Annotated in this window: 56 protein-coding genes, 1 pseudogene and 1 riboswitch (1 of these 58 running past the window's edge); of the genes and pseudogenes, 37 read left to right on the top strand and 20 right to left on the bottom strand. The window is 63.0% G+C overall.

Features of this window, described 5'->3' with window-relative positions:
* Together M0534_RS00280 and M0534_RS00275 are read right to left on the bottom strand one after the other, a co-directional pair.
* A protein-coding gene (locus M0534_RS00280) for a hypothetical protein (RefSeq protein WP_248566407.1) crosses the window boundary here: on the bottom strand, window positions 1–1,292 show its 5' portion. 478 nt of this gene lie to the left of the window's left edge; the window shows 1,292 of its 1,770 coding nt (coding positions 1–1,292); it begins with the start codon at window positions 1,290–1,292; the stop codon falls past the left edge of the window.
* The gene (locus tag M0534_RS00275) at window positions 1,285–2,604 is read right to left on the bottom strand and encodes a lipopolysaccharide biosynthesis protein (RefSeq protein WP_248566406.1); all 1,320 of its coding nucleotides are present in this window, start codon (window positions 2,602–2,604) and stop codon (window positions 1,285–1,287) included. The genes M0534_RS00280 and M0534_RS00275 overlap by 8 nt, the downstream gene beginning before the upstream one ends.
* Before the next feature lie 218 nt (window positions 2,605–2,822).
* Here M0534_RS00275 and M0534_RS00270 point away from each other — a divergent pair.
* Window positions 2,823–3,074, top strand: a pseudogene (locus M0534_RS00270) (transposase); the annotation flags it as partial.
* A 90-nt stretch (window positions 3,075–3,164) separates the two neighbouring features.
* Here the strand turns inward: M0534_RS00270 and M0534_RS00265 are convergent.
* From M0534_RS00265 to M0534_RS00255, 3 genes are all read right to left on the bottom strand, one after another.
* A complete protein-coding gene (locus M0534_RS00265) occupies window positions 3,165–3,602 on the bottom strand; it encodes a hypothetical protein (protein ID WP_248566405.1) in 438 nt (145 codons plus the stop codon).
* Between the two features lie 77 nt (window positions 3,603–3,679).
* Window positions 3,680–4,144 carry an RDD family protein gene (locus tag M0534_RS00260; protein WP_248566404.1) on the bottom strand — a complete coding sequence of 155 codons (465 nt, stop codon included), beginning with the start codon at window positions 4,142–4,144 and terminating at the stop codon, window positions 3,680–3,682.
* Window positions 4,145–4,545: 401 nt separating this feature from the next.
* Window positions 4,546–4,923: an MAPEG family protein gene (locus tag M0534_RS00255; RefSeq protein ID WP_248566403.1), complete on the bottom strand. Its 378-nt coding sequence runs from the start codon at window positions 4,921–4,923 to the stop codon at window positions 4,546–4,548.
* Window positions 4,924–5,146: 223 nt separating this feature from the next.
* Here M0534_RS00255 and eda point away from each other — a divergent pair, with 223 nt between their 5' ends.
* A complete protein-coding gene (gene eda, locus M0534_RS00250; RefSeq protein ID WP_248566402.1) occupies window positions 5,147–5,788 on the top strand; it encodes a bifunctional 4-hydroxy-2-oxoglutarate aldolase/2-dehydro-3-deoxy-phosphogluconate aldolase in 642 nt (213 codons plus the stop codon).
* Window positions 5,789–6,136: 348 nt separating this feature from the next.
* Here the strand turns inward: eda and M0534_RS00245 are convergent, their stop codons facing one another.
* The 3 genes from M0534_RS00245 to M0534_RS00235 all read right to left on the bottom strand — a co-directional run bounded on the left by M0534_RS00245 (window position 6,137) and on the right by M0534_RS00235 (window position 9,608).
* The gene (locus M0534_RS00245) at window positions 6,137–6,499 is read right to left on the bottom strand and encodes a hypothetical protein (protein ID WP_248566401.1); all 363 of its coding nucleotides are present in this window, start codon (window positions 6,497–6,499) and stop codon (window positions 6,137–6,139) included.
* A gap of 155 nt (window positions 6,500–6,654) precedes the next feature.
* Window positions 6,655–8,541: a phosphomethylpyrimidine synthase ThiC gene (gene thiC, locus M0534_RS00240; RefSeq protein ID WP_248566400.1), complete on the bottom strand. Its 1,887-nt coding sequence runs from the start codon at window positions 8,539–8,541 to the stop codon at window positions 6,655–6,657.
* Window positions 8,542–8,596: 55 nt separating this feature from the next.
* Window positions 8,597–8,709, bottom strand: a riboswitch (TPP riboswitch).
* Between the two features lie 68 nt (window positions 8,710–8,777).
* Complete coding sequence (locus M0534_RS00235; RefSeq protein ID WP_248566399.1) at window positions 8,778–9,608, bottom strand: IclR family transcriptional regulator; 831 nt, start codon at window positions 9,606–9,608, stop codon at window positions 8,778–8,780.
* 132 nt (window positions 9,609–9,740) lie between these two features.
* Between M0534_RS00235 and M0534_RS00230 the strand changes: the two genes are divergently transcribed.
* A complete protein-coding gene (locus M0534_RS00230; RefSeq protein ID WP_248566398.1) occupies window positions 9,741–11,513 on the top strand; it encodes an L-lactate permease in 1,773 nt (590 codons plus the stop codon).
* On the opposite strand, the gene ygfZ is transcribed toward M0534_RS00230, so the two are convergent.
* Entirely contained in the window at window positions 11,495–12,469 is a 975-nt protein-coding gene (gene ygfZ, locus M0534_RS00225) for a CAF17-like 4Fe-4S cluster assembly/insertion protein YgfZ (protein WP_248566397.1), read from the bottom strand. The genes M0534_RS00230 and ygfZ overlap by 19 nt on opposite strands.
* Window positions 12,470–12,604: 135 nt before the next feature.
* On the opposite strand from ygfZ, the gene M0534_RS00220 reads away from it, so the two are divergent.
* The 7 genes from M0534_RS00220 to M0534_RS00190 all read left to right on the top strand — a co-directional run bounded on the left by M0534_RS00220 (window position 12,605) and on the right by M0534_RS00190 (window position 17,082).
* Window positions 12,605–12,772, top strand: coding sequence for a DUF1674 domain-containing protein (locus M0534_RS00220; protein ID WP_248566396.1), 168 nt, complete (start codon window positions 12,605–12,607; stop codon window positions 12,770–12,772).
* 245 nt (window positions 12,773–13,017) lie between these two features.
* A complete protein-coding gene (gene sdhC / locus M0534_RS00215; RefSeq protein ID WP_248566395.1) occupies window positions 13,018–13,410 on the top strand; it encodes a succinate dehydrogenase, cytochrome b556 subunit in 393 nt (130 codons plus the stop codon).
* Complete coding sequence (gene sdhD / locus M0534_RS00210; protein ID WP_248566394.1) at window positions 13,410–13,790, top strand: succinate dehydrogenase, hydrophobic membrane anchor protein; 381 nt, start codon at window positions 13,410–13,412, stop codon at window positions 13,788–13,790. Before sdhC ends, sdhD begins: the two co-directional genes overlap by 1 nt.
* A gap of 4 nt (window positions 13,791–13,794) precedes the next feature.
* Window positions 13,795–15,585 (top strand): succinate dehydrogenase flavoprotein subunit, encoded by a 1,791-nt coding sequence (gene sdhA / locus M0534_RS00205; RefSeq protein ID WP_248566393.1) that lies wholly within the window; start codon window positions 13,795–13,797, stop codon window positions 15,583–15,585.
* 55 nt (window positions 15,586–15,640) lie between these two features.
* Complete coding sequence (locus M0534_RS00200; protein ID WP_248566392.1) at window positions 15,641–16,420, top strand: succinate dehydrogenase iron-sulfur subunit; 780 nt, start codon at window positions 15,641–15,643, stop codon at window positions 16,418–16,420.
* Window positions 16,421–16,445: 25 nt separating this feature from the next.
* The gene (locus M0534_RS00195; protein ID WP_248566391.1) at window positions 16,446–16,679 is read left to right on the top strand and encodes an FAD assembly factor SdhE; all 234 of its coding nucleotides are present in this window, start codon (window positions 16,446–16,448) and stop codon (window positions 16,677–16,679) included.
* Window positions 16,680–16,713: 34 nt separating this feature from the next.
* On the top strand, window positions 16,714–17,082 hold the full coding sequence (locus M0534_RS00190) for a hypothetical protein (protein ID WP_248566390.1): 369 nt from the start codon (window positions 16,714–16,716) through the stop codon (window positions 17,080–17,082).
* Between the two features lie 18 nt (window positions 17,083–17,100).
* On the opposite strand, the gene nadB is transcribed toward M0534_RS00190, so the two are convergent.
* Complete coding sequence (gene nadB, locus M0534_RS00185) at window positions 17,101–18,693, bottom strand: L-aspartate oxidase (RefSeq protein ID WP_248566389.1); 1,593 nt, start codon at window positions 18,691–18,693, stop codon at window positions 17,101–17,103.
* Between the two features lie 398 nt (window positions 18,694–19,091).
* Between nadB and rpoE the strand changes: the two genes are divergently transcribed.
* The 17 genes from rpoE to tsaA all read left to right on the top strand — a co-directional run bounded on the left by rpoE (window position 19,092) and on the right by tsaA (window position 33,698).
* Window positions 19,092–19,676, top strand: coding sequence for an RNA polymerase sigma factor RpoE (rpoE, locus tag M0534_RS00180; protein WP_248566388.1), 585 nt, complete (start codon window positions 19,092–19,094; stop codon window positions 19,674–19,676).
* A gap of 20 nt (window positions 19,677–19,696) precedes the next feature.
* A complete protein-coding gene (locus M0534_RS00175) occupies window positions 19,697–20,272 on the top strand; it encodes a sigma-E factor negative regulatory protein (RefSeq protein ID WP_248566387.1) in 576 nt (191 codons plus the stop codon).
* Between the two features lie 94 nt (window positions 20,273–20,366).
* Window positions 20,367–20,813 carry a SoxR reducing system RseC family protein gene (locus tag M0534_RS00170; protein WP_248566386.1) on the top strand — a complete coding sequence of 149 codons (447 nt, stop codon included), beginning with the start codon at window positions 20,367–20,369 and terminating at the stop codon, window positions 20,811–20,813.
* 189 nt (window positions 20,814–21,002) lie between these two features.
* A complete protein-coding gene (locus M0534_RS00165; protein WP_248566385.1) occupies window positions 21,003–22,442 on the top strand; it encodes a Do family serine endopeptidase in 1,440 nt (479 codons plus the stop codon).
* 92 nt (window positions 22,443–22,534) lie between these two features.
* The gene (gene lepA / locus M0534_RS00160) at window positions 22,535–24,334 is read left to right on the top strand and encodes a translation elongation factor 4 (protein WP_248566384.1); all 1,800 of its coding nucleotides are present in this window, start codon (window positions 22,535–22,537) and stop codon (window positions 24,332–24,334) included.
* A gap of 150 nt (window positions 24,335–24,484) precedes the next feature.
* Window positions 24,485–25,252, top strand: coding sequence for a signal peptidase I (gene lepB / locus M0534_RS00155; protein ID WP_248566383.1), 768 nt, complete (start codon window positions 24,485–24,487; stop codon window positions 25,250–25,252).
* Window positions 25,236–25,631 (top strand): DUF4845 domain-containing protein, encoded by a 396-nt coding sequence (locus M0534_RS00150; protein WP_248566382.1) that lies wholly within the window; start codon window positions 25,236–25,238, stop codon window positions 25,629–25,631. The genes lepB and M0534_RS00150 overlap by 17 nt, the downstream gene beginning before the upstream one ends.
* Entirely contained in the window at window positions 25,628–26,317 is a 690-nt protein-coding gene (gene rnc / locus M0534_RS00145; RefSeq protein WP_248566381.1) for a ribonuclease III, read from the top strand. The genes M0534_RS00150 and rnc overlap by 4 nt, the downstream gene beginning before the upstream one ends.
* Window positions 26,314–27,225 carry a GTPase Era gene (era, locus tag M0534_RS00140; RefSeq protein ID WP_248566380.1) on the top strand — a complete coding sequence of 304 codons (912 nt, stop codon included), beginning with the start codon at window positions 26,314–26,316 and terminating at the stop codon, window positions 27,223–27,225. Before rnc ends, era begins: the two co-directional genes overlap by 4 nt.
* Window positions 27,226–27,249: 24 nt before the next feature.
* Window positions 27,250–27,975, top strand: coding sequence for a DNA repair protein RecO (recO, locus tag M0534_RS00135; RefSeq protein ID WP_248566379.1), 726 nt, complete (start codon window positions 27,250–27,252; stop codon window positions 27,973–27,975).
* Between the two features lie 88 nt (window positions 27,976–28,063).
* Window positions 28,064–28,810 (top strand): pyridoxine 5'-phosphate synthase, encoded by a 747-nt coding sequence (pdxJ, locus tag M0534_RS00130; protein WP_248566378.1) that lies wholly within the window; start codon window positions 28,064–28,066, stop codon window positions 28,808–28,810.
* Window positions 28,807–29,187 carry a holo-ACP synthase gene (gene acpS, locus M0534_RS00125; protein WP_248566377.1) on the top strand — a complete coding sequence of 127 codons (381 nt, stop codon included), beginning with the start codon at window positions 28,807–28,809 and terminating at the stop codon, window positions 29,185–29,187. Before pdxJ ends, acpS begins: the two co-directional genes overlap by 4 nt.
* Window positions 29,188–29,254: 67 nt before the next feature.
* Window positions 29,255–30,145, top strand: coding sequence for a cysteine synthase CysM (gene cysM, locus M0534_RS00120; RefSeq protein ID WP_248566376.1), 891 nt, complete (start codon window positions 29,255–29,257; stop codon window positions 30,143–30,145).
* Window positions 30,145–30,945 carry a 3'-5' exonuclease gene (locus M0534_RS00115; protein ID WP_248566375.1) on the top strand — a complete coding sequence of 267 codons (801 nt, stop codon included), beginning with the start codon at window positions 30,145–30,147 and terminating at the stop codon, window positions 30,943–30,945. The genes cysM and M0534_RS00115 overlap by 1 nt, the downstream gene beginning before the upstream one ends.
* Before the next feature lies 1 nt (window position 30,946).
* Entirely contained in the window at window positions 30,947–32,290 is a 1,344-nt protein-coding gene (gene rlmD, locus M0534_RS00110) for a 23S rRNA (uracil(1939)-C(5))-methyltransferase RlmD (protein WP_248566374.1), read from the top strand.
* Window positions 32,291–32,356: 66 nt separating this feature from the next.
* Entirely contained in the window at window positions 32,357–32,956 is a 600-nt protein-coding gene (locus M0534_RS00105) for an NUDIX domain-containing protein (RefSeq protein WP_248566373.1), read from the top strand.
* Window positions 32,937–33,698: a tRNA (N6-threonylcarbamoyladenosine(37)-N6)-methyltransferase TrmO gene (gene tsaA, locus M0534_RS00100; protein WP_248566372.1), complete on the top strand. Its 762-nt coding sequence runs from the start codon at window positions 32,937–32,939 to the stop codon at window positions 33,696–33,698. Before M0534_RS00105 ends, tsaA begins: the two co-directional genes overlap by 20 nt.
* Here tsaA and M0534_RS00095 read toward each other — a convergent pair.
* Window positions 33,674–34,054 (bottom strand): hypothetical protein, encoded by a 381-nt coding sequence (locus tag M0534_RS00095; RefSeq protein WP_248566371.1) that lies wholly within the window; start codon window positions 34,052–34,054, stop codon window positions 33,674–33,676. The two genes, tsaA and M0534_RS00095, sit on opposite strands and share 25 nt — an antisense overlap.
* Window positions 34,055–34,170: 116 nt before the next feature.
* On the opposite strand from M0534_RS00095, the gene M0534_RS00090 reads away from it, so the two are divergent.
* Window positions 34,171–34,437, top strand: a complete 267-nt coding sequence (locus tag M0534_RS00090) for a YkgJ family cysteine cluster protein (RefSeq protein WP_248566370.1) — start codon at window positions 34,171–34,173, stop codon at window positions 34,435–34,437.
* Window positions 34,434–36,548 (top strand): tRNA(Met) cytidine acetyltransferase TmcA, encoded by a 2,115-nt coding sequence (locus M0534_RS00085; RefSeq protein WP_248566369.1) that lies wholly within the window; start codon window positions 34,434–34,436, stop codon window positions 36,546–36,548. The genes M0534_RS00090 and M0534_RS00085 overlap by 4 nt, the downstream gene beginning before the upstream one ends.
* 272 nt (window positions 36,549–36,820) lie before the next feature.
* Here the strand turns inward: M0534_RS00085 and dapE are convergent, their stop codons facing one another.
* From dapE to dapC, 4 genes are read right to left on the bottom strand one after another with little or no spacing between them, the layout of a single operon-like run.
* The gene (dapE, locus tag M0534_RS00080) at window positions 36,821–37,948 is read right to left on the bottom strand and encodes a succinyl-diaminopimelate desuccinylase (RefSeq protein WP_248566368.1); all 1,128 of its coding nucleotides are present in this window, start codon (window positions 37,946–37,948) and stop codon (window positions 36,821–36,823) included.
* Window positions 37,945–38,307: an arsenate reductase gene (locus tag M0534_RS00075; RefSeq protein WP_248566367.1), complete on the bottom strand. Its 363-nt coding sequence runs from the start codon at window positions 38,305–38,307 to the stop codon at window positions 37,945–37,947. Before M0534_RS00075 ends, dapE begins: the two co-directional genes overlap by 4 nt.
* Window position 38,308: 1 nt before the next feature.
* Entirely contained in the window at window positions 38,309–39,130 is an 822-nt protein-coding gene (dapD, locus tag M0534_RS00070; protein WP_248566366.1) for a 2,3,4,5-tetrahydropyridine-2,6-dicarboxylate N-succinyltransferase, read from the bottom strand.
* A gap of 30 nt (window positions 39,131–39,160) precedes the next feature.
* Window positions 39,161–40,360 carry a succinyldiaminopimelate transaminase gene (gene dapC, locus M0534_RS00065; protein ID WP_248566365.1) on the bottom strand — a complete coding sequence of 400 codons (1,200 nt, stop codon included), beginning with the start codon at window positions 40,358–40,360 and terminating at the stop codon, window positions 39,161–39,163.
* A gap of 196 nt (window positions 40,361–40,556) precedes the next feature.
* Here dapC and M0534_RS00060 point away from each other — a divergent pair, with 196 nt between their 5' ends.
* Window positions 40,557–42,101, top strand: coding sequence for a sensor domain-containing diguanylate cyclase (locus M0534_RS00060; protein ID WP_248566364.1), 1,545 nt, complete (start codon window positions 40,557–40,559; stop codon window positions 42,099–42,101).
* Window positions 42,102–42,116: 15 nt separating this feature from the next.
* On the opposite strand, the gene M0534_RS00055 is transcribed toward M0534_RS00060, so the two are convergent.
* From M0534_RS00055 to lexA, 4 genes are all read right to left on the bottom strand, one after another.
* Window positions 42,117–43,208, bottom strand: coding sequence for an ABC transporter ATP-binding protein (locus M0534_RS00055; RefSeq protein WP_248566363.1), 1,092 nt, complete (start codon window positions 43,206–43,208; stop codon window positions 42,117–42,119).
* Window positions 43,198–43,869 carry a molybdate ABC transporter permease subunit gene (gene modB / locus M0534_RS00050; protein WP_248566362.1) on the bottom strand — a complete coding sequence of 224 codons (672 nt, stop codon included), beginning with the start codon at window positions 43,867–43,869 and terminating at the stop codon, window positions 43,198–43,200. The genes M0534_RS00055 and modB overlap by 11 nt, the downstream gene beginning before the upstream one ends.
* Before the next feature lie 3 nt (window positions 43,870–43,872).
* Window positions 43,873–44,634: a molybdate ABC transporter substrate-binding protein gene (gene modA / locus M0534_RS00045; protein ID WP_248566361.1), complete on the bottom strand. Its 762-nt coding sequence runs from the start codon at window positions 44,632–44,634 to the stop codon at window positions 43,873–43,875.
* A gap of 158 nt (window positions 44,635–44,792) precedes the next feature.
* Window positions 44,793–45,389: a transcriptional repressor LexA gene (gene lexA / locus M0534_RS00040; protein ID WP_248566360.1), complete on the bottom strand. Its 597-nt coding sequence runs from the start codon at window positions 45,387–45,389 to the stop codon at window positions 44,793–44,795.
* Between the two features lie 58 nt (window positions 45,390–45,447).
* On the opposite strand from lexA, the gene M0534_RS00035 reads away from it, so the two are divergent.
* The 4 genes from M0534_RS00035 to M0534_RS00025 all read left to right on the top strand — a co-directional run bounded on the left by M0534_RS00035 (window position 45,448) and on the right by M0534_RS00025 (window position 51,072).
* Window positions 45,448–47,868 carry a DEAD/DEAH box helicase gene (locus tag M0534_RS00035; protein ID WP_248566359.1) on the top strand — a complete coding sequence of 807 codons (2,421 nt, stop codon included), beginning with the start codon at window positions 45,448–45,450 and terminating at the stop codon, window positions 47,866–47,868.
* Window positions 47,846–49,060, top strand: coding sequence for a ribonuclease H-like domain-containing protein (locus tag M0534_RS00030; RefSeq protein WP_248566358.1), 1,215 nt, complete (start codon window positions 47,846–47,848; stop codon window positions 49,058–49,060). The genes M0534_RS00035 and M0534_RS00030 overlap by 23 nt, the downstream gene beginning before the upstream one ends.
* A 284-nt stretch (window positions 49,061–49,344) precedes the next feature.
* The gene (locus tag M0534_RS13790) at window positions 49,345–49,758 is read left to right on the top strand and encodes a nucleotidyltransferase domain-containing protein (RefSeq protein ID WP_428348178.1); all 414 of its coding nucleotides are present in this window, start codon (window positions 49,345–49,347) and stop codon (window positions 49,756–49,758) included.
* Window positions 49,759–49,929: 171 nt separating this feature from the next.
* Window positions 49,930–51,072, top strand: a complete 1,143-nt coding sequence (locus M0534_RS00025; RefSeq protein WP_248566357.1) for a cytochrome P450 — start codon at window positions 49,930–49,932, stop codon at window positions 51,070–51,072.
* 91 nt (window positions 51,073–51,163) lie between these two features.
* Here the strand turns inward: M0534_RS00025 and M0534_RS00020 are convergent, their stop codons facing one another.
* Complete coding sequence (locus M0534_RS00020) at window positions 51,164–51,403, bottom strand: DDE-type integrase/transposase/recombinase (protein ID WP_428348184.1); 240 nt, start codon at window positions 51,401–51,403, stop codon at window positions 51,164–51,166.
* An 82-nt stretch (window positions 51,404–51,485) separates the two neighbouring features.
* On the opposite strand from M0534_RS00020, the gene M0534_RS13750 reads away from it, so the two are divergent.
* The 3 genes from M0534_RS13750 to M0534_RS00005 all read left to right on the top strand — a co-directional run bounded on the left by M0534_RS13750 (window position 51,486) and on the right by M0534_RS00005 (window position 54,797).
* Window positions 51,486–52,619 carry a GGDEF domain-containing protein gene (locus tag M0534_RS13750; RefSeq protein ID WP_248566356.1) on the top strand — a complete coding sequence of 378 codons (1,134 nt, stop codon included), beginning with the start codon at window positions 51,486–51,488 and terminating at the stop codon, window positions 52,617–52,619.
* Between the two features lie 145 nt (window positions 52,620–52,764).
* Window positions 52,765–53,232 carry a UPF0158 family protein gene (locus tag M0534_RS00010; protein ID WP_248566355.1) on the top strand — a complete coding sequence of 156 codons (468 nt, stop codon included), beginning with the start codon at window positions 52,765–52,767 and terminating at the stop codon, window positions 53,230–53,232.
* A 590-nt stretch (window positions 53,233–53,822) separates the two neighbouring features.
* A complete protein-coding gene (locus M0534_RS00005) occupies window positions 53,823–54,797 on the top strand; it encodes a glutaminase (protein WP_248566354.1) in 975 nt (324 codons plus the stop codon).
* Window positions 54,798–55,694 lie beyond the last annotated feature (897 nt).

Genomic DNA, 55,694 nt, shown 5'->3' with positions numbered 1-55,694 from the left:
TTGGGAACAGCGACCCGCATGGTCATGGGCCAGGTTTCGAACCACTCGTGGGCGGTCACAGGCCGGAATTCCAGGATACGGTCCAGGTGATCGCGCCGCCGCAGGGTCAGTTCCGCCAGCACATCGTCCGGGAAGAATGGGCTTCGGACTCCTGCGGTGCGTGCCTCCCCTGGCAGCATGACTTGGGGGATCCAGCCCTGGCGCGAGACTTTCGGTTGCCGCGCGTACACGGCCTTGAGCAGAGTATCCGCCAGGTAACCTCCGAACACAGCCGGATAGGCGGCGAGGCGTCGGGTCTCGTCGAGGCCAAGGGCATGGGCGTGAATGCACTGGTGACCAGCTCCCACCAGTGTTGCCGCCTCGGGCAGGATGTCGAGGTAGTGGAGCGGGTCCCGGTAGCTCGCTCGAAACTCGGCGCCGTATGCGGCGGCGGCCTTGCGGGCGACGCGCCCTTCCCGGTTCATCCGGTCCAGGAACACGATGGCGTCTCGCTTGATGTTGCGCGGAAGCATGCCCGCCAAAGCCCGGGAATCCTCGCCGCCGCTGATGAAATGTGCCACATGATCCATGGGGCCAGTGATCCGGGCGATATCACCGGTCACGCCGTTGCGCAGGGCCGTCGCCGCGTCGTTGAGCTTTCGGAACGGTGTCCGTTCTTCCGGCCTCCAGTAGGGTTGCAAAGCCTCGAATACTCCGTTGATCGGATCGATGCAATGCGCGGTCGCAGGCTGAAATTGCCGAACGTTTTCGTAGGCGGTGTAAGGATAGGTAATGACGTGATGCAAAACGAAATCCGCTAGCGACACAGCATCAAACAGCGTTTCCTGGCTCACTGCCCTGGCCAGTGCGTCCACGTGCGTGCCAATCGTGGTTTTGTCGGCGCTGACGTGCGAGTACACGGGAATGAACAGCATCAGGTCGGTGATGCAGGTGATGTTTTTCGTGATCTTGTCGACCAGGAGGGCGACGAAGGGCCCGCTCAAGTCCTCCGACCAGTTCACCGGGCCATCCCGCCAGCGTTTCAGGATCGCCCGCGTACCCGCCTGTCGGTCCGTTCCAGCGAGGAATGCGTTATCGGTGAATCGAAGCACGGGTCCACCGATAACGACGCAGATGTGCCTGTCCGTCTCCACGGGATCGAAACCGTTGTAAGTCGATTGGGTGACGGCCAATGAGCCCCACGATCCATGGTATTCGACCGCGTCCACGGTCCCGTTGAGATAGATCTTCTGCAGGTGAGCCGCCAGCAGGCCCTTCTTCATCGGTCTGCTGGAGTACAGGAAATCACTCATCGTGGGGCTCCGGTTGTTTGCTGGCACGTACCACGTGATGGATCAGCCAGATGTTTAGAAGCATCCCGACTAGGCTGAATATCGCAATGCCGGATACAGCATCGTCCAGCACCAAGAATCCGATATACAGCGCCATTACGCGCAGCGTCACGCTGATCACTTCGTGAGTCAGTAGAAATCCTTGCAGTTTTAACACCGGTGTCGCCCCGACCGCAGGACGGTTGACGAACCCGAAGAACAGCCACAGCGACAGCCACTGGGAGTAAACGCCGGCAGTCCGCCACTCCGCGCCGAAAACGAATTGGAACAGCGCGGGCCCCGCGATGATGATTACCAGAAAGGGTAATGCACCGACAGCGGCCATGCCGACTGTGGCCTTGATGATTAGCCCGCGGACATCCTCGTCGTTACGTTTTGCCTCGTTGACGCGCGGATAGAAAACCGAGAGCACCGAGCTGCCGATCAGCGCGGAAGGCAGGGCGAGAACCGCCATGGCGATAGCGTACTGGCCGGCGGCGCCGGCGTCGAAGAAGGCTGCCAGCAGCAGTAACGGCAGACTCCGCGACAGGATGTTGATCAGGTTTTGGGGAGTGCGCAGGAGCGGGAAGTCCCTGTGTTCCATCGCCAGCGTCGTCAATTGTGGCCCGGCCGCGGTAGGGACGTTCGGCTCCGTCCGGCCCCGCGCCTCCTTGCGCCAGCGGAGGTATGTAAGTGTGGTGCCGACAAGGTTGCCCAGCGTATTGGTTACGATGAGTACCATTGCCGTTGGGTGAATGAGACCCAGGCCGGACTTTGCGCCGTTGACAAGCAGTGCTGTATAGGCCTTATACCTTGCAGCGATCGCGAAAGCCTTCCTGCGGATCAGCCAATGCCCCATGACGTCGCCCAGCACTGCAACGAAAACAGCTACCGGGATCAGGTACATGAAGGCTGCGATGGCGCCGGCATTGAGTATCACCAGAAGTTCCTGGCCGGCGAAATACAGGCCGACCGAGATGAGCAGCGCCATTACCGCCCCGAGTGCCAGGGCCAGCCGTACCAGGATTCGGGCATCCCGCTCCCGTTCCGGAAGTACGATGGCAATGGGGTAGCTGAGGGTGGCTAGCACGCACAGGGGTGCCACCAGGGACAGGAAAATGCTATTGAGCCCGAACGCTTCCGGCCCGTAGAGACGGGTGATCAACGGGGCGAATGCCATCATGATGGCCTGGGACGCTGCGGTGCCTGTGGCCAGCATCGCGACATCGCGAACAAAGGGGCGTCTGGCCAGATCCTGCAGGAAGCGGCTCCCCAACCGGGCCAAATCCCCCATGTCCCCCCCTGACAAGTTGATTGCAAGCCCGGTAACCGGGTCGTGTTCTGTTCGTTCCGACAAGAATAGAGCCTCCCGGTCCCCGAAACGAACTGACTTGCCACAATGTCGGGATCACCCCGTCAACCCACCACGGGGCGTCGGATTTTTCATTTCGGAAAAGTTTGAGGATGTCCTGAAAGTTTCCGCTGAAAGTTTCCCGGCAGATCAACCGCGAACTCAAGCGCCGCAGCGCCATCGAGGCGGTGATCGGCCACATCAAGGCCGACGGCCGTATGGACCGTTGCCGGCTGAAAGGGGCGCTGGGGGATGCATTGCACGCGGTGCTCTGCGCTGCCGGACACAACATTCGGCTGCTGCTGCGGTACCTGGCAGCGCTTTTGTGGCTCATCGTCCAGCGCATGCGGCAGACCACGTCGGCGCTGATACCGGCCATAGGCCACAACAACAGCCACCCAGTGGCCGCGTAAACGCCTTATTCAGAATCGACTATTAAATTGCAGGGCAGATATGGTGCCTTCTCTTTCGCGGTTTCAGACATAACAATAGTCAGCCTTTTTCTATTCAAGAAACCTAAAATCATCCTCATTCATATAATCAAGGAATCCCATAAGTCTCGCGTCAACGTCGGCATCACTTGTTATTTCCTGCATGGCGATTTCACCCAAGACCTCAAATGCTGCTTCAAATGCCCCAACGCCCTCCCTGAGAGCGTCTGAACTTTGAGTTCTGCACGCCTCTGATATGAGGTGCGTAAAGGTCCGGGCGGCGTCGCGATTTGTTTCATTGACAACCTGATTTGGAACAGCGACGCTGTCTCTTACGCTTGGATGTGCAAGAAGAGCTAAACCGATCCATCGCGCCAAGATTATGCGCTGCGCGCCGGTGCTCGATTGGACGAGACAATTACCTAACCGTTCTGACGCCGTTTGCGCGCTCGCAGATGTCGACATCAGGAGCCCAAAAATCAAAACAGTAAAAAATATTTTTGCTCTCATGAATTCTCTCCGATCGTTGTTCATATCAGTTAATGATTCGGGTGTCTATCAACAATTAAATCCTGCCCTTGTTATTTTCACGGTAGGCGAAAAACTGGCTCAACACCATTCCCCATTTTTTGAGTAACAACTGTTCCAGCGAGCTTATCTTGCCAGCTTTGCTTTTTCTTATCGAAAGCGATCCGTAGAAAATCCAAGCCGAGTGGAGGAAGTAAGAAGAGAGTTGCGAAAAACCGTCCTACGCAATGAGCTGGCCGTGGCGCCTCACCTGTAACCGCATCAACGATTTTTACCGAAATAGCCATCTTTCCCTGAGTCGCCTGTGTAAAGAGAAAAAACGTGATTATGGCAATGGACGGCAAGACATAGTTTATAAAAAAATCCGAGGAACGCCACATCAATGGGCGATATGGATCGAAAAAATATTCCCAGACCCAAAGGGAGAGAGTTAATGGTCCGAGTATTAATGTTATAAGAATAACGTCGATTAGGTAGGCTTCGAATCGGATCCAGAATCCCGCATGTTCCATTTGGTTTTCCATTTCAACTCCTTTGGCGGGGAGCTTTTAGAATAAATAACTTGCGAAAGCCGGGTGCATGGTGCACTCCCTCGACGTCGGACTCGGGCCAGTCACGAAGAGTACAGGGCTGTGTCATGGCCGTGCCTTCCGGGTACAAGTGAAGAGTCTGTATGGAAGCAATAAATGTACCGAGAAGCTGTGAAAGCTTTTTAAATCAATAGCATCGAGTCGATAATAATTTGAGATAGCCTTTTTGAAGGATAAAAGCGGCGCGTGGTGTCAGGTTTTTCGACACGTGATCCGGCATCGAGCCAAGCCGTACCACCGGAAATCGAAATCGGGGACGCGAAATCGGGGACACCCACAAACTTTTTCGCGATACACCGGGGTTACCCATTCCCTGTCCGATTTTCCGGGTAATCTTACCCAGACGCCGCATAGCCGACACAGGCCAGCGCAAGTCCGATGATCGGAAACAGGGTGCATTGCATGCCCAACACCCGTAGGCGGATGGAATCCGTTGCCAGTGCCCGTGCATGAAGAATCCTTCCGATGACCAGTGTCAGGCCGCCGAGGTGCAGCAGTAGCCAGTGGCCGCCATTCAGTTCCAGGACCACCAGAAGCACTAACGCCGGGGGAATGTATTCGGCGGCATTGGCTTGGGCGCGAATTGCCGCCTGGAGTGTTGGATTGTCTCCGTCGCCCAGGCGTACCTGGTGCGCGCGGCGCAGGCGGATCACCCCCATCGCAAGCTGGACCAGAATCAGGGCGAGGGCGGCGGCATAGTAGGAGGTGATCATCAAAGAATACTCCGCGTGGGCTGGAACGGTGCTCCAGTATGACTGCAGCGGGGTGAGATCGGGCGGTTACTCTACGACCTTGAACTGCAGAGCCCAGTCTATTTGTGGTCCGTGGCCAGGCGTCAGATCCCCGATGCCGCAGACGGCGCCATGCGCGTTATGCTGTCGGCACATTCCGGGCCCTTTCCGTGGCCCCCCGACAACGAAGGGAGTCGAGACAAGCATGAGCCAGGGCATTCGAGAGATTCTTGCCGGCACGTCGGTCCTTCCGGTGCTACGGATTTCCCGTCTGGAGGCAGCGGTTCCGCTGGCGCGGGCGCTGGTGGAAGGCGGGCTGCCGGTGATGGAGGTGACGCTGCGCACGGACATTGCTCTGGATGCCATGCGCCAGATCGTGCGCGAGGTGCCCGAGGCCCGGCTTGGCGTTGGAACCGTTGTGCTTGCCGAGCAGGTGGCGGAGGCGGCTGATGCCGGCGCCGCGTTCGCGGTCAGCCCGGGGCTGAGCGGGGCGGTTGCTCGCGCCGCCGAGCGCGCCGGCTTACCGCTGTTGCCGGGGGTGATGACGCCGAGCGAGCTGATGCACGCGCGCGACCTTGGTTTCGACACCCTGAAGTTGTTTCCGGCCGAGCAGGCCGGTGGCCCGGAGATGCTGCAGGCATTGAGCGGACCGTTTCCCGACGTGCGATTCTGCCCGACCGGTGGTATCGGCGAGGCACGCCTTGGTGCCTACATGTCCCAGCCCAACGTCATCGCGGTTGGCGGTTCCTGGTTCGCGCCGCCGGATCTGCTCGCTGCCGGTGAATGGGACACGATCAGGCGGCTGGCCTCGCGCGCCTGCCACCTCATACCGCATCGATCACGTTAAGGAAACACTGAATTATTCCCACGCCTGCGTTGGAGTCCGCATTTTTCTCCGAGGCAAGGCGCGCTGCGCGGTGCCGCAGTCGTTCTGCGGTCAAGCAGCGAAACACAGCAATCGGGAAAAATGCGGCCCAACCCGAAGGGCCCGGCCGGTTTTGGCCCCTGGCGGCGTTGCGCCACCGGCCCGGTAGCTCTGGCTACCGAACCGGCACCGCGCCTTGCCAGATGACCAAAACCGGTCTCGGGCGCAGACGCGCGAATAGATCAGTGTTTCCTTAAGCGGGAAGTCCGGCATATCGGGGCCCATGAACTGTTGACCGGTCTGTTGGACTGGGAAATCGCCTCCGGTCGCCTAGCATCCGTTGGCGCCACCACCCCCGTCGCCGCCGGCCCCGGTGCTGCCCGGGGCGCTGCCGCGGGCCGCGAGGCCGGGCACGATCCACACCGCGAAACAGAGCACATAGAGACCTGAAAGCATCACCCATAGCGGCAGGTACAGGGCCTCGAGCGACGATGTGGCGGTCAGGTCCCCATTGGACAGCGCGACCCAGCCAGTCACCAGGAAAAAGATCAGCAGGTTTCCCGACGCGAGGCGGCTGGCCACCAACAGCAGCAGGACCGCACCGGCCCAGACGCCACTGCCGAACGGAACGCTCAGGCAGAGCCAGACGGTAACCGCGGTGACTATCCAGCAAAGGATGCGCATGCCGTTCATCGTCCGTTTTCCCGGTCAAGGACTCCGGATTCAGGGGTCAGGCCGGCAAGGCCGTGTCGTGGCCCTTCTGCACCAAGGGTAGGCGAAAACGACACCTGGACGATCCGGAATCGGCAGCCACCCGCAGGTGATGGCTGCCGGTTCCGGCTTATTTCTCAGTCGGTCTGGTAGATCTCCGCGCCACGCTTGCGGAACTCAACGGCTTTCTCCTGCATCCCCTTGGCAATCGCCTCGTCGGCGTTGTTCAGTCCGTTGGCATCGGCGTATTCACGGATGTCCTGGGTGATTTTCATCGAGCAGAAGTTGGGGCCGCACATGGAGCAGAAGTGGGCGACCTTGTGGCCTTCCTTGGGCAGGGTCTGGTCGTGGAATTCGCGGGCCTTGTCAGGATCCAGGCCCAGGTTGAACTGGTCTTCCCAGCGGAACTCGAAGCGGGCCTTTGAAAGCGCGTTGTCACGGACCTGCGCGGCCGGATGGCCCTTGGCCAGGTCGGCGGCGTGGGCCGCGATCTTGTAGGTGATGATGCCGTCGCGCACGTCCTGCCGGTCCGGCAGGCCCAGATGCTCCTTGGGCGTGACGTAGCAGAGCATCGCCGTGCCGTACCAGCCGATCTGGGCGGCGCCGATGGCCGAGGTGATGTGGTCGTAGCCGGGCGCAATGTCGGTGGTCAGCGGGCCGAGGGTATAGAACGGTGCCTCGTTACAGGCTTCCAGTTCCTTTTCCATGTTTTCCTGGATCATCTGCATCGGCACGTGACCCGGGCCTTCGATCATCACCTGCACATCGTGCTTCCAGGCGATTTCGGTGAGTTCGCCCAGAGTTTCCAGTTCGGCGAACTGGGCCGCGTCATTGGCGTCGGCGATGCAGCCGGGACGCAGGCCGTCGCCCAGCGAGAAGGCCACGTCATAGGCCTTCATGATCTCGCAGATGTCCTCGAAGTGGGTGTAGAGGAAGCTTTCCTGGTGATGCGCCAGGCACCACTTGGCCATGATCGAACCACCGCGGGAGACGATGCCGGTAACCCGGTCCGCGGTCAGCGGCACATAGGGCAGGCGCACGCCGGCGTGGATCGTGAAATAGTCCACGCCCTGTTCGGCCTGCTCGATCAGCGTGTCGCGGAAGATTTCCCAGGTCAGGTCCTCGGCCTTGCCATTGACCTTCTCTAGCGCCTGATAGATCGGCACGGTGCCGATCGGTACCGGGCTGTTGCGCAGGATCCATTCGCGGGTCTCGTGGATGTGCTTGCCGGTGGATAGGTCCATCACCGTGTCGCCGCCCCAGCGGATGCCCCAGACCATCTTTTCCACTTCTTCCTCGATCGAGGAGGTGACCGCCGAGTTGCCCAGGTTGCAGTTGATCTTCACCAGGAAGTTGCGGCCGATGATCATCGGCTCCAGCTCGGTGTGGTTGATGTTGCAGGGGATAATGGCGCGGCCGCGGGCGACCTCGTCGCGGACGAATTCCGGGGTGATCCGCTCCGGGATCTCGGCGCCGAAACTCTGGCCCGGGTGGCGTTTCAGCAGGCGCTTGTCCTGCAGTTCCTCGATGCGCTGGTTTTCGCGGATCGCGATGTATTCCATCTCCGGCGTAATGATGCCCTGGCGGGCGTAGTGCATCTGGCTGACGTTGCGGCCCGGCTTTGCACGGCGCGGTGCGCGGATGTGCGAGAAGCGCAGGCTGGCGGTGGCCGGGTCGTCGGCGCGCTCGCGGCCGTAGTCGGAGGTCGGGCCGTCGAGCTGTTCGGTGTCACCGCGTTCGTCGATCCAGGCCCGGCGGACCTCGGGCAGGCCCTGCAGCAGATCGATGGTCTGGCTCGGGTCGGTGTACGGACCGGAGGTGTCGTAGACGGTGATCGGCGGGTTCTGCTCGGTGCCGTTGCTGCCGATGGTCGGCGACTGCTGGATTTCGCGCATCGGCACGCGGATATCCGGCCGGCTGCCGGTCACGTAGACCCGATGCGAACCGGGCAGGGGCGTGGTGACTTCCTGGTTGAGAACGGCGGCGTCCTTGGTCGAGAAGGCGCTGGTCTGCTTGCTGCTCATCGCGTTTACCTCGGTTGAAGCAAGTGGCAAACACGAAGCGGAGAACGGCGACGATGAGGGTCTCATCGAAGCTCCCTTCGCCGGTACGAGCCGGATCAGGTTCAAAGGGTCTTTCTCAGCGCCGGACCATCACGCATGGTCCACTGCGGCGCACCCCCGCTTCGGTCTTTCGGTAATTCGGTGTCCTGTGTCAGCACAGGGTAGGGCATTTGGCGCCCGTTGTCAGAGTGATCGGCTCAGCTTTCGGGTGGAAGGGTTTTCCCGCCCAGCCGCTCGGTGATCCTGGCCGCGGTATCTGCCACCAGCCGGCCGAGCTCCGGCAGCCGTTCCGCTGTCAACCGGCTGCTGGGTCCGGAGATGGAAATGGCCGCCGCCACCTCGCCCCAGGTATCAAAGAACGGCGCGGCTACGCAGCGCATGCCGGGCACCTGGGCCTCGTCATCGATCACGTAGCCGTTGTGCCGTGCCTCGATCAGGGCACGGTCCAGTTGATACCGGCTGCGGATCGATTTCTCGGTTTTCACCGGCAGGCCGGCTTCGGCGATCAACGCGTCCAGTTCGGACTCCGATGCACGTGACAGCAGGGCCAGGCCGACCCCGGAGCAGGTCAGCGGTACGCGGTCACCGATCCGCGAGAAGGCCCGTACCATGGCGCGGGATTCCACCTGGGACAGGTACACGGCGAAGGCCTTGCGCCGGATTGCCAGGTTGGAGGTTTCACCGGATGCATCGGTCAGTTGCCGCATCAAGGGCCGCGCCAGGCTGACCAGGTCGCGGCCGCGCAGATAGGCACTGCCGACCGGCACCGTCTCGACCCCGACCCGCCACAGGCCGGTGTCCTCGTCCAGTTCCGCGAAGCCCGCCTGTTGCAGCGTTGCCAGCAGGCGGTGCGCGGTGGAGGCGGGCAGCGTCAGCTCTTTCGCCAGGTCGGTTAGAAGCGCCCCCTGTTCATGTTTCGCGAGCAGGCGCAGCAGCCGCAGGCCGCGATCCAGCGCCTGGACCGTGTCTGTTTGGGTGCCCGCGACTGTGGCGCGCGGGCGGGTGCTTGCCGGACTGTTGCCTGTCATGGTTTTCCTGACGCATTGCCGGATGGGCTATTAGACCAGACCGGCGACTGCCGATGAAAACCGGCTGCTATGCTGCACCGGTGTTCATGTCCCCGGTGGCGCCCGCGCGAACAATAACAGGGGGGAAAGCCCATGGGTCTCGGCGTTCTGTTTCTGCTTGCCTTGATGCCGGTATTCACCGTATTCCTGTTTCTGGTGGTGCTGCGCTGGCCGGCCAAGCACGCCATGCCCCTGGCCTACCTGGTGACTCTGGGGATCGCCCTGACCCTGTGGGGTACCGATTTCACAACCGCCATGGCGGCCTCGGTCAACGGCATCGTCACGGCGTTGAATATCCTGTTCATCGTGTTTGGCGCCATCGTCCTGCTGTACACGCTGCGCGAGAGCGGCGCCATTGCAGTGATCCGCCAGGGCTTCATGGACATCACGCCGGACCGGCGCATCCAGGCCATCATCATCGCCTGGCTGTTCGGTTCGATGATCGAAGGGGCATCCGGTTTCGGCACGCCGGCCGCAATTGCCGCGCCATTGTTGCTGGCGATCGGTTTCCCGGCCATGGCCGCGGTACTCTGCGCACTGATCATCCAGAGCACGCCGGTGTCGTTCGGTGCCGTGGGCACGCCGATGATCGTCGGCGTGACCTCCGGACTGGAGGGGCAGTCGGTGGTCGAACGCCTGATCGGCACCACCCCGATCGAGGAGTATGTGGTCCATATCGGCACCCAGGTGGCCCTGCTGCATGGCCTCGTCGGCATCCTCATTCCGCTGATCATGGCCGGCATGCTGACCCGCTTCTTCGGTGAGAATCGTTCCTTCCGCGAGGGGCTCAGGGTCTGGAAATTCGCGGTGTTCGCCGCGCTGGCCTTCATACTGCCGTACAACCTGGTGGCGAACCTGCTCGGTCCCGAGTTCCCGAGCCTGATCGGCGGCCTGGTCGGCCTGGCCATCGTCCTGCCGGCGGCCCGCGCCGGCTTCCTGATGCCGAAGGACCAGTTCCAGTTTCCCGAGCGTGCGCGCTGGGAGGCGGAGTGGATCGGCGAACTGCAGGATGTGGAAGAGCCGTCCGCCGAGCACAGCCGGACCATCAGCCTGCTGCGCGCCTGGATGCCCTATGTGATCGTCGCGGTGCTGCTGGTTATCACCCGAACCGTGGATCCGGTGGTGGACTTCCTGCGTGCCGAGGTCTTCACGATCCAGTTGCAGGACATCTTCGGCAGCGGCATCAATGTCTCCTCGCAGCCGTTGTATCTGCCCGGCTTCATGCTGCTGGTCGGCTCGGTGGCGACCTACTTCATGCACCGCATGTGGACGCGGTCCGGAGCCTACGCAACGGCCTGGCGGGCCTCGGGCAAGATGATCATCGGGGCCGGTGCGGCACTGATTTTCGCCGTGCCGATGGTGCAGGTGTTCCTGAACACGGATGCTGCGGTGCTGGCAGGAAGCAGCGAAACCTACAGCATGCCGGAGATCATGGCGCTGGCGCTGGCAACGGCCACCGGTGAGGCCTGGCCGCTGCTGTCACCGCTGATCGGTGCCCTCGGTGCCTTCATCGCCGGCTCGAACACGGTCAGCAATATGATGTTCTCGCTGTTTCAGTTCGCAACTGCGGAATCCATCGGCCTGGATGCTCAGGGCGCGGCGCTGGTAGTGGCGCTGCAGGCTGTGGGTGGTGCCGCAGGCAACATGATCTGTGTGCACAACGTGGTCGCAGCCTGCGCCACGGTGGGGTTGCTTGGCCGAGAAGGGGCGCTGATTCGCAAGGCGCTGTTGCCGATGAGCTATTACGTCGCGGCTGCCGGCGTGCTGGGCATGGCTCTGATTTATAGCGCGAGCTGGTTGCTGCTGTGGGGGGTGATCGTGGTCGCCACCATCGCATTCATGTGGCTCTACCCCTCGAGGGCGTAGGGCAGGGCGGCGATCTCGGCCGGCGCGTCGCCGACCTGGAGATCCTGGCGGTCCTCGAAACCGGTTTTCAGGACTGCCAGCAATTCCGCGCCGTCCGGCCCCGGGGCAGCGATTACCACGTCACCGGCGGTCTTGCCCTCGCCGTCGGTGACCTTGTCGCCGGGTTGCGGAAGCGTGGAGCTCAGCGGAACCAGCATGCGGTACATGCGGCGGCTGGGTTTGCCCAGGTAATGCATGCGGGCAACGATCTCCTGGCCCGGGTAGCACCCCTTTTTGAAGTTCACGCCGCCAACCAGTTCCAGGTTCACCTGCTGCGGCACGAAGCCCTCGGTGGTGTGTTCGGTCACCACCGGAATCCCGGCGCGGATCTCGGTCAGCCACCAGAGCTCTTCTCCAGCCGGCTCCGTATTTCCCCGGATGCCTGGCTGCAGGGCCTCGACCTGTTCGGCGGGCCCGATCAGCGACTGCCGCGGGATGCCACCCGGCTGGTTGAGCACCAGCAGGTCGCCGGCCTGATGCATCGCATACGGTCCATCAGGTGCGCTGCCCGCGGTCTCCTCCAGCCGTTGCAGCGGTCCGTTGCCCAGAATCCCGAGACAGGCGTAGTCATCGGAGACGTCCTCGATAGTCACCTTCGAACGCAGCACGAACATCCGCAGCCGCTTCAGCAGGCCGTCAAGCAGTGAGCGGCGGGTCAGCAGCAGAAAGCCGGCATCACTCTGGATCACGGTGAACAGGCCGAACAGGCGCCCCTTGGGATTGCAGTAGCCGGCCAGCGTCCACTGGCTGTTGCTGGCGCTGGAAATGTCCTGGGTCAGTTGCGCCTGCAGGAAGGCACGTGCGTCGTCGCCGCTAACCTGCAGCAGGCCCAGTGCGGGCAGCGGAATCACCGCGCCGTCTTCCAGCTGTTGAACAATGCGGGGCTCGATAGTCGCGGCGTTCTGGGTGGTGCTCATTCCGTCTCCCAATCGGCGGTGCGGGTCAGGGCTTGCTGCAATGCAGCGATATCATGGAACATAAGATTGACAATACGTTGTGACGATGGCTGGTGAAACCAAGGCCAACGGCAGGATACGCATCGGGAGAAGCGCATGGAACAGGATCAGCGGCGGAACGCGGAACTGGCGCTGGACGAGGCGCGCCGGCGACGTGAACAGCAGCAAGGCCCGAAGCTGCCGCCGGAGCAGGGCGGACAGGACGGACCGGAGCCGACGCGCTACGGTGACTGGGAGAAGAACGGGCGCGTCACGGATTTTTAAGGAGACGCTGAAATTTATTCCCGCGTCTGCGCGCGAGCTTAATCTGGGCGCGCCTCTGGGCGCGCCGGATGGCGATACGATTTATTTACTGATCAATCAATAAAATTTTGTTGGGTTGTCCGGACTTGACGCCGGGCGCGTCTTTTAGGTGATGTTGCAGTGAAGCATTCTGCTTGCACGTGCCTGAACCGCGGGGTAGTTTAACGCCCCGTTACAGACCACCTGAGTGCCTCGGAGTCTGCCTTATGCACACCAAACAGCGGCCCCTTTCACCGCATCTTCAGGTCTATCGGCCCCAGCTTACATCCGCAATGTCGATCTGCCACCGGATCTCCGGCGTCGCCCTCTCCGTCGGAACGCTGCTACTTACTTACTGGTTAGTCGCAGCCGCGGCGGGGCCTGAAGCCTATGCCCGGGCGCAGAGCGTGCTGGGTGGCTTCTTCGGCTCGCTGATCCTGTTCGCCTTCACCGGGGCGCTGTTCTATCACCTGTGCAACGGCATCCGGCATTTGATGTGGGATGCCGGCTACGGCTTCAACATACCCACCGTCTATCGGTCCGGCTACGCAGTGATGATCGCGGCCGCCGTGCTTACCGTGCTGGTCTGGTTACTGGCCCTGCTCTTCGGAGGTTCCTGATGCGCTACCGCACACCGATCAAGGGTGCCCTCGGCCTGGGTTCGGCCAAGGATGGCGTTCACCACTGGTGGATGCAGCGCCTGACCGCCATTGCCATGGTGCCGCTGGTGCTGTGGTTCAGCTTCAGCCTAATCAGTTATGCCGGCGCCGACTACGAGGTGGTGCGTGCCTGGATCGGTTCACCGCTGGTGGCGGTGCTGCTGGTCGTGCTGATCGCAAGCGTCTTCTACCATGCCCAGCTTGGCCTGCAGGTGGTGATTGAGGACTACGTTCACCTGGAGTGGCTGCGCATCGCCTCCATCGTGCTGATGAAGTTCGCGACGGTGCTGCTGGCCCTGGCCGGCATCCTGGCCGTACTTCGCATTGCCCTCGGAGCCTGATTCCATGTCCGAATACGAGATCATCGACCACACCTACGACGTGGTAGTCGTCGGCGCCGGCGGTGCCGGCCTGCGGGCCACCTTCGGCATGGCCGAAAAGGGCCTGACCACGGCCTGCCTGACCAAGGTGTTCCCGACCCGCAGCCATACCGTGGCCGCCCAGGGCGGCGTCTCGGCGGCGCTCGGCAACATGGGCGAGGACGACTGGCGCTGGCATATGTACGACACGGTCAAGGGTTCCGACTGGCTCGGCGACCAGGATGCCATCGAATACATGTGTCGCGAGGCCATACCGGCGATCATCGAACTGGAACACTACGGTGTGCCGTTCTCCCGGACCGAGGCCGGCAAGATCTACCAGCGGCCGTTCGGCGGCATGACCACCCGCTACGGCGAAGGGCGTGCCCAGCGCACCTGCGCTGCGGCGGACCGCACCGGCCATGCCATCCTGCACACCCTGTATCAGCAGGCACTGAAGCATCAGGCCGAATTCTTCATCGAGTATTTCGCGCTGGACCTGATCATGGATCAGGACGGCAACTGCCGCGGCGTGATGGCGCTGAACATGATGGACGGCACCATTCACCGGTTCCGTGCGCACCAGACGGTGCTCGCCACCGGTGGCTATGGCCGCAGCTACTTCTCCTGCACCTCTGCCCATACCTGTACCGGCGACGGCAACGGCATGGTGCTGCGCGCCGGCCTGCCGCTGCAGGACATGGAGTTCGTGCAGTTCCACCCCACCGGCGTCTACGGCGCAGGCTGTCTGATCACCGAGGGTGTTCGCGGCGAGGGTGGCTATCTCACCAATGGCGATGGCGAGCGTTTCATGGAGCGCTATGCGCCGAACGCCAAGGATCTGGCCTCGCGTGACGTGGTCAGCCGCTCGATGACCATCGAGATAAACGAGGGCCGCGGTGTCGGCCCCGACAAAGACCACATCTTCCTGCACCTGGAACACCTCGGTGCCGACGTGATTAACGAGCGTCTGCCGGGCATCGCCGAGACGGCGCGCGTGTTCGCCGGTGTGGATGTCACCCGGGGGCCGATACCGGTCCTCCCCACGGTGCACTACAACATGGGTGGCATTCCGACCAACTACCGCGGCGAGGTGGTGACCCTGAAGGACGGCGATCCGGATGCGGTGGTGCCGGGCCTGATGGCGATCGGCGAGGCCGCCTGCGTCTCGGTGCACGGCGCCAACCGGCTCGGTTCGAACTCGCTGCTGGATCTGGTGGTGTTCGGCCGGGCCGCTGCCATTCGTGCCGCCGAACTCGTGGCCGAGGAGGGTGCAAACCACCGGCCGCTGCCGGACGATTCGGCGGAGCCGGCGCTGTCCCGCCTCGATCGCCTGCGCAACGCCAAGGGCGAGCGCCCGACCGCGGACATTCGTGGCGACATGCAGCGCACGATGCAGAACTACGCGGCGGTATTCCGCGACGGTGAGACCCTGGCGACCGGCTGCGAGAAGATGGCCGAGGTGTACGACAGCTATACGGATGTCGGCGTCTCGGATCGCGGCCTGATCTGGAACTCGGACCTGATCGAGACCCTGGAACTGGACAACCTGCTGGGTTGCGCCATGACCACCGTGCAATCGGCCCGCAATCGCGAGGAGAGCCGCGGCGCCCATGCGCGCGAGGACTTCACCGAGCGGGACGACGAGAACTGGATGAAGCACACCCTGTCCTGGATGGACGCCTCCGGCAAGGTCCGGCTGGATTATCGCCCGGTGCACATGACGACCCTGACCGACGAGGTCGACGTGTTCCCGCCCAAGGCCCGCGTGTACTGATTCCATCGAACGCCTCTGACCGCCGTTCGATACTTGTGACGAGGATGCTGCACCCATGGCACAGCTGAAATTACCCGCGAACTCCCGGATGACCGAGGGCAAGACCTGGCCCGCCAAGGGCGCCACGGGCGAGGTCCGCCGTTTCCGCGTCTACCGCTGGAATCCGGACGACGAGGCGAATCCGGTTGTCGACACCTACGAGCTCGACATGGACGAGTGCGGCCCGATGGTGCTCGACGCGCTGATCAAGATCAAAAACGAGATCGATCCGACGCTGACCTTCCGCCGCTCCTGCCGCGAGGGCATCTGCGGGTCCTGTGCGATGAACATCGATGGCACCAACACGCTGGCCTGCACCAAGGCCTGCAGCGACGTGGACGGTGACGTCAAGATCTATCCGCTGCCGCACATGCCGGTGGTCAAGGACCTGGTGCCAGACCTGACGCACTTCTACGCCCAGTACGCCTCGATCAAGCCCTGGATCCAGACGCAGACCCCGGCGCCGCCGGATCGCGAACGGCTGCAGAGCCCCGAGGACCAATCGAAGATCAACCAGCCCAGCGCCTGCATCCTGTGCGCCTGCTGCTCCACCTCCTGCCCCAGCTACTGGTGGAACGGCGACCGCTACCTGGGACCGGCGGTGCTGCTGCAGGCCTATCGCTGGATCGTCGACAGCCGTGACGAGGCCACCGGCGACCGGCTGGACGCGCTGGAGGATCCGTTCAAGCTGTATCGCTGCCATACGATCATGAACTGCACCAATACCTGCCCCAAGGGCCTGAATCCGGCAAAGGCCATCGCCGAGATCAAGAAGCTCATGGTGGCGCGGCGCTGAGGCAGCCGTGACGGAGCGGTCATCCGTGTCCAAGCTGCGCTGGCGTTGCCGGCGCGGCATGAAGGAACTCGATCTGCTGCTGGAACGCTTCCTCGAGCACGGCTACGCTGAATCGAGCGAGGTGGAGAAGGACGCCTTCGAGGCCTTGCTGGCTCGCCAGGACGACGAGCTCTGGGACTGGTTCTATCAGGGCAGGGAGCCCGATGACGCCGCACTCCAACGGCTGGTCCAGCGGATTCGCGACAACTTCGTACTTTGAACTCGGCCGCTCGGCTGTGCTGTGCCGGGGCGGCTTGGCTGCCGCCTTCCTGCTGATCGTCACCGCTGCAATCCTGATAGTCCAGCGCGACAACCTGCCTGCCGTGGCGCTGGCCGTCAGTGCGGCAATGCTGCTTGCCGGCGTCAGCCTGGCACCGCCGCGCTACAGCCTGCTGGCAAGCCGTGATTTCCGGGAATGGACGCTGGTCGAGCGCTGGCGGGGTGGGCTGGAGCAGCGCGCCCTGCGCACCTGCTATTGCGGCCGTTACCTGGTCAGTCTGCGACTGGGTCCTGCGGCGGGCCGCCGCTGGAGCCTGCCGGTGACGGTGCTGGTGCCAGCGGATGCGTTGCCGGCGGCACAGCATCGCAAGCTTCGTATCGGTCTGCTGCGGCTCGGATCCTGATCGCGTCCGGTCCGCGTCTCAGGGCTGCAGGACTGTCGGTGTCGGGCTCAGGCGGGTGTCCAGCGTCGGGTAATCCAGCGTGTAGTGCAGGCCCCGGCTCTCCCGCCGGTGACGGGCGCATTCGATGATCAGTTCGGCCACCGTGGCCAGGTTGCGCAGCTCGATCAGATCCGCATTGATGCGGAAGTTGCCGTAATACTCCCGGATTTCCGACTGCAGCAGGTCCACCCGATGACGGGCACGTTCCAGCCGTTTGTTGGTGCGCACGATGCCCACGTAATCCCACATGAACTGCCGCAACTCGTGCCAGTTATGACTGACCACCACCTGTTCATCTGAGTCCGTCACCCGGCTTTCGTCCCAGGGCGGGGGATCCGGTACCGGTGGCATTTCATCGATGCTGGCGGCGATGTCATCCGCCGCCGAGGTGCCGTAGACCAGGCATTCGAGCAGCGAGTTGCTGGCCAGCCGGTTGGCGCCGTGCAGTCCGGTGTAGGAGGCCTCGCCAATGGTGTAGAGACCCGGCAGGTCGGTCCGGCCGCGGCGGTCGACCACCACGCCGCCGCAGGTGTAATGCGCCGCCGGTACGACCGGGATCGGGTCGGTGGCCATGTCGATGCCGAATTCCCGGCAGCGGGCGTAGATGGTCGGGAAATGCTCTTCCAGAAAGGTCCGGTCGCGATGGCGCATGTCCAGATACATGCATTCGGCGCCGAGTCGCTTCATCTCATGGTCAATGGCGCGGGCCACGATGTCGCGGGGTGCGAGTTCGCCGCGCGCATCGAAATCGTGCATGAAGCGGGTGCCATCGGGCCGCAGCAGCAGCCCGCCCTCGCCACGCAGGGCCTCCGAGATCAGGAACGACTTGGCGCGCGGGTGATACAGGCAGGTGGGGTGGAACTGGTTGAATTCCATGTTCGCCACCCGGCAACCGGCACGCCAGGCCATTGCCACGCCATCGCCGGTGGCACCGTCCGGGTTGCTGGTGTAGAGATACACCTTGCTTGCACCGCCGGTGGCCAGGATCACGGCACGCGCCGCCATCGTGACCACCCGGTCCTGCTTTACATCAAGCACATAGGCGCCGTGACAATGCTGGGCATCACTGCCGACATGGCGGTTGGTGATCAGGTCCACGGCGGCGTGGTGTTCGAACACCTCGACATTCGCTTTCTGCCGCACCAGCCCTTCCAGCGTCGTCTCCACCGCGCGCCCCGTCGCATCCGCGGCGTGCACGATGCGCCGATGGCTATGCCCGCCTTCCTGGTGCAGGTGCAGCGAGGTGCTGCCGTCGGCATTGTCGGCGGTGGAGAAGGGAACACCCATGCCCAGCAGCCAGTGGATGCTGCCGGGCGCCTCTCGGATCACGAATTCAGCGGTTTTCGGATCGCAGAGGTCGGCGCCGGCGGTGAGGGTGTCGGCGACGTGGGAGTCCAGGCTGTCCTCCTCTTCAAGCACCGCGGAAATGCCACCCTGGGCGTACAGACTGGAGCCTTCGGACAGCGGTCCCTTCGACAGGACCGCGACCCGCAGGTGATCAGGCAGGCGCAGGGCCAGGGTCAGGCCGGCAGCGCCGCTGCCTATGATCAATACATCATGGGTGCTTCTCATTCAGTGCCTCATTCCCGGCGCAATCCGCGATTCAGCGGCCGCTTGGACAGCCGCAGAAACCCGATTGCGCGAATGGCGAAATCGACCGTCGGAAAACCTTTCAGGGGGTGATTCGAAGTGTCGGCAATTTCGGTGCGCAAGCGTTGGCCGATCGTGGTTTACCTTGCAGCAAAAGGCCCGTTTCAGCTACTCTCACATCGCGTTGCGCGCCTGTCGAGATCATTCCCGCACGCCAGCCGGCGTCGGTACCTCCGGCCTTCGGGAGCGGGCATTCAGAAGATGCTCCCGACATGGCTCGTTATCTAATCATAATCCGGATTAACGTGCGAACTATCCATGGTGACCCGTGTCTACACCGCAGCAGCGGATGCATGCGTACTTTTTAAGGATCGAGCTGAATGACCGGAGCGGAGACCGATCAGCAGCTCGTGAAACGCGTGCAGGCTGGGGACAAGGTGGCGTTCGACGTGCTGGTGCGCAAGTACCAGCACAAACTGGTGAAAATGATTACGCGCTACGTCAACGATCCCAGTGAGGCCCAGGATGTCGCTCAGGAGACATTCATCAAGGCCTATCGTGCCCTGCCGAAGTTTCGCGGGGACAGTAGCTTCTACACCTGGATCTATCGGATCGGTGCCAATACGGCGAAAAACTATCTGGTAGCTCAGGGCCGTCGCCCGCCGGGTTCGGATATCGATGCCCGGGATGCGGAGCAGTACGGTTTCGATTCGAGTCTCCGCGAAACGGACACGCCGGAAGGCATTGCGCAACGGGATGAGATCGAACAGACGGTGTTCGATGCGATCGAGAATCTTCCCGACGATTTGCGGACTGCCATCACGCTGCGTGAGCTCGATGGACTGAGTTACGAGGAAATCGCCCAGGCGATGGAGTGCCCGGTGGGGACGGTGCGTTCGCGCATCTTCCGGGCGAGGGAAGCGATCGATAACCGAATCCGGCCGCTGCTGGACAGCAAAAGATAAGACGATACAGGTGAGACGGGATGAACAAGCCTTACGAAGAGCAGATTTCGGCGCTTCTTGACGGAGAAGTTGCCGAGTCCGAAATGGACATGCTGATGAAGCGTGTCCGCGATGACCGGCAACTGGCGGACCGCGTTGGCCGTTACGCTATCATTCGCGACGCCATGCACCGCAACCTGCCGCCAAGCCCCGGTGACGGCATTGCCGACCGGGTGGCGGAGGCAATCGAACTGGAACCGGTGCTGCAGAGATCGGTGGTTGCCAGCGTGTCCAGGCGCTGGACGCATGCGGTCGGTGGCATGGCGGTGGCGGCCTCGGTTGCAATGCTGGCCATCGTCGTGTGGCCGACGCAGCAGACCGAGGTGGATACCGGGTCGCAGCCGGTGGCGCAGTCGGCTCCTGCGGGTCAGCCCGCCGCCTCCGGGTCGGTTGCCGGTGCGCAGACCGTAGCCACCGATGAGATTCGCTGGGATCGACTCGACCCTGACGTGCAGGCCCGCCTGAGCGGCTATGCCGTGTCCCGCGGCGATCAGCCGAGTAGCCGTCAGCTCGGCATCGTGCCGCGTCAGGTGCGTAGTCCCGGTGTGTCTGACTGACAATCCGCGGGGATGGCGCGGTACGACCGTCCGCACTATCCCGGTCCCGTCTCCCGCTTGCAGCCTGCTGCATTGCCCAGGCTGACCACGATCCATGTCTCCCGCACTTGTCACCCGTGAAGCCCAAGTCATCCGCGTCGACCGCGGTGCCGCAATCGTCGAGCTTATCGACTCTGCGGGCTGCGGCGGCTGCGAGGCGAAAGGCAGTTGTGGTGTCGGCCTGCTTGGCCGCGTCTTTCGCCGCAAGCCCACCCGGTTCACGATTTCCCTGTCGGAACCGTTGTCCGAGGGAGACCGCGTCACCCTCGGGCTGCATCCTGGTGCACTGATGTTTGCAGCCGTACTCGGCTTTGGGTTGCCGCTGGCCGGTCTGTTGCTGGGCAGCACGCTGGCTACCCTGCTTGTGCCGCAAATGTCGGATTTTGCGGCCCTGCTCGGCGGCCTGGCCGGTCTTGTGCTCGGTCTGGCCGTGGTGCGCTGGCGCTTCCACAGGAGCCGCAACGATCCGCGCTTCCAGCCGGTGCTGTTGGCGAGGAGCTGACCGGCGGCAGTGATTCCGCATCCATGGGGAACACCGACGCCGATTTCGTGGTCCGCCCTGATAGGCAAACGACGAGCAATGGTTGCACCGAATAGTGGTGCGCCGTGCGTTTCCCGAACAACGCGCAAGCCGTGCGCGCCCGACCGGATCCGTCACGGCGGGTCGAATTCTCCAGGAGAGAGGTTCCTCATGCAGCACGCTCCAAGACTGTCCGTTCTGCTTCTGCCCCTGGCCCTGCTGGCCTTCTTGCTGAGTCACGCGGCGGTTGCCGACGCGCGGGCGTTGCCTGAGTTCACCGAGCTGGTGCGGGAAAGCAGTCCCTCGGTGGTCAATATCAGCACCAGCAAGACGCACACCTCGAGTTCCAGCCGGCGCGGCCAGCCGCGGAATCCGTTCGAGGATTTCTTCGCCCCCGAGGAGGGTGAACCGGAAGAGGAGGGACCGCGTGCGCGTCCCTATGAGAGTGAGTCGCTGGGCTCCGGCGTGATCATCGAGGCGGATGGCTACATCGTTACCAACTACCATGTGGTGGAGGATGCGGCGGAGATCGTGGTGCGGCTCAGCGACCGCCGGCAGTTCGACGCCGAAGTCGTGGGCTATGACCGCGGCAGTGACCTGGCACTGTTGAAGATCGATGCCGAGGATCTGCCGGTGGCGCGGATCGGTGACTCCACGGATCTTGAGGTGGGTTCCTGGGTGCTGGCGATTGGCTCGCCGTTCGGCTTCGAGCATTCCGCGACGGCCGGCATCATCAGCGCCAAGCAGCGCAGCCTGCCGCGCGAGAACTACGTGCCGTTCCTGCAGACCGACGTCGCCATCAACCCGGGCAACAGCGGTGGACCGCTGTACAACCTGGACGGCGAGGTGGTGGGGATCAATTCCCATATCTACAGCCGCAGCGGCGGTTTCATGGGGCTGTCCTTTGCCATCCCGATCGAACTGGCCATGAATGTGGTCACCCAGCTCAAGGATGACGGCAAGGTCACGCGCGCCTGGCTGGGCGTGCTGGTGCAGGAAGTGGATCGCGAGCTGGCGGAATCCTTCGACATGGATCGCGCCTACGGCGCGCTGGTGGCCCGCGTGATCGGCGACGGTCCGGGTGACCGGGCCGGCCTCGAGGAAGGCGACATCATTGTGAGCTTCGACGGCCAGGAAATCCCCACCTCATCCGCCCTGCCGCCGATGGTGGGCCGGATGCCGGTGGACCATGAGGCCCGGGTTGAACTGATTCGGCAAGGTGAGCTGCAGGAAGTGACGGTCACTCTCGCTGCCTTGCCGGATCAGTCCACGCGGCAGCGTGGTCAGGCACCGCTGGAAGAAGAGCGTCCGGAAACTGCCGATGCCGATGATCGGCTGGGTATCACGGTGCGTGAGCTCACCGAAGAGGAGCGCGCCGAACTGGACCTCGAAGACGGGGTGCTGATCGAGGAACTGGCAGAGGGGCCGGCCAGCGATGCCAATCTTGCAGCCAATGACGTCATCACCATGCTGAACCAGAAGCGGGTGGATTCGCTGGAGACCTTCAACGAGATTGTCAGCGAGCTGCCCACCGGGCGTTCGGTGCCGATCCTTGTGCATCGGGACGGTGGCCCGCGGTTCTTCGCCCTGAGGCTGTCTGACGACGAATAGCCTCGGAAGCGGTACACTAGTGCTTTGATGTCAAGCGTGCCCCGGTGATCGGGGCACGCTTTCGTTTGTTACAGCATTTCTCCCGGAGGCCCATGAAGCACATTCGGAATTTCTCGATAATCGCGCATATCGATCACGGCAAATCCACGCTGGCGGATCGTCTGATCGAGCAGTGCGGTGCGCTGAGCGACCGGGAAATGGCCGCCCAGGTGCTGGACTCCATGGACCTGGAGCGCGAGCGCGGGATCACCATCAAGGCCCAGAGTGTTGCGCTCAAGTACAAGGCGCGGGACGGCGAAACCTATCAGTTCAACATCATCGACACGCCGGGACATGTGGATTTCAGCTACGAAGTCTCGCGCTCGCTGGCCGCCTGCGAGGGCGCGCTGCTGGTGGTCGATGCCTCCCAGGGTGTCGAGGCGCAGAGCGTGGCCAACTGCTACACGGCGGTGGATCAGGGGCTGGAGATCCTGCCGGTGTTGAACAAGATTGATCTGCCGTCGGCGGATCCCGAGCGGGTCAGCCAGCAGATCGAGGAGATCATCGGGCTGGACACCAGCGACATGCTGATGATCAGCGCCAAGACCGGGCAGGGGGTCGATGACCTGCTGGAGGCGCTGGTGCATCGCATCCCGGCGCCGGAAGGGGAACCCGATCAGCCGCTCAAGGCACTGATCATGGATTCCTGGTTCGACAACTACCTGGGCGTGATCTGCCTGGTGCGGATCTACGACGGGGCCCTGAAGAAGGGCGACAAGATGCAGGTCTGGTCCACCGGCCGCCAGTTCCAGGTGGACGAAGTCGGCATGTTCGGACCGAAGAAGACGCCGCTGGATGCCCTGCGCACCGGCGAGGTGGGCTATGTGGTGGCCGGCATCAAGGATATCGACGGTGCACCGGTGGGCGATACCCTGACCCATGTCGGCCGTGCCTGCGCCGAGCGCGTGCCCGGGTTCAAGGTGGTGCAGCCGCGCGTGTTCGCCGGCATGTTCCCGATCAGCTCCGAGGACTACGAGAACTTCCGCGATGCGCTGGGCAAGTTGCGCCTTAACGATGCCTCGTTGCAATACGAGCCGGAGAACTCGCAGGCTCTGGGCTTCGGCTTTCGCTGCGGGTTCCTCGGCATGCTGCACATGGAGATCGTGCAGGAGCGGCTGGAGCGCGAGTACAACCTGGACCTGATTACCACCGCACCGACCGTGGTCTACGAGGTGGTGACCACCGATGACGAGATACTTAACGTCTCCAATCCCTCGCTGCTGCCGCCGGCCAACCTGATCGAGGAGATCCGCGAGCCGATCATCCAGGCCAATATCCTGGTGCCGCAGGAATACGTCGGCAACGTGATCGCCTTGTGCGAGGAGAAGCGTGGCGAGCAGAAGGACATGCAGTTCGTCGGCCAGCAGATCGCGCTGACCTACGAGTTGCCGATGAGCGAGGTGGTGCTGGACTTCTTCGACCGCCTGAAATCGGCCAGCCGTGGCTTCGCCTCGTTCGATTACGAATTCAAGCGCTTCGAGGCCGGCAAGCTCGCCCGCCTGGACGTGCTGATCAACGGCGACAAGGTGGATGCGCTGGCGATCATCATCCATCGCGACGAGGCCCAGCGCCGCGGACGGGAACTCACCGATCGGCTGAAGGAAATCATTCCCCGGCAGATGTTCGAGGTCGCGATCCAGGCGGCCATCGGCAACCAGATCGTCGCCCGGTCAACGGTCAAGGCCATGCGCAAGAACGTCACCGCAAAGTGCTATGGTGGCGACATTTCGCGCAAGCGGAAGCTGCTGGAAAAGCAGAAGGCCGGCAAGAAGCGCATGAAGCAGGTGGGCCGCGTGGAAATTCCTCAGGAGGCGTTCCTGTCGGTGCTGCAGGTGGATTCCAAGAACGGCTAGATTTATTCGCACGCCTGCGCCCGGGACCGCTCTCGGTTTCGGCCACGAAGGCGCGCGGACGGTGCATGAATACGGAAGAAGAATGGCCAGGCGCGGCCCTGCCGGAGAACCCGTCCGGTAACCGCATCGGCATGGCTGGGGGCGTACGCGATGGTATTTGATTTCGAGACGATACTGGTCCTGGTGACCCTGCTGACCGGTATTACCGTTGCCTGGGCGGCGTTTCGGCGACGACGGGTAAAGGCCAGCGGCAGTTATCCGGACAAGGAAGGCTGGTGGATCGAGCTCTGCCGCTCACTGTTTCCGGTGATCCTGCTGGTGCTGATCATCCGTTCCTTTTTCGTCGAACCGTTCCGGATCCCGTCGGGTTCGATGATTCCAACCCTGCTTCCCGGCGACTTCATTCTGGTCAGCAAGTTTGCCTACGGCGTGCGATTGCCGATTACCAACCAGCGCCTGTTCGGCGACGGCCAGCCGGAGCGCGGTGACCTGGTGGTGTTCAAGTATCCCGAGAACCCAAGCCAGGATTACATCAAGCGGGTGGTGGGACTTCCCGGCGACCAGATTGCCTTCGAGGATCGGCGGTTGGTGGTCAACGGCGAGCCGGTGCCGGTGGAAGAGGCCGGCAGCTACACGACGCCCACCGACCGCGGTGCGGACATGTTCACGGAGCGGCTCGGGGATCTGGAGTACAATACGATTCACCAGTTGAGTTTCGGCCACCCGGATGGTGAATACGAGGTACCCGAAGGCCATTACTTCATGGTTGGCGACAATCGCGACCGCAGCGCCGACAGCCGTCGCTGGGGGCCGGTGTCGGAGGAATTGCTGGTCGGGCGGGCCTTCATGATCTGGATGAGCTGGGATACCAATAACAACACGGTGAACTGGAGTCGTATCGGTGATCGTATCCGCTGAAACACGCAAGCTTCCAGAGGGCCGTCAGCGCGGCCTGACCGTCATCAGCATGTTGTTGCTGCTTATCCTGATCGGCTTTGTCGGTCTGCTGATCATGCGCCTGGTGCCGGTTTACATGGAGTCGTTTGAAATCGGCGGTATTGTCAGCGGCCTGAACGACGACACCAGTCTGCACGGCGCAACCCATGCGCAGCTTCGGCAGGCCCTGAATCGCCGTTTCGACGTCAACAACATTCGCAGCATTGATCGTGACGACATCCAGTTCGAGCGGGAACGCGATGGCACCCGCGTGATTGTCGAATACGAGGCCCGGGTGCCGCTGGTCGGCAACCTGGATGGCGTCGCCAGTTTCCGCAAGGAAGTCCTGGTCCCGCAATGATCGATCCCGTCGACCGTCTGCTGGATCGGCTGGATTATCGCTTCACCAACCCGCAGTTGCTGGAGGAGGCCCTGACGCATCGCAGTGTCTCCGAATGCAACAACGAGCGTCTTGAATTCCTCGGCGACAGCATCCTCAACTTTGTCATCGCCTCCGAGTTGTTTTTCCTCAAGGACGACGCCTCCGAAGGCGCCCTGAGCCGCTTGCGCGCCAGCCTGGTGAACCGCGAGACGCTGGCGGAAATCGCCCGCGACCTGGATCTGGGGGAGTGCCTGCGGTTGGGTTCCGGCGAGAAGAAAAGCGGCGGCCGCCGGCGCGATTCGATCCTGTCGGATAGCGTCGAAAGCATCCTCGGCGCGGTCTATACCGACAGCGGCTATGATGCCTGCCGCGATCTGATCCTGCGTCTGTACCAGGATCGTCTGGCCTCGCTGCCCGAGGCGCAGGATCTGAAGGATCCGAAAACCCGGTTGCAGGAGTATCTCCAGTCCAGCCGGCAGAATCTGCCAAGCTACGAGGTGGTGGAGGTGTCAGGCAAGGCGCATCAGCAGGTCTTTGAGGTGGAATGCCGTATTGAAGGGGTCGAGGCGGTGACCCGCGGCGAAGCCGGCAACCGCCGGCGGGCGGAACAGGCGGCCGCGAAGGCCATGCTGGACAACCTGTTGGCGGGAGAAGCCGAGCAATGAGCACGCAAGCCGAACAGTCCCTTCGGACCGGCTATGTGGCCCTGGTCGGGCGGCCCAATGTGGGCAAGTCGACCCTGCTGAACCGTCTGCTGGGCATGAAGATCAGCATTGTCTCGCGTAAACCGCAGACTACCCGGCACCGGATTCTCGGCATTACCACCAGCGAACAGGCGCAGATCGTCTGGGTGGATACGCCGGGCCTGCACCGCAAGCAGCATCGTGCGCTGAACCGCTCGATGAACCGCACCGCTGTTGCCGCGCTGCGCGACGTGGATCTGGTGCTGTTCGTGGTCGAGGCGCTGCAGTGGACCGACGATGACGCGCTGGTGCTGGAGAAGGTGCAGCAATGCGGTCTGCCCTGCATCCTGGTGGTGAACAAGGAAGATCTGGTCACGCCGCGCGAGAAGCTGTTGCCCTATCTGCAAAGCATGGCCCAGCGCCATGCCTTCGAGGAAATCATCCCGCTGTCGGCCCGCCAGGGCGGTCAGGTGCAGGCACTGGAAAAGCTGGTGGCCGAGCGCCTGCCTGAAACCGAGATGTTCCTGTTCCCGGAGGAGCAGGTTACGGATCGCAGTGAACGCTTCCTGGTGGCCGAGCTTATCCGCGAGCAGGTGATGCGCGCACTGGGCCAGGAGGTGCCGTACTCGACGGCGATCGAGATCGAGCAGTTCAAGCAGGAGGGCAAGCTGACCCGCATCCATGCCGCAATCCTGGTTGAACGCCCCGGTCAGAAGGCGATCATGATCGGCAAGGGCGGCAATCAGCTCAAGCGGATCGGCACCGCCGCGCGCAAGGAAATCGAGCAGTTGCTCGACGGCAAGGTGTTCCTGGAACTCTGGGTCAAGGTACGCGAGGGCTGGGCCGACGATGAACGCGCCATGCAGAGCCTCGGCTACGAGGAATCCTGAGCAGGGCCGGCGGGGTTCCCGATCATGACTGCCGCCGCTACCGAGCTGGTGCCGGCCTATGTGCTGCACCGGTACCCGTACCGCGACACCAGCCTGATCGTCGAACTGCTGAGCCTCAGCCAGGGCCGCCTGGGTGTCGTGGCCCGTGGAGCCCGCTCCCCCAAATCACTCTGGCGCGGATTGCTGGAGCCGTTTCAGCCGGTACTGGTCGGCTGGCGGGGCCGCGGCGACCTGCTGACCCTGACCGGGCTGGAACCCGCCGGCAAGGCGGTCAGCCTGCCCGGGGTGCGCCTGGCCAGCGCCTTTTATTGCAGCGAACTGGTGCTGCGATTGACCCGGCGCCACGATCCGGTGCCAGCCGTGTTTTCGGCCTTCTCGACGGTGCTGGACCAGTTGGCCGGTGACGGCCCGGAATGGTCGGCACTGCGTCTGTTCGAGAAACGCCTGCTGGAGGCCAGCGGCTATGGCGTACAACTGGAGTTCACCGCCGACGACGTATCGCCGATCCGTGCCGAGCAGGACTACCGCTACCTGGACGACGCCGGCCCAATGCCATCCGGTACCGCGCCGGGCCCGGGCGTCACCATCAGCGGCCGCGCCCTGCGCGCCCTGGCCGCCGAACAACTGGACGACGAGCGCCTGAATCCCGAACTGCAACGCCTGCTGGGCCAATTGCTCAAGCCCCACCTCGGCGACAAGCCTTTGGAGAGTCGGGGGATGTACAAAGCCCTCAGCCGCTCGCGCGGCTGAGACGTTTTACGTTTTATGTTTTAGGTTTAACGATGAAATCGCACGTAAAACTTAAAACCTGAAACGTAAAACCAACAAAAGAGGTTTGATGATGACCACCGCCAACGAATCCGTGCTCCTCGGTGTGAATATCGACCATGTGGCGACCCTGCGTCAGGCGCGGGGGACGCGTTATCCGGAGGTGGTGCAGGCCGCGTTGGTGGCGGAGCAGGCCGGTGCCGATGGCATCACGATTCATCTGCGGGAGGACCGGCGGCATATCCAGGATCGGGATGTGATGCTGCTGTCGGATACGCTGCAGACGCGCATGAACCTGGAGATGGCGGTCACCGACGAGATGCTGCTGCTGGCGGAGACCGTGCAGCCGGAATGCTGCTGTCTGGTGCCGGAGCGGCGGGAAGAACTGACCACCGAGGGTGGGCTCGACGTGGCGGCGGAACCGGTGCGCATCAGCGAGGCCTGTCAGCGTCTGGCCGAGGCCGGGGTGGTGGTCTCATTGTTCGTTGACCCTGATCCGGCGCAGCTTGAGGCGGCCAGCGAGGCTGGTGCGCCGTTTGTCGAGATCCACACGGGTGCCTATGCCGATGCGCCCAACGAGGCTCTGGCGGCCACCGAATTGCGGCGAATCGCCGCGGCCGTGGAATACGGCCTGGATCTGGGGCTGGGCATCAATGCCGGGCACGGCCTGCACTACCACAACGTGCAGGCGATAGCCGCATTGCCGGGCATGAACGAGCTGAATATCGGGCACGCGATCATTGCCCGCGCACTGTTCAGCGGCCTGCACCAGGCCGTGGCCGACATGAAGGCGCTGATCCGGGACGCGCGTCTGTGAGTATTCGCGGGGTTGGTACCGATCTGGTGGCCATTGCACGGATCGCGGAGGTCCTGGAGCGGCACCCGCAGCGCTTTCCCGCCCGTGTGCTGACCGAGGCCGAACAGGCCGTCTGGCGGCAACGCAATCGGTCCATCGGCTGGCTGGCACGCCGTTTCGCGGCCAAGGAGGCGGTGGCGAAGGCGCTGGGAACAGGCATTGGTGCCGCGGTGGGGTTCCAGGATCTGGAAATCGGTAACGATGCGGCCGGCGCGCCGCAGGTGCATCTGCAAGGCGGGGCGGCAGAGCGCGCCCGTGCGCTGGGTGGCGAAATCGTGCATCTCAGTCTGAGCGATGAACGCCGCTACGCAGTGGCCTTCGCAGTCCTAGAAAGCTAATGAACAAATCAGTGGGTCCCGGCTGAACCACTGCGTTTCCCGGTAGCGCGACTGATACAATCCCGCCATGAACTATCCAACGGTTGAAGATTTCGTCGGCGGTACGCCGCTGGTGCGCTTGCAGCGCCTGGCCGGCAAGACCAGCAACACCATCCTGCTGAAGCTGGAAGGCAACAACCCGGCGGGCTCGGTCAAGGATCGGCCGGCCATGAACATGATCCGCAGCGCCGAGGAGCGGGGCGAGATCAAGCCGGGTGACACCCTGATCGAGGCGACCAGCGGCAACACCGGCATCGCCCTGGCCATGGCCGCGGCAATCCGCGGTTACCGCATGGTGCTGATCATGCCCGAGAACATGACCCAGGAGCGTCGGGCCTCGATGCGCGCTTACGGTGCCGAACTGGTGCTGGTTTCGCGGGACGAGGGCATGGAGGGCGCACGTGACCTGGCCCAGCGGATGCAGGCCGAGGGCAGGGGCCGGGTGCTGGACCAGTTCGCCAATGACGACAACTGGATGGCGCACTACAAGACCACCGGCCCGGAAATCTGGCGCGACACCGGCGGGCGGACCACCCATTTCGTTTCCTCGATGGGGACCACCGGCACCATCATGGGCTGCTCGCGCTACTTCAAGGAACAGGATCCCGCGCCGCAGATCATCGGCGTGCAGCCCGAGGACGGCTCGCAGATTCCCGGCATTCGCCGCTGGCCACAGGCCTATCTGCCGAAGATTTATCAGGCCGAGCGGGTGGATCGCATCATCGACGTGAATCAGCAGGATGCCGAGGACATGACCCGGCGGCTGGCGGCCGAGGAGGGCATCATGGCCGGTGTCTCGTCCGGTGGTACGCTCTGCGCCGCGCTGCGTCTCTCTGCCGAGGTGGAGTATGCAACCATCGTTTCGATTGTCTGCGACCGCGGGGATCGCTACCTGTCCAGCGGGGTGTTTCCGGACTGATGAGCGTCTTCGTATTCGACATCGAGACCATTCCCGACATCGAGGGTGGCCGCCGGCTGCTGGGCCTGGACGGGCTGGACGACGAGGCCGTGGTCGAGGCCATGCAGGCGGTGCGCCGACAGCAGACCGGGGGGTCCGACTTCCAGCGCCTGCACCTGCACCGGATCGTGGTTGTTTCCATTGCCATGCGCACCGCCGATCGCTTCCGGGTCTGGTCGCTGGGCGAGGCGGATGGCTGCGAGGCGGAGATCCTACAGCGCTTCTTCGACGGCATCGAACGCTACAGCCCGACCCTGGTGTCCTGGAACGGCGGCGGCTTCGACCTGCCGGTGCTGCATTACCGGGCCATGCTGCATGGCGTGACCGCGCCGCGTTACTGGGAGACTGGCGCCTCGGAGCAGACCTTCCGCTGGAACAACTATCTGAACCGTTTCCATGAGCGGCACACCGACCTGATGGATGTGCTTGCCGGTTACCAGCCGCGCGCCAACTGCGCACTGGACGAGCTGGCAACCCTGTGCGGCCTGCCGGGCAAGATGGGCATGGCAGGCGACCAGGTCTGGCCGGCGATCCGCGACGGCAAGTTCGACGCCGTGCGTGATTACTGCGAGACCGATGTACTCAACACCTACCTGCTGTACCTCCGCTTCCAGCGGATGCGCGGTCATCTGGAGCCAGAGGCCTACCGGCAGGAATGTGCGCTGGTTCGCGAGACCCTGGCGGAACAGGATCAGGCCCATCTGAACGCCTTCCTTGAGGCCTGGCAGCCGGACGCGCTGGAAGCCGCGGAGGATCGCTGAGGTGGGAAAATCCCGTCGTTCCCGAGTGCCGAAGGAGCCGGTGCAGGCCGAGATCCGTGACCTGAGTCACGAGGGCCGCGGCATCACCGAGGTGGACGGCAAGACCGTGTTTGTCGCCGGCGCACTGCCGGATGAAACGGTAACGTTCCTCTACCGCAAGCGGCACCGGCGCTATGACGATGCCGCCGTGCAACAAATTGACCAGCCGTCCGCCAGGCGGATCGAGCCTCGCTGTCCGCACTTCGGCGTCTGCGGCGGTTGCAGTCTGCAGATGCTGTCTTCCGACGACCAGATCGCATTCAAGCAGGACGTGTTGCTTGAGCAGTTTCAGCGCTTCGGCAAGGTTATCCCCGAGACCGTACTGCCGCCGCTGCGTTCAACGCCCTGGGGTTATCGCCGCAAGGCCCGCCTCGGGGTCAAGAACGTGCCGGCCAAGGGTCGGGTGCTGGTCGGCTTTCGCGAGCGATTCAGCCCCTTCGTCGCCGACATGCGGGAATGCCATGTGCTGAATCCGCAGGTCGGGTTCCTGCTGGAGGATCTGAGCGCCCTGATCGGCGCTCTGTCCCGTCCGGATCGTGTGCCGCAGATCGAGGTCTCGATCGGCGACAATGCCGTGGCCCTGGTGTTTCGCAATCTGGAGCCCTGGAGCGAATCGGACATCGCTGCACTGGCCACGTTTGCGCAGCAGCATGACATCCAGGTCTGGGGCCAGCCCGGCAACGAATCCACGGTGCATCCGATCTGGCCGGAACAGCCGGCGCTGTACTACAGCCCCGGAGACAGCGGCATCCGGCTGGACTTCCTGCCCACCGATTTCACCCAGGTCAACGCGGATCTGAACGGCCGCATGCTGGAGCTTGCGCTGGACCTGCTGGCACCTCAGCCGACCGAACGGTTCCTGGACTTGTTCTGCGGGCTCGGCAATTTCACGTTGCCACTGGCCCGGCGTTGCGACCATGTGGTCGGTGTCGAGGGTGCCGCCTCGCTGGTTGAGAGGGCGCGCCAGAACGCGCAGGCCAACGGCATTAGTAATGCCGAGTTCCATGCCGCGGATCTGGCCGCGGAGGGCGTTGACCAGTTGCCCTGGCTGCGCCAGCCCTTCGACGGCATCCTGCTGGATCCGCCCCGCTCCGGTGCCGCCGAGGTGCTGCCGGCCCTGGCCGCTCTTGGCGCGCCGCGGATCGTCTATGTGTCCTGCAATCCGGCAACCCTGGCCCGCGATGCCGGCACCCTGGTCCACGACCACGGCTATACCTTGCGCAAGGCCGGCGTCATGGACATGTTCCCGCATACGGCGCATGTTGAAAGTATCGCGCTTTTCGAGCGCAAGGCGTTTAAAGTGTAACGTTTAATGTGTTACGTAAAAGACGAACTCTAAACGTAAAACATAAAACTTAAAACGGTAGTTTATATGTCCAATCAGGTCGAGATCCTGAACCGTGAAACCTGCTTCCAGGGGTTTTTCCGGGTTGATCGCTACACCATCCGGCATGGCCTGTTCGAGGGTGGACTGAGCCAGCCGATTACCCGGGAAGTCTTCGAGCGGGGGCATTCGGTGGCGGTGTTGCCCTACGATGCCGAGCGGGACGAGGTGGTGCTGGTGGAGCAGTTCCGGGCCGGGGCGCTGGATGCGCCCAGTGGTCCCTGGCTGATGGAAATTGTGGCCGGGATGATCGACCAGGGACATACGCCCGAAGAGATCGCGCACCAGGAGTTGCGGGAGGAGGCCGATCTCACCGCCAGCGAACTGGAGTACATCTGCGAATACCTGGTCAGTCCCGGCGGTACATCGGAGCGGGTCCGGTTGTACTGTGCCCGGGTTGACGTGGAGGGTGCGGGCGGTATCCACGGTCGCAACGACGAAGGCGAGGATATCCGGGTCCACGTGGTCTCGTTCGACGAGGCGTGGGACATGCTGCAAAACGGGGTCATCAATAACGCGATGGGTATCATCGGGTTGCAGTGGCTCGCCCTGAACCGGGACCGCCTGCGTGATCTCTGGACCGCCTGAGCCGGAGCCGTCAGCGGATTCCACGGTCACGCTGCCGATCATCGGCATCGTCCGCTCCTGCTTCAATGACCGCTTCGGCATCCCCCGGCAGCCGGGTTTGGCGCCGCATGCCACCGCCGAGTTGCACTTTCGGTCACCCTACGATGTTGCCGAATCCCTGATCGGCCTGGATACCTGCAGCCACATCTGGGTGCAGTTCCTGTTCCACGGAACGCGCCACCGCGGCTGGCGTCCGACCGTGCGTCCGCCACGGCTCGGCGGCAATCGGCGGGTCGGCGTGTTCGCCTCGCGCTCGCCGTACCGGCCGGCTCCGGTCGGGCTCTCGGTGGTGGCGCTGGATGGCGTGGAGGTCGGGTCGCGGGGTCCTGTGCTGCGGCTGCGCAACCATGATCTGGCGGATGGCACGCCGGTGCTCGACATCAAGCCCTATCTGCCCTGGAGCGACAGTCTGCCGGATGCGCTGCCGCCGCAGGGTTTCGATGCCAGTCCTGCGCCACGGCTGAAGGTGGCATTCAACGAGGAATCGCGGGCGGTCTGCGAACGGGCAGCGGGGCAGGGCCTGCGGCTACGCGAACTGATCGAGGAGGTGCTGCGCCAGGATCCCCGCCCGGCCTACCGCCAGCGGCAGGCCGGGCATGTCCATGGCATGTGCCTGCACGGCTTCAACGTCCGCTGGCAGGTTCAGGATGGCTGCGCCGAGGTGGTCAGCGTCCAGGCTCAGGAATTCCGCCGCTCGATATAAACCAGCATGATGCCGGACTCGGCCAGTGCCGTTTCGAGTCGGTTGCGATCCAGCGTGCCGCGGACGCGGATGATCACGCGGTCACGATCGGTGTCGACGCCGCGTACGTCGATACCGCCAAGGGCATCCACCGGGCGCAGCGCGCTCCAGCTGCGGCCGCCGGACGGCAGGTTGCGGACCTGCAGCTCGAAGTACACCGGTTCGCCACGGGCAGCCGCGGCGGCCGCTTCCGGCGGATCGGCAACGCCGGTATCGATTTCGTCGTCGTCCTCGACCAGATCCTCCGCCAATGCATGGCTGGGTGCGAAAGCCAGCAAACCAATGGTGAGCAATCCAAGCAGCAATTGTTTTTTCACCGTACTCCTCCCGTTATTGTTACGCCGTGAACAGAGTGCGTCGGGCGCGTATCCGGCCGGCGTCCATGTCATGCGTTCCATTCCAGTGTAACCCTGGGCTGCCCCGGAGTCGTCCCATGCAATGCCGACCTGTCTGCGCCGCCTGCTGCATCGTGCCGTCGATCAGCTCGCCGATACCCGGCATGCCCGAAGGCAAGCCCGCCGGCGTGCCATGCGTGCAGTTAATCGCCGACCTGCGCTGTGCCCTGTTCGGCAAACCGGAACGTCCCGTTGTCTGCGGCAAGCTGCGGCCCGCACCGGACCTCTGCGGCGTGGATAGCGATGATGCCTTTGCCCGCCTGTGGGCCTGGGAACGGGAAACCAGCCCGGAGCTTGTGCAGTGACTGCAAGGACACCGTCCGAACTGCGGCAGGACGCGCACCGTGCCGACCACCGCCGCCTGCTGGTGATCCACGGCCCGGACCGGCTCTGCCGCGACCGTGTTGCGGAACTGGTTGCGGATGACGCCGGTTCGGCCCGGTTCTGGCTGGGGTCCGAGCCGCTGCCCGGGCTGACGTTGATCAATCCGGGCCAGGTTTCCGCCTGTCTGGGGCGGGAGTCAGGGCTGGTGGTGATCGACTGCCGGGCCGGGCTCGATCCCGACCATCTGGCCGCCTTGGCTGGAACCCTCCGCGCCGGGGGCCTGCTGGTGTTGTTGACCCCGACGCTGGCCGACTGGCCGGAGCTGCCGGACCCGGCGATGGAGCGTTTCCTGATGGCCGGGCAGCGGCTTGCCGCGACAGGCCGGGGCTTCCTCCGCCGTTTCGTCCGGCTGCTCCGGGCGGACCCGCTCGTTTGCAGCCTGGATGCGGTGTCGGCGCAACTCGACTGCGAGCCCTCGCAGCCTGCTGTACCCGCCCGCCCGGAATCCCGTGCCGACGGTTGCCGCACGGCGGATCAGGCGCGCGCGGTGGCGGCGGTGCAACATGTGCTTGAAGGGCACCGGCGTCGGCCGCTGGTGTTGCTGGCGGATCGCGGCCGCGGCAAGTCGGCGGCCCTGGGTCTGGCCCTGGCCGGATTGCCCGCGGATCCCGCTCGACGGGTTCTGGTGACTGCCCCCCACAGGGGCGCCATCGACAGCCTGCTGCGCCATGCCGGCGAGAACGCTCCGCATTTCCTGCCCCCGGCCGATCTGCTGCGCGAGCAGCCGCCGGTGGACCTGTTGCTGGTGGATGAGGCGGCCGGCATTCCGCTGCCCATGCTGGAGCGGCTGCTGCAGTGCTATCCCCGCATCGCATTCGCATCCACCGTGCATGGTTACGAGGGTACCGGTCGTGGATTCGTGTTGCGTTTCGAGCCGCTGCTGGATCGACTGACGCCGGGCTGGCAACGGCTGACGCTGGAAACACCGATTCGCTGGGCCGCTAATGATCCGCTGGAGGGGTTTCTGTTTCGCAGCCTGCTGTTGGATGCCATGCCCGCACGGCTTGCCGACGATCGCCCGTCCGGCGAGGTCACGGTGCGGCAACTCGACCGGGAGGCACTGGCTGCCGACGACGATATGCTGCGCCAGCTCTTCGGTCTGCTGGTCGATGCGCATTACCGGACCCGGCCGTCGGATCTGCGCCAGTTGCTGGACGGGAAGGACATCACCGTGCATGTCGCTCTGGAGGATGCTGCGCCGGTGGGTGTGGTGCTGGTGGTGGACGAGGGACGCCTGGACCCGGCGTTGGCGGATGCGATCTGGCTGGGTCGGCGCCGCCCTCGTGGACATCTGCTGGCGCAAAGCCTGGGTGCCCATTGCGGCGTACGGCAGGCGGCGAGTCTGCCGGTCAGCCGTGTCATGCGAATCGCGGTTCATGCGAACCGGCGGCACCAGGGCATAGGCCGCCGCCTGTTGCAGGCAGCCCGGGACGCTGCAAAAACCCGTGGCAATGCCTGTTTCGGTACCAGCTTCGGCGCCACCATCGAACTGCTTCGCTTCTGGCGTGCCTGTGGCCTGCGGCCGGTTCGCATCGGGCTGCGGGCGGATGCCGCCAGCGGTGCCCGTTCGGTGGTCATGCTCCAAGGCCTAAGCGGGGAAGGGGAGACCTGCCTGTCGCAGGCGGTGGAGCGTTTCCAGGCGGCACTGCCGACGCAGTTGCAATGCATGCTGCGCGGGCTGGACCCGGCCCTGGCCGCGAACCTCCTGGGCGATATGGCCTGCCCGGAGCCGGACCAGACCGACTGGCTGGATGCTGCCGGCTTCGCACTGGCCGAGCGTGACGAGGCGGCCTGCGTACCGGCCTTGCAGCGGGTGCTGCGCTGGCTGTTGTCGCAACACGGGGTGTTCGGCGAGACGGATCCGGCCCTGCCGGTGTGCCGCTTCCTTCAGGGGCATGAGCTGGTCGCGCTGGCCGCCGAATTCCATCTGCCTGGCCGGCGCGGCGTGACCACGGCGCTGCGCGAGGCGCTTGCCCCGGTGATCAGGCAGCAGGCACCCGCGGTGGTCCTGGAGGTCGTAGGGAAAAGCTGACTTACCCAAGGCGACGTGCTTCTGGCCAGAAGCGTAGGGTGGGTCAAGCGAAGCGGACCCACGCGGTGTCATCTGTTGGCGTGACAACGAAGGTTTTCGGACTAAACAAGACGGGGGTGGCCGTGGCTGGTGACCAAGAGCTTGTTGCCACGGTCGTGACGGATCACACCGCGTGCATTCGCTGCGCTGGAGGGAACAACTGCCCTGGGGGAAAAACGCGGACCCCAACGCAGGCGTGCGAATAAATCAGCGTTTCCCTTAAGCCCGCGGATTCAGGTCAGCAAGCGGCGAAGGATCGCCTCGTAGATCCTGGACAGCGACTCCAGGTCGTCGACCCCGACCCGCTCGTCGATCTGGTGAATCGTCGCGTTCAACGGTCCGAGTTCCAGGACCTGGGCGCCGGTGGGGGCGATGAAGCGTCCGTCCGAGGTGCCGCCGCCGGTGGACAAAACCGTGTCCAGTCCGGTGACTTCCCGCACCGCGGCGCAGGTGGCGTCCACCAGTACGCCCGATTCGGTCAGAAACGGCATCGCCGACAGCGTCCAGTCGATGTGCGCGTCCAGGCCGTGCCGGTCCAGCACGTCCTGCACTGCCTTCTGCAAGACCTCCGGCGTGGTCTCGGTGGAAAAGCGGAAATTGCACAGCAGCTCCACCGTGTCCGGAATCACGTTGGTGGCCCCGGTGCCGGCGTTGATGTTCGAGATCTGGAAGGTGGTCGGCGGGAAGCTGGCGTTGCCGGCATCCCATTCGGCGGCGGTTAGCTCCTGCAGCGCCGGCGCCAGCAGGTGAATTGGATTGCGTGCCTTGTGCGGATAGGCCACGTGGCCCTGCACGCCGCGCACGGTGATGCGCGCGTTCAGCGAGCCCCGTCGACCGATCTTTACTGTATCCGCCACCACCGATTCGCTGCTGGGCTCGCCCACCAGGCACCAGTCGATGGGCATATCCTGCTGCTGCAACCAGTCGACCACGCGTTTGGTGCCGTCCACCGCAGGGCCTTCCTCGTCGCTGGTAATCAGCAGCGCGATGGACCCGCTGTGCTCGGGGCAGTCGCGCGTGAAGCGTTCAACGGCGGTGACGAAGGCGGCGACGCTGCCCTTCATGTCGGCGGCGCCGCGGCCGTACAACTGCCCCTCATGCACGGTGGGTTCAAACGGCGGGAAGCGCCAGGAGGAAGCCGGACCGGTCGGCACAACGTCGGTGTGACCGGCGAAGACGAACAGCGGGCCGTCGCTGCCGCGCCGGCTCCAGAGGTTGTCCACTTCGCCGAAACGCAGGGCCTCGGCGCGGAAACCGTGGTGCGCCAGGCGCTGCTGCAGCAGTTCCTGACACCCCGCGTCGTCCGGGGTCACCGACGGCCGTGCGATCAGGCGTTTGGCCAGTTCCAGAGTCTCGCTCATGCCTTGTCCCGTGCGTCCATCAGCGCCTGCCGCCAGGCCGCTTCGGCGAAGCCGACCAGACAGGTTCCGTCGGTTTCCAGCAGCGGCCGTTTCACCAGCGTCGGGTTCGCGGCCAGTAGCCTGGCAACGTCGGGGCCGTCCGCCTGGCGGCGCTCGCCATCAGCGAGTTGCCGCCAGGTGGTGCTGCGTCGATTGACCAGCACGCTGGCATCGCTGCGTTGCAACCAGGCCTCGACCTGGTTTGCGTCCAGGCCGTCGGCACGCAGGTCGTGGAAGCGGTATTCGATCCCGTTCGCCTCCAGCCAGCGACGCGCCTTGCGGCAGGTGTCGCAGTTGGGGATGCCGTAGACAACGGTCATCTCAGGGACGCAGCAGTTCGTTGATGCCGACCTTGCTGCGGGTCTTCTCGTCCACCTGCTTGATGATCACCGCGCAGTAAAGGCTGTGCGTACCGTCCTTGGACGGCAGGTTGCCCGGCACCACCACGGCACCCTTCGGCACGCGGCCGTAGCTCACCTCGCCGGTTTCACGGTTGTAGATCTTGGTGCTCTGGCCGATGTAGACACCCATCGAGATCACTGCACCTTCCTCGACGACAACGCCTTCGACCACCTCGGAGCGGGCACCGATGAAGCAGTTGTCCTCGATGATCACCGGTCCGGCCTGCAGCGGTTCCAGCACGCCGCCGATGCCGACGCCGCCGGACAGGTGCACGTTCTTGCCGATCTGGGCGCAGGAGCCGACCGTGGCCCAGGTGTCGACCATTGTGCCTTCATCCACATAGGCACCGATGTTGACGTAGGAGGGCATCAGCACGGCACCGGGGGCGATGAAGGAGCCGCGCCGTGCCACCGCCGGCGGCACCACGCGCACACCGCCTTCCTGGAACTCGGTGCTGTTGTAGTCGGTGTACTTCAGCGGCACCTTGTCGAAGTAGTTGATCGCCCCGGTGCGCATCACCTGGTTGTCGTTCATGCGGAACGACAGCAGCACCGCCTTTTTCAGCCACTGGTTGACCACCCAGTCGCCGATCCCGCGCTGCTCGGCAACGCGCGCCTTGCCGCTGTCGAGCAGCTGCAGGGCATCTTCCACTGCGTCGCGGACTTCTTCCGGCGCATTCCGCGGATTGAACGTGGCACGGTCCTCGAAGGCGGCCTCAATGATGTTGCGAATCTGCTCCATGATGTCTCTCCAGGTTACTGGTATTCATATCTAAAGTCGTCTGACGAGTGCGCGAATTCGGTGCGCGGCAGCCTCGCAGTGGGCCTGGTCTGCCACCAGTGCCATGCGGACATGATTGCGGCCCGGATTGCCAAGCGCGGTGTCGCGGGACAGATAGCTGCCGGGCAGAACCCGCACATGTTCCTCCTGGTACAGGCGTCGTGCAAAGTCCTGATCGTCAACCGGCGTGCGTGGCCAGAGGTAGAACCCCGCCTCGGGCCGACTCACCTCAAGACAGTCGCCGAGTATCGCGAGCACGGCATCGAATTTCTCGCGATACAGCCGCCGGTTTTCCCGCACATGCGCCTCGTCCGCCCAGGCCGCCGCACTGGCCTGCTGCACATGCTCGGGCAGGGCACAGCCGTGGTAGGTCCGGTAGCGCAGGAACTCGCGCAGTATGGCGGCATCGCCGGCGACGAAGCCGGAGCGCAGGCCCGGCGCGTTGGAGCGCTTGGACAGACTGTGAAACACCAGGCAACGACGGAAATCGGTGCGGCCTGTTTCGGCGCAGATTTGCAGCAACCCCGGCGGTGGGGTGTCTTCATTCGGATACAACTCGGAATAGCATTCGTCGGCTACTAGGATGAAATCGTGCCTGTCCGCGAGGTCGAGGAAGCGCTGCATCAGCGATTTTCCGATGACCGCGCCGGACGGGTTGCCTGGCGAACACAGGTACAGCAACTGGCAGCGGTCCCAGTCTTCGGGGGGCAGTGCATCCGGATCCGGCAGATAGCCGTTGCTCCGGTCACAGTGGAGAAAACGCGGTTCGGCGCCGGCCAGCAGGGCCGCGCCTTCGTAGATCTGATAGAACGGGTTGGGCATCATCACGAGCGGTACAGCCTGCCGGTCGACCAGGGCCTGGGCGACGGAGAAAAGGCCCTCGCGGGTACCGGCCACCGGCAGGACCTGCGAATCGGCGTCGATCTGGCCGGCATCGAGACGGAAACGCGTCTCCAACCAGGCGGCAATCGCCCGGCACAACGGGTCCTTGCCCCGGGTCGCCGGATAGCGTGACAGCCCGTCGTTCAGACTCGTGGACAGGCTCTCGGCAATGAATCGCGGTGTCGGGTGACGGGGTTCTCCGATCCCCAGATCCACGAGCGGCTTGTCAGCCGGCGGTTGCGCATCGGCAAGCAGGTCGCGCAGACGCTCGAAGGGGTAAGGCTGAAGTTTTTGCAGATCCTGATTCATGCCGGGTATTTTGTGGGCTTCGTTTCGATGCCGGGTGGCTTAAGGAAACGCTGATCCATTCGCACGCAGACGCGGAAACAAATCAGCGCTTCCTTAATGGCGAGGCGGCATTATAGGGATGAATGGGTTTTGCTGCAGGGTCGACCGGGATTTGTCAGGACCGTTTCCGGAATGGCCCTGAATTCAGGACAGTGCGATGGCGATCGATAAACTCGCACGTGCAGCCGATGCGTCCAGCGCCATGCAGGGGATTCGCGCGGCACGCACAGTGGAGGAACTGAGCCGGCCGCTGCTCGGAATGCTGCGGCGACTCACGGGCCTCGAATGTACCTATCTTACCCGCGTCGACGAGGCCGTCGGCGAACAGCAGGTTCTGTACGTCAATCAGGATCAGACCGAGCTGATTCCCGAAGGCCTGGCCGTTCCCTGGGGCGATACGCTTTGCCGGCGCGCGTTGGCGGAAAAGCGCTTTCATACCGACGACGTTTCCGGCATCTGGGGTGATTCCAGCGCGGCCCGCGAACTCGGCCTGCAGACCTACGTCAGTGTTCCGGTTTGTGAGGGGGATGGCAGCCTGTTCGGCACGGCCTGCGGCGCCAGCCGAGAGCGCGTCGCGGTCGATCCGGAAGTTCAGCCCGTGATGGACCTGATGGCCGAGTTGATCAGCAAGCAGGTTGCGCGTGAACAGCGGCTGCGCCAATTCGAGGACCGGGCCGAGAGCGCCGAGGCGCGGGCCGCGGAATTGAAAATCATGGCCGACGTCACGAGCGCCTGTCTTGCATCCGAGAATGTTGTGGACGTGCTTCCCGGTCTGACCGAGACACTGACCGTCAACAGCCACTGGACCGCCTATGGCTTTATTCGTCAGACCAGCGGTTTTCAGCCGGTAGGAATCTTCCCGAATGACAATCTGCTTGAACGTTTGCAGCATGTGCTGGATTCCCTGGACGAGGAGGGCGTCGAGCCGGGAGAACTGCTGACCGACTATGGGGCAGGCGGCGATTGGTTGACAGCCCTTATGGCAGAGTTTGAAATTCTGCCTAGCGGTACAGTGACGATCATCCCGGCTATTGCAGAGGGGCATGTGATCGGCGGCATCGTGCTGCTGTCGGCGAACAGGCTGACGATCGATGACCAGACCCTCCTTTCCGCGATCGCCGCGTCTTTGTCGATGCTGGCCGCCCGGGTTCGCGCCATGGTGCGGCTGCGTAGCGCCAATGAGGAATTGCGCGAGCACGCCTTGCAGGATGCGTTGACCGAATTGCCGAACAGACGGCACATGCTGGAGGCGCTTGACCGGATGCTGGCCGCGTGTGCCCGCAACGGTCCGCCGGTGCACGTGGTGTTCATCGATCTGGACAATTTCAAGGCAATTAACGACAGACTTGGTCACGACATCGGAGATTCGTTTCTCCATGCCGTTGGCCAGAGCCTCGCCGCCACAGTTCGCGCGAGTGATCTGGTGGGGCGCATCGGGGGTGACGAGTTCCTGGTGATTGTGCCATCCAATCCGGACGTGCCCCCGGAGGTGGAGCGGGAAGGGCTTTACCGCCGGCTGGACGCCGCGATGACCGGCGAGTTCCTGTTGCCGACCGGGCCGCTGGAATACGCCGGTGCCAGCATTGGCATCGTTACCAGTGAACCTGGTGAAAGCGAGGGGATGGATCTGATCCGGCGCGCCGATGAGGCAATGTACCGTGACAAGCAGCGACGACGCCGCGACCGTGGTAGCAGCCGATAAAGCCTTTGTCGTTCGTCATTCCGGCTGCAGCGGATGGATCCCGTCCTGCAGCAGCCGTAGCCAGACAATTTCGCCGGTGGTCAGCCGCTGGCGCCGCGCGCGGTGGTGGGGAACGTCCAGACTCAGGGTGGCGTTGGCATCGGGGCAGACCACCCGCAGTGAAGTACGGTTGCCCAGCGAGACGCATTCCTGGATGCATCCCTGGATGCCGTTGTCATCCGGGCCGGTTTTTGTCGCCTCCGGTCGTTGAAGCACGATATCGGACTCCGGGATGAACCACTCCACGGACCCCGCGGGCTGGTCTCGCCATTCCTTTCCGGGCCGTAGCCGCACTGAGCCCCATTGTAGTTCCGGTGTGTTTGCCGATCCGCCGCGTTCGCCGCGAAAGATGTTATAGGAGCCGAGCAGGCGGGCAACCCGGGCTGTTCGCGGCCTGCGAAAAAGTGTCTCGGGGTCTGCATCCTGCAAACCGCAGCCCGCCTGTATCACACAGATCCGGTCCGCCATCGCGCGGGCCTCCTCCAGATCGTGGGTTACCAGTACCATCGGTATGTCGATCGACCGCCGCAGAAGGGCAAGCTCGCGCTGCAGACGAGTGCGGGTGCTTCGGTCGACGGCCGAGAAGGGCTCGTCGAGCAGCAGCACCGAAGGATCCCGCGCCAGGGCGCGGGCCACTGCGACGCGCTGCTGCTGCCCACCTGAGAGCTGCGCCGGATAACGTTCAGCCAATCCGGTCAGATGGACCTGCTCCAGCAGTTGGTCGGACCGCTGCCGCTGCTCGGCAGCGGTGCCGCCGGTCATTGCCAGTGTCAGGTTCTGCCGCGCTGTCAGGTGCGGAAACAGCAGGTAATCCTGGAATACGATGCCGACCCGGCGTTGCTGTGGCGGGCACATGCGGTTGGTCCCCGTATCCAGCCATTGCTCCTGGCCAATACGGATGGAACCCTTGTCCGGTCGATGCAGCCCGGCAATGCAGCGCAGGATCGTGCTCTTGCCGCTGCCTGAGGGGCCGACCAGTGCCACCAGTTCGCCGGGTGCCACCCGCAGACGGATGTCCAGCGGGATCGGCCGCCGGGCCTCCAGCAGCAAATCCAGCTCAGCGGACACGCAACGCACTCCCGCGGCCGGCCAGGCCGTAGACCAGGCCAATGGCGACAAAGGACACTGTGAGCAGTAGCAGACTCATGGCGCCAGCCGCCTCGTCATCGAAGGCCTGAACCCGGTCGTAGATGGCAATGGCGATGGTACGGGTTTCTCCATCAATGGCGCCGCCCACCATTAGCACGACGCCGAATTCGCCGATGGTGTGAACAAAGGTCAGCACGAAGGCGGAGATCACGCCCGGCCAGACCAGCGGCAGCTCCACGCGCAGAAAGGTGCGCCAGTCGGAAAGCCCGCAGCACCAGGCCGCCTCGCGCAGTCCGGCCGGCACGGTCTCGAAGGCGCGCTGCACTGGCTGTACCGCGAACGGCAGGTTGAAGATGATCGAGGCCAGCAGGATGCCGGTGAAGCTGAAGTTCAGGCTGCCCCCGGTCAACTGCTGCCACAGCGCGCCCAGCGGCGCCTCGCCACTGAAGGCACTGAGCAGGTAGAAACCAAGCACCGTGGGCGGTAATACAAGCGGTAGGGCGATCAGCGCCTCGATGAAGCCGCGGCCGCGAAAGCGTCGGTGCGCCAGCCAGCGGCCGAGGATGATGCCGATCGGCAGTAGGATTGCCGTGGTCCAAGCCGCCAGTTCCAGTGAAAGGCGTAGTGCCGTCCAGTCCATGGTTCAGTCCGGCTCGGGCAGGCCGAAACCGTGTTCCTCCAGCAGTTCGCGACTTGCAGGCGACAGAATGAATTCAAAGAATGCCCCGGCCACGGGTCCAGCCCGTGTGGTCAGGGCCATGCGTTGATTGAGCGGCGCATGCAGCGCCGGATCCAGCGCCTGCCAGGGGCGTTCGATCCGTTCTGCACGTGGCTTCACCAGCGGGTAGGCGACGATGCCGCCATCCGTGTCGGGCGACAGCGCATGCCGCGTGGACTGCGCGACGTCGTCGCCAAGGATCAGTCGCGGCTGAATGGTATTCCACAGCCCCGCGGTTTCCAGCGCTTCCCGTGCTGCCTGGCCGTAAGGCGCATGCTCCGGATTGGCCAGCGCAAAGCGCCGCAGCGAACCGTCCTCCAGCCGTGCCGCCAGTGACTCCAGCAAGGCCACTTGCCGATTCTCATCCACCGGCCCGACAACGGCCAGACGACCGATGGCATACAGCGCGCCGGCATTTCGCAGATGGCCGCTCTCGGCCAGCGCATGGACATAGGATTCATCGGCCGACAGGTACAATTCGAACGGCGCACCCTGGGCAATCTGCCGCCGGAAATTGCCACTGGAGCCGAATTGCAGGCGCAGGGCATGGCCGGTCTCCGCCTCGAAGCGCTCAGCGATCAGCGGCAACACCACCTGCAGATCCGAAGCCGCCGCCACAATCGGCGGCCGCTCGGCCTGGACAGGCAGCGCAAGCAGGAGGCAGAAAACGAGCAGTAACCGACGCATGAGCTGCAGTCTACCGCGGCACATCCCTCGTAGGGTGGATTAAGCGCAGCGAATCCACGCGGAGACTAGGTTTTCGGACAAACAAATCCACCCGACGTGACACGGGCGGAACTCGTCCGAAAACCTTCCTTGTCCGAAAGCCTTTGTTGTCGACCCAATCAATACCGCCGCATCTGCCCCACGACCACACCCTGGACCTGCACCCGGTCCGCCGCATACCGCTGCGGCGCGTAGGCCGCGTTCGCCGGATGCAACACCACCTCGGCACCGTCCAGCTGGAACCGCTTCAGGGTCGCATTCTCGTCATCCACCAGCGCCACCACCAGCTCGCCGTTGCGCGCGGTTTCCCGGTGTTCCACCACCACCCAGTCGCCGTCGAGAATGCCCTCGTCACTCATGGAATCGCCTTCCACCTGCAACACATAGGACTGGCCGCGCCCGCGCAGGATCGACGGCACCGCCAGGTACTGCTGCTGATCGATCGCCTCGATGGGCTGGCCGGCGGCAATGCGGCCGAGCACGGGCAGGGTCTCCTCCGGGTCGGCGTCGGGATAGCAAAGCTGCAGCCCGCGCCCGTTCGCACCGGCCCGCACCAGGCCGGCCGCCTGCAGCGCCCGCACATGCTTGTGCAGCGAGCCGCGCGAGCGCAGTCCCAGCGCCGCGCAGACCTCGTCCAGCGTCGGTGCATGCTCGGTGGCATCGCGCTCCCGCAGGAACCCCAGGATCTCCGCCTGTCGCCGGCTAAGGTCCAGCATCTTGCCCGTTCTCCCTTTGTTCTCTAGGCTTCGGCATAAAGAACACCAGGAGAACAGCATGGCAGACGCGGCCGAACGACACCAGCCCGAGGTTTCCACCGACTCACCGGTGCGCCGCCTGGCCGACAGACTGCGGCGCAAATACCGTTCACGGATCACCGGTGAACTGGTCACGCCGGCCCGCGAGGGCCGCTACGCCGAGCTGCCGCCGGAACTGGACCCGCGCCTTGCCAGGGCGCTGACTGATCGCGGCGTGTCCCGGCTCTACAGCCACCAGCGCGAGGCCTGGGACGGCATCACCGGCGATCGGCGGCACACGGTGGTCGTGACGCCTACCGCCTCCGGCAAGACGCTCTGCTACAACCTGCCGGCGCTGCAGGCCGCCCTGGCCGAGCAGGCCAAGGCGCTCTACCTGTTCCCGACCAAGGCCCTGTCGCAGGATCAGGTGGCCGAACTGATGGAGCTGAACGAGGCCGGTGGGCTCGGCATCCGCGCCTACACCTTCGACGGCGACACGCCGGGCGATGCGCGCAAGGCGGTGCGTACCCGGGGTGACATCGTGGTCACCAACCCGGACATGCTGCACCAGGGTGTGCTGCCGCATCACACCAAGTGGGCGCAGTTCTTCGAGAACCTGCGCTACGTGGTCATCGACGAGATGCACACCTACCGCGGCGTGTTCGGCTCGCACATGGCCAATGTCATTCGTCGGCTGCGGCGTGTCTGCCGCTTCTACGGCGCCGATCCGGTGTTCGTGCTCTGTTCGGCCACCATCGCCAATCCGGCGGAACTGGCCGGCCGGCTGCTGGGTTCCGAGGTGCAGGCCATCACCGAATCCGGTGCGCCGGCCGGCGAGAAGCACCTGCTGCTGTGGAACCCGCCGGTGATCAATGCCGATCTGGGCATCCGCGCCTCGTCCCGATCCCAGGCCACACGGATCGCGCGCATGAGCGTGCGTGCCCGGCTCAAGACCATTGTCTTCGCCCAGTCGCGGCTGATGGTGGAGGTGCTGACCAAATACCTGAAGGACGTGTTTGACCCCGATCCGCGCAAGCCGTCCCGGGTCAGCGCCTATCGCGGCGGCTATCTGCCGCTGCAGCGCCGGCAGACCGAGATGGCCCTGCGCACCAGCCACATCGACTGTGTCATCGCCACCTCGGCGCTGGAACTGGGCGTGGATATCGGCGGCCTGGATGTCTGCGTGTTGAACGGTTATCCGGGCACCATCGCCGCCACCTGGCAGCGGCTCGGCCGCGCCGGCCGCCGCAACCGCCCGGCGTTGGGCGTTCTGGTGGCCTCCAGCCAGCCGCTGGACCAGTACATCGTGCGTAACCCGGCGTTCTTCCTCGACGCCTCGCCGGAACATGCCCGCATCGACCCGGACCAGTTGCTGATCCTGCTAGACCACGTTCGCTGCGCCGCCTTCGAACTGCCGTTCCGCAAAGGGGACCGTTTCGGCGGGCATGACCTGGGTGAACTGCTGGCCTATCTGGAAGAGCAGGCCGTGCTGCACCGGGAGCAGGACACCTGGCACTGGACCGAGGACAGCTACCCGGCCCAGAGCGTCAGCCTGCGTTCGGTGGCCGAAGGCAACTTCCTGGTCGTGGACCGGGACCAGGGCGGCCGCCAGGTGATCGCCGAGGTGGATTACTCCAGCGCCGCCGAGACGCTCTACGAGGGCGCCATCTACATGGTGCAGGCCGCGCCCTATCAGGTGGAGGAACTGGACTGGACCGGTCGCAAGGCCTATGTCCGCCCGACCCGTGTGGACTATTACACCGATGCGATCGACTACTCGCGGCTGCGCGTCCTCGAGGCCTTCGAGCGGGCGAAGGGCGGCGAGGCCCAGACCGCCCACGGCGAGGTCCATCTGGTGCGCCGCATCCCCGGCTACAAGAAGATCCGCTACTATAGCCACGAGAACATCGGCTACGGCAACATCAACCTGCCGGACCAGGAGATGCACACCACGGCGGTCTGGTGGCAGCTCTCGGCGGACGCCCTGGCCGCCGCCTTCCCGTGCCGGCAGCAGGCGCTGGACGGCTTCCTGGGTGCCGCCTACGCCATGCACCACGTGGCTTCACTGCGGGTCATGTCGGAACCGCAGGATCTGGGCCGCGCGGTCGGCGACGGCGATGCTCGCTGGTTCGCCACCGTCGGTGCCGGCGGACGCGGCCAGATCCGCACGCTGGACGGTGCCGAACGCGACCCGGATGCCGAGGCCCGTTTCCAGCCTGCCGTGTTCCTGTACGACAACTATCCCGGCGGCGTCGGGCTGTCCGCACCGCTCTTCGAGCGCCGCCAGGCGGTGGTGCAGGGCGCCCTGCAATTGATCCAGGCCTGCGACTGCAGCCACGGTTGCCCGGCCTGCATCGGCCCGATCCTGGCCTCGGACGAAGTCCGCGGTTTCTCGCCCAAGACCGCCGCCCTCGCCGCGCTGAACCGATTCGCCGAGCATGACCCTCAGCAAGCGGCTTGATGCCCTGCGCCAACAGGCCGGCGCCGCACCACAGCCGCAAACGCCGGAAGCGGGCAATGGCGATCTGCGCGCCCAACTGGAACGGCTGGACCGCCACCGCCGCCAGGCCCGTGCCCGCCCGGTGCGCAAGTCCATCTCCGCCGAAGCCCTGGCCGAATCGTTGGGCGGCAAGGTTGTCGCTGACCACTTGATGTTGGTGGAACGCCACTGGCCGCTAACTGAGCGCCACGGTGACCAACCGCTGAGCCTGGCCAACGAGTCCACCCACCCGGTCTGCGAGATTCCGGCAAAAACCCTCTACCTCGATACGGAAACCACCGGGCTTGCCGGCGGCACCGGTACGCTGGCCTTCATGGTCGGCGTGGCCGACCAAACCGCAACCCACATCCGCACCCGCCAATGGCTGATCACTGCCTTCGCCGGCGAGGCTGCCATGCTGCATGCCACAGCCGAAGCACTGAGGGACGCCGAGGCGGTCGTCACCTACAACGGCAGCGGCTTCGACCTGCCACTGCTCCGCAGTCGCCACCGGCTAATCGCCGGCACGGACCTCCCCGAGGCCGATCACACGGATCTGCTGCACCCGGTCCGCCGCCTGTTCCGCGACCACTGGCCCGACTGCCGACTGGCCACCGTGGAGCGGCAGCTTCTCGGCCTGCAACGCATGAACGACCTGCCCGGCGCCGAAGCCCCTGAAGCATGGAAAGCGTTCCTCGCCGGTGACCCGAACCATCGCCTGGCCGGCGTGCTGCACCACAACGCCCTGGACATCCTCAGCCTCACCGTCCTGCCAGCCATGCTCTGCCGCGCCGCCCAGAAGCCAAAAGCCCACGGCGCCGTGCCACGCGCCGCCGCCCGGCTATGGACGAAACACGGCAACGTGAAAAAGGCTATCCGGATTCTGGAACAGAGCCTGGAACAACTGGACATGCGGGGCCGGCACGAGCTCGCCAGGTTGTTGAGAAACACCGGCCGAAGTGAGGAGGCCGTCATCATCTGGCAGGCCATGGCCGAGCAGGGCAATCAACAGGCCACCGAACACCTGGCCAAGTACTACGAGCACGTGCAGCGGGACTACGCCGTGGCATTGGATCACGCAGAACGGCTGGGCGCCGATGCGTATACGCGCAAGCGGGTGGAGCGGTTGCAACGGCGATTGTTGAAGCCGGTGCAGTTGGCGCTCGCGCTCTAACCGTTGTCCGTCAGGCGTTCCCGAAGCCGCTTCCCTTGTTGCTGGGCCAGCATGACGTCCTTGTCACCACGCGCATGCAGGAACTGTTGTAATGGAATAGGGAAAACGGGCGGTCAGGCGATTACCTGGCCGCGGCGCTACCGGTCGTGTAAGTTGTTGGTTTTACGAATTATGGCGGTATTCAGGCGACATGCGGACCGCGGAGTTATCGAGAGGTCCCGAATATACAATATCGCAGAATGCGGTCTAATCACTGTTAGGAACACACTTTGCCGACAGCCGAAATGAGGGACTACCTGAAGAAGGTTACCTGCCGTGCTCCTTGCGTACGGGAAATATGGATCGTTGGCTCGAGGGCAAACGGGAATGCTCGGAGTGATTCCGACTGGGACTTTCTAGCCTTCGGTGAAATTGGCGCAATCGAGGAAATTGCGGAAGAGGCGTCATTGCATAAGGACGGGGTCGATCTTCTTCTGGTGAAGCCTGATGGTACGTTTGAGCGGCCATGGGGTGAACTGAAATCAGGCTCGTTAGCCGCGTGGGAGTGGACTCCCGTCGATGCAACCCGTGCCAAGTACGTTGGGACAAAGTGGATACCTGACAGAGAGGCGGAAGAAGCACGTATCGACACATTAGGCGGTATTCAGCGAACAAGATTCTGGGCCTACAAAGTATGGCCGGATGAAAAGTGCTCCTAACAACAGCTTCAATGCGGACCGGCATGTTCGCTAGCGCTTCAAAGCCGGACGGTTAAGCTGAGGTTAGCATCTGATGTTGAATGCGTGGACTTAACGCAGATTAATTAATTTTGAATGTAAATTGGTTTCGTCGACGAAAATTAAAGCTTTTGACTTCCGTAAGGAGAATCCATGACTGATCACATTCTAGACGATATATCCCCTGAAGGACGAGATTTGCGTGAATATACCGACGAATTACGAAAAAGCCACGCAGTGGTCAAGAATACTTTCAATGAATGGGTGTTGCTTAAACATGCAGATGTCGTAGCAGCAGCTATGGATCATGAGCGTTTTTCTAATGCGGCGTCTCGTTATCTGCAAATCCCAAATGGAATGGATGGCGATGAACATACGTATTACCGAAAAGTTATCGATCGTTATTTGAGTAAAGAAGCGTTACAGCCGTATATACCCACCTTCCAAAAAGTGGCTACTCAACTGATGACAGAGTTACCCAGAGGTGAGGTGTTGGATGCTGTAAGCGAAATTGGTGCGGTTTTCGCTGTACGTGCCCAATGTGAGTGGTTAGGTTGGCCAAAGGAATTAGAGCCTCGTTTGTTGCAGTGGATGACTGACAACCATGCCGCTATCCGTTCGAGAAGCCATAAAGAAATGAGCGATCTCGCAACACAATTCGATGAAATAATTCGCTCCGTTATTCATCCGCGACGGGCGAATAAAGTGCAGGAAAACGATGATGTGACGACTCGACTATGTCATGACATTAGCTTGGGACGACTGCTCACAGAAACGGAATTGATTTCCATTATGCGCAACTGGACTGCCGGTGATCTTGGCTCTATCGCGTTATGTGTTGGTGTTATTGCGCATCATATAGCACATCAGCCAACCCTCGCAGAACAATTGAGAACAGCAGAAGACAAAGAAATAGAAGCATTTATTGATGAAGTTTTACGCATTGACGATCCCTTTGTTTCTAATCGACGAATTACAAATTGCTCTGTGCAAATTGGTGGACAGGATGTTCCGAAAGGAGCAATAGTAAAGTTACATTGGACATCCGCGAATCGAGATGAATTGCTATTCGGCGATAATAAATTCGATCCCAAAAAAAATAGAAAAAATAATCTAGTTTATGGGGTTGGGAAACACGCCTGTCCTGGCCGCCTATTAGCAACCTGGGAGCTGCGGATTATGGTTAGGACCTTATTGTCCTCGGTGCAAACTATTACGCTGGCGCAAAACCAAGAAGCAGAGCGAGAAATTGCCCCCTTGGGTGGTTTTCATAGAGTACCTGTTGTGCTTTCTTAGCGCGTCAATACGTTTGAAAAGTTTATTATTATAGGATGATCAGATGGAACTAATAATGCTATCAATCGCCTCCACTGGACAAATTTTAGTGTCACCTTTCTGAGATCCGGGACACCGTCAGATTTCCCCGGCGGCTCATCGACGGCACCATGCGATGCTTCACGAGCAACGCCTGATAGTCCCCGGAGGCGTACTGACTGCCCTGATCCGCGTGGTGCAGCAGCCCCGGTGCGGGACGGCGTCGTCCGACGGTCATGGTGAGCGCATCGGTGACAGGCTTTGTGCGCATGTGGTCCGCCATCGCCCAGCCAAAGGAGACTTCCCGGGACAGCCACAGATTTTCTGCCGAATATCAGGGATAGTAACGTGCAGGGCGCGCATGGATTGGGAATAAAAAAGGCGAGGCGCGACACGTGACGCGAGTCCAATGGGGGCAGTTCCGAGATTTCCTGTTTCCCTCGGTCGGGGCCGAGAATGAGGAACAGTTTGGCGAATATCAACGCCTTCTTTCCCGGCGAATAGCCGTGGTTATGGCGGTTGGGCTAGTAGTGATCCTGCCCGTGTTTCAACTACTGGATTATCTCTTCTATCACGACAACTCGCAGGTTGCTTTCCGCAATGGCCTGTGGCGCTCGCTGCCCTTGGTTGTCGCGCTGGGAATTCTGTGGCTTCGCTGGTCGCGTCCGGATGGGGGATGGCCCCGGCCGATGGCATTGCTGCAGGGGTTCATGCTGATGATCGCCATGGCCGGCATGTTTAGCACGACCGTGATTATCGGCGGTTTTCCCGAGGGCGAAGTGCACCATGCTCAGGGGCTCATCCTTGTAATTGCATCGGTGGCGATAGCCGCAACCCGCGGTTTGCGGGATATACCCTATCTCTATGGTGTGCCGTTGCTGGCATTGCCGCTTGTGCTGCTTGTTCAGGGCATGCCGGGCGAACAGGTGCTGGATCACATGGCGTATCCCATTGCCATGCTGATTGTTGCCGGCATCATTATCGAGCTGCTACATCATGGGAACGTGTCTCATTTTTTGGCGACCCGGGAACTCCATAAGGATGCTATGACGGATGCCCTGACCGGGCTGGCTAACCGCCGTGCCATGCACTGCGAACTCGGGGGGGCCCATTCCCGATCCCTTCGCCATGGCGATGGATATGCGCTGCTCATGGCCGATCTCGACCACTTCAAGCAGGTGAACGATGTCCACGGGCATGATGTGGGGGACCAGGTCCTAAAGGAGCTTGCGCGTCGCCTGAAAATGGCGGTGCGAGCCGAAGACCACGTGGCACGTTGGGGTGGAGAAGAGTTTCTGCTGCTGATTCAGGGTGTTGAAAAGCGCGTCGCGCTGGCGATTGCCGAAAAACTGAGGGCGACGGTGGCCGAGACGCCTTTCGCCACCAGTGCCGGGGCATTGTCCGTCACGGTGAGCATCGGGCTAGCGCTTAACGCTCACGATCGCCACTACGAGACAGTGTGTAGTCGTGCAGACCAGGCGCTTTACCAAGCGAAGCGCAACGGTCGGAATAGGACAGAGATTTTGTGATTCGGGCGGAAAAACCGGGCGGCGGAATCGGAAAACCGGGACGGAAATCCGCGGAAATCCGGGACACCCTCAGATTTCCTCGATAAATTTCAGAATGTCCTCGGTTTTTTCGATTTTACAATTTTCACCACCGGGGGAGGCGGCGATGCGGAAACTGCAGATCGAGGTTCCGCCGTTCCTTGAGGCTCTGGACAGCGGCGGTCTCGGGATCACGTACTACCTCGACCTCCAGGCTGGCGCTGTCATCGCAGTCTTTGACGACGTGGACGACGATGAAGACGAGCTCCGGCCTGCAGTCGACGAAGCCCCGGAGCGCTACCGCTACATCGACCCGGTCGACTCACACGAGAGCTACCGGTGGATGGAGCACTTCGCCCACAGCATCGAGGAAGCTGAGGTTCGGGGGCGGCTGCTGGATGCGCTAGATCGGCAGCGCCCGTTCCGCCGCTTCAAGGACGCGCTCCTGAGCTACCCGGAAGTTCGGGAGGCGTGGTTCCGGTCTCGGGAGGAGCGGTTGCGCGCGTATGCGGAGGAGTGGCTTATGGCGGAGGAAATTGAGGCCGAGTTGGTCGAGACCCGAACCGTGGAGAGCGATATAAATCGCAGCGGATGAAAAAGTCTAGGACACCCACAGATTTTCAGTGGCGCTTTCCGAGCCGAGGCCTAAAGTCTGTGGGTGTCCCGGATTCTCCGAGCCGAGGCCTAAAGTCTGTGGGTGTCCCGGATTCTGCCCTGTAAGGTTAGGGGGACACTGAGCAATGTACGCGAAGGGCTCGGCCGATCCTCGAGCGCGGACGTGTGGATATTCCTCCAGTGTCGGCCTAGCGTAATTGCTTTATACATCGCGCTCCTTATACTCGATCGCAGGCATTTCTTGTTTTTCCGGAGAAAGCGATGTGCATCCTTCCTGAAGTGTCCCGCGTGTTGATCTCCCATCTGGGAGGGTGCTCAAACTCCCGTCCGTAATGTGCCGGGCGCCCTGTGGTAGCCCGGCGTAATCCTGTTTTCTGCCTGTTATGTGGCAAGGGGCGCCTAGCGCGCAGCGCCTGCCTGCGGGCGTGCATTGGATAACGGAGTTCAGGGTGGCGGTTCGCCGGCGGGTGGATGTTCTCCTTCTTTTCAGTTGAACAGGCGGATCGGGTACGGTTTCTGGAGCAGCCACTGGTACCTTCGCGTACGACACAAGATACAAGGTGTGGATCCATGAATGGGCAGCGACATTCTCGATTTAATGGCCGGCGACAATCCCGGGTTCTGGAAACAATAAATCTTCCCATCATTCTTGAACATGTTGCCGAAGCCGCCACAACGTTCTACGGGCGTGGCAAGTTACCAGAATACATTCCGGAACTCGCCGAGATTGAGCCCAATCAGTTTGGCATGGCCATCACTACTGTTGCGGGTGAACAATACACAATTGGTGATGTCGATGTGGCCTTTTCAATCCAGAGTATCTCAAAGCTTCTGGCACTGATACTGGCCATGAATCTTGAGGGGGAATCCCTGTGGAGTCATGTGGGTCGTGAGCCCTCCGGAACGCGCTTCAATTCGCTAGTCCAGCTGGAGTACGAGCAAGGCATTCCCAGGAATCCGTTCATCAACGCTGGCGCTCTGGTGACGCTCGATCGTGTCCTTGCCCATGTTCGAGACTATCCGTCCGTGGTGCTAGATTTTGCCAGGTTCCTGTCGATGAGCGACAGCGTGGCTATCGATTCGGCCATTGTGGAATGTGAGCGTCAAACCGGCCACACGAATTATGCGCTTGCATACTTGCTGCGATCGTTCAGACGCATTGAGGCCCCGGTAACGGAGCTCCTGGCCGCATATTTCCACCAATGTGCGTTGTCCATGACCTGCCGGGATTTGTCTCGCGCGTTCGTAGCCCTGGCGAATGGGGGCCTTTCTCCGATTCTTGAAGAGGCTGTTGTGACGGCGCGCCATGCAAAGCGCATCAACTCACTCATGCTGACAAGCGGTATGTACGATTCGGTAGGGAATTTTGCATATCGAGTCGGTCTGCCCGCCAAGAGTGGCGTCGGCGGAGGGATTGTTGCCATCGTTCCAGGACATATGTGTATTGCAGTATGGTCCCCGGAGCTGGACCTTTCAGGAAACTCCGTAGTGGGAGTGCGTGCACTGGAGACATTCTCCGAAATAACCGGTCTGTCGATATTTTAGGGAAACACTGAATTATCCCCGCGTCTGCGCCCGAGACCGGTTTTGGTCATCTGGCAAGGCGCGGTGCCGGTTCGGTAGCTTGAGCTACCGGGCCGGTGGCGCAACGCTGCCAGGGGCCAAAACCGGCCGGGCCCTTCGGGTTGGGCCGCATTTTTCCCGATTGCTGCGTTGCGCTGCTTGACCGCAGAACGACTGCGGCGCGGCGCAGCGCGCCTTGCCTCGGAAAAAATGCGGACTCCAACGCAGGCGTGCGAATAATTCAGTGTTTCCTGAAATTGCCGATGTGCGGGGCGCGCAGCATCCAGTGACCACTTGAGAAGCGACGGTCGCATGGGCGCTGGCCGCCCAATGTCTCCCTAGGTGACCTCAAGGACGCCGTATTGTGCGCTGCCGCCGACAACATGCGGTTGTCGTTGCGGTGAGCGGACGTGCTTTTCGGTTCCAGTCCCGGTGGCTGCAGCTGGACGAGTCGCAGCCCATGGCAAGGGCTGGGCTTCAGAGTTGCGTTGCCGGTTGTTCAGTGGCTCGCGCCTGCGGGCCAACGCCTCAAGGCCGCCCACACGATCCGGTTCCTGTCGGATTAAGTAAACACGGTGTTGTCGTCCCTTCCGGCACCCGATTCCCTTTCCCTCCTGCGTATCAACCACGTAGCGCTTGCGCTGTGGACGAGGGTTGTCTTCCAGTCGTGCAGGAACCTGTAAAGAAAAAAAGTTGCAAAATAAGAAAACTTCGGCATCCTCAGGTCATGGGCACCGGAACGGGGGGTCAGACGATGATGCCGTTTGCACTGCTTCGCTTCGGGCTGAGCCCAGGCATCCGGAGCCACGCGTGTTCCGGGAGCCGGAGAGGCTGCGGGAGAGCCACGTCGACTTTCATTGCTTGATGCACGGAGAAGAA

It is taken from the genome of Methylonatrum kenyense (assembly GCF_023195885.1).
GTDB lineage: Bacteria > Pseudomonadota > Gammaproteobacteria > Nitrococcales > Aquisalimonadaceae > Methylonatrum > Methylonatrum kenyense.
The sequence above is the reverse complement of the archived record's forward strand: the minus strand, read 5'-3'. Positions and strand labels throughout refer to the sequence as shown.

What these genes read in the sequence shown, in the direction of transcription:
- M0534_RS00275 (WP_248566406.1), bottom strand. Translation starts at nt 2,604, where the DNA reads ATGGGGGATTTGGCCCGGTTGGGGAGCCGCTTCCTGCAGGATCTGGCC.
- M0534_RS00265 (WP_248566405.1), bottom strand. Translation starts at nt 3,602, where the DNA reads ATGAGAGCAAAAATATTTTTTACTGTTTTGATTTTTGGGCTCCTGATG.
- M0534_RS00260 (WP_248566404.1), bottom strand. Translation starts at nt 4,144, where the DNA reads ATGGAAAACCAAATGGAACATGCGGGATTCTGGATCCGATTCGAAGCC.
- M0534_RS00255 (WP_248566403.1), bottom strand. Translation starts at nt 4,923, where the DNA reads ATGATCACCTCCTACTATGCCGCCGCCCTCGCCCTGATTCTGGTCCAG.
- eda (WP_248566402.1), top strand. Translation starts at nt 5,147, where the DNA reads ATGAGCCAGGGCATTCGAGAGATTCTTGCCGGCACGTCGGTCCTTCCG.
- M0534_RS00245 (WP_248566401.1), bottom strand. Translation starts at nt 6,499, where the DNA reads ATGAACGGCATGCGCATCCTTTGCTGGATAGTCACCGCGGTTACCGTC.
- thiC (WP_248566400.1), bottom strand. Translation starts at nt 8,541, where the DNA reads ATGAGCAGCAAGCAGACCAGCGCCTTCTCGACCAAGGACGCCGCCGTT.
- M0534_RS00235 (WP_248566399.1), bottom strand. Translation starts at nt 9,608, where the DNA reads ATGACAGGCAACAGTCCGGCAAGCACCCGCCCGCGCGCCACAGTCGCG.
- M0534_RS00230 (WP_248566398.1), top strand. Translation starts at nt 9,741, where the DNA reads ATGGGTCTCGGCGTTCTGTTTCTGCTTGCCTTGATGCCGGTATTCACC.
- ygfZ (WP_248566397.1), bottom strand. Translation starts at nt 12,469, where the DNA reads ATGAGCACCACCCAGAACGCCGCGACTATCGAGCCCCGCATTGTTCAA.
- M0534_RS00220 (WP_248566396.1), top strand. Translation starts at nt 12,605, where the DNA reads ATGGAACAGGATCAGCGGCGGAACGCGGAACTGGCGCTGGACGAGGCG.
- sdhC (WP_248566395.1), top strand. Translation starts at nt 13,018, where the DNA reads ATGCACACCAAACAGCGGCCCCTTTCACCGCATCTTCAGGTCTATCGG.
- sdhD (WP_248566394.1), top strand. Translation starts at nt 13,410, where the DNA reads ATGCGCTACCGCACACCGATCAAGGGTGCCCTCGGCCTGGGTTCGGCC.
- sdhA (WP_248566393.1), top strand. Translation starts at nt 13,795, where the DNA reads ATGTCCGAATACGAGATCATCGACCACACCTACGACGTGGTAGTCGTC.
- M0534_RS00200 (WP_248566392.1), top strand. Translation starts at nt 15,641, where the DNA reads ATGGCACAGCTGAAATTACCCGCGAACTCCCGGATGACCGAGGGCAAG.
- nadB (WP_248566389.1), bottom strand. Translation starts at nt 18,693, where the DNA reads ATGAGAAGCACCCATGATGTATTGATCATAGGCAGCGGCGCTGCCGGC.
- rpoE (WP_248566388.1), top strand. Translation starts at nt 19,092, where the DNA reads ATGACCGGAGCGGAGACCGATCAGCAGCTCGTGAAACGCGTGCAGGCT.
- M0534_RS00175 (WP_248566387.1), top strand. Translation starts at nt 19,697, where the DNA reads ATGAACAAGCCTTACGAAGAGCAGATTTCGGCGCTTCTTGACGGAGAA.
- M0534_RS00170 (WP_248566386.1), top strand. Translation starts at nt 20,367, where the DNA reads ATGTCTCCCGCACTTGTCACCCGTGAAGCCCAAGTCATCCGCGTCGAC.
- M0534_RS00165 (WP_248566385.1), top strand. Translation starts at nt 21,003, where the DNA reads ATGCAGCACGCTCCAAGACTGTCCGTTCTGCTTCTGCCCCTGGCCCTG.
- lepA (WP_248566384.1), top strand. Translation starts at nt 22,535, where the DNA reads ATGAAGCACATTCGGAATTTCTCGATAATCGCGCATATCGATCACGGC.
- lepB (WP_248566383.1), top strand. Translation starts at nt 24,485, where the DNA reads ATGGTATTTGATTTCGAGACGATACTGGTCCTGGTGACCCTGCTGACC.
- rnc (WP_248566381.1), top strand. Translation starts at nt 25,628, where the DNA reads ATGATCGATCCCGTCGACCGTCTGCTGGATCGGCTGGATTATCGCTTC.
- era (WP_248566380.1), top strand. Translation starts at nt 26,314, where the DNA reads ATGAGCACGCAAGCCGAACAGTCCCTTCGGACCGGCTATGTGGCCCTG.
- recO (WP_248566379.1), top strand. Translation starts at nt 27,250, where the DNA reads ATGACTGCCGCCGCTACCGAGCTGGTGCCGGCCTATGTGCTGCACCGG.
- pdxJ (WP_248566378.1), top strand. Translation starts at nt 28,064, where the DNA reads ATGATGACCACCGCCAACGAATCCGTGCTCCTCGGTGTGAATATCGAC.
- cysM (WP_248566376.1), top strand. Translation starts at nt 29,255, where the DNA reads ATGAACTATCCAACGGTTGAAGATTTCGTCGGCGGTACGCCGCTGGTG.
- M0534_RS00115 (WP_248566375.1), top strand. Translation starts at nt 30,145, where the DNA reads ATGAGCGTCTTCGTATTCGACATCGAGACCATTCCCGACATCGAGGGT.
- M0534_RS00105 (WP_248566373.1), top strand. Translation starts at nt 32,357, where the DNA reads ATGTCCAATCAGGTCGAGATCCTGAACCGTGAAACCTGCTTCCAGGGG.
- M0534_RS00090 (WP_248566370.1), top strand. Translation starts at nt 34,171, where the DNA reads ATGCAATGCCGACCTGTCTGCGCCGCCTGCTGCATCGTGCCGTCGATC.
- dapE (WP_248566368.1), bottom strand. Translation starts at nt 37,948, where the DNA reads ATGAGCGAGACTCTGGAACTGGCCAAACGCCTGATCGCACGGCCGTCG.
- M0534_RS00075 (WP_248566367.1), bottom strand. Translation starts at nt 38,307, where the DNA reads ATGACCGTTGTCTACGGCATCCCCAACTGCGACACCTGCCGCAAGGCG.
- dapD (WP_248566366.1), bottom strand. Translation starts at nt 39,130, where the DNA reads ATGGAGCAGATTCGCAACATCATTGAGGCCGCCTTCGAGGACCGTGCC.
- dapC (WP_248566365.1), bottom strand. Translation starts at nt 40,360, where the DNA reads ATGAATCAGGATCTGCAAAAACTTCAGCCTTACCCCTTCGAGCGTCTG.
- M0534_RS00060 (WP_248566364.1), top strand. Translation starts at nt 40,557, where the DNA reads ATGGCGATCGATAAACTCGCACGTGCAGCCGATGCGTCCAGCGCCATG.
- modB (WP_248566362.1), bottom strand. Translation starts at nt 43,869, where the DNA reads ATGGACTGGACGGCACTACGCCTTTCACTGGAACTGGCGGCTTGGACC.
- modA (WP_248566361.1), bottom strand. Translation starts at nt 44,634, where the DNA reads ATGCGTCGGTTACTGCTCGTTTTCTGCCTCCTGCTTGCGCTGCCTGTC.
- lexA (WP_248566360.1), bottom strand. Translation starts at nt 45,389, where the DNA reads ATGCTGGACCTTAGCCGGCGACAGGCGGAGATCCTGGGGTTCCTGCGG.
- M0534_RS00035 (WP_248566359.1), top strand. Translation starts at nt 45,448, where the DNA reads ATGGCAGACGCGGCCGAACGACACCAGCCCGAGGTTTCCACCGACTCA.
- M0534_RS00030 (WP_248566358.1), top strand. Translation starts at nt 47,846, where the DNA reads ATGACCCTCAGCAAGCGGCTTGATGCCCTGCGCCAACAGGCCGGCGCC.
- M0534_RS13790 (WP_428348178.1), top strand. Translation starts at nt 49,345, where the DNA reads ATGAGGGACTACCTGAAGAAGGTTACCTGCCGTGCTCCTTGCGTACGG.
- M0534_RS00025 (WP_248566357.1), top strand. Translation starts at nt 49,930, where the DNA reads ATGACTGATCACATTCTAGACGATATATCCCCTGAAGGACGAGATTTG.
- M0534_RS00010 (WP_248566355.1), top strand. Translation starts at nt 52,765, where the DNA reads ATGCGGAAACTGCAGATCGAGGTTCCGCCGTTCCTTGAGGCTCTGGAC.
- M0534_RS00005 (WP_248566354.1), top strand. Translation starts at nt 53,823, where the DNA reads ATGAATGGGCAGCGACATTCTCGATTTAATGGCCGGCGACAATCCCGG.